Source organism: Boudabousia marimammalium (genome assembly GCF_001936115.1).
GTDB classification, from domain to species: Bacteria; Actinomycetota; Actinomycetes; order Actinomycetales; family Actinomycetaceae; genus Boudabousia; species Boudabousia marimammalium.
The window spans coordinates 57,672-115,342 of sequence record NZ_MPDM01000006.1; the positions used below are offsets into that span (position 1 = coordinate 57,672).

The window sequence follows — 57,671 nt, forward strand, 5'->3', positions numbered from 1 at the left end:
TGTTCGATTGGCTGGATTCCAGTTTTGACGCAGGGAAGTGGTGGCCGGCTGAGACTCGGTTTGAGATTTTGGTGGGCGCGGTTTTAACCCAGAATACGGCGTGGACGAATGTGGAGAAGGCGATTGTTGCTTTACGGAGCGACGGCCTGTTGGAGGCTTCCGCACTGTTAGCGGCGGAGCCGGAGCGGGTGGCGGAGCTGATTTATCCGACCGGGTATCGCAACACAAAAGCGGTGTATTTGCGGGAGATTTCGCGCTGGTTCCTTAACTTTGACGGGTCCGTTTCAGGCTTGGGGGACGAGGATGTGAGGTCGTCGCTCTTGTCGGTGCGCGGAGTCGGGGATGAGACGGCGGATGATATTTTGCTGTACGCCTATAACCGCCGGGTCTTCATCTATGACCTGTATTGCCGCAGGTTTTTCAAGGCCACCGGGATTGGAGATTTTAGTAGCTACCGGCAGGCAAAAACTGCAATTGATCCGGCGGTCAGGGAGGCTGAATTCTCCCTCGACCAACTGCAACTGTTCCACGGATTGATCGTGGAATGGGGTAAGCAGTTCCGGGCGAATCCCCTCTTGCTATCTGAAAGCAGGGCTTTGCAGTAAGCGGGCTTTCCTTGAACGTGTCATTTACCGATCTGCCCCAGTTTGGTAAAAATCGGTTGGATGAGGATGTGCGCACCTCCTCGGGACCACATCCAGAACGCTCCCCCAGCAAGGAAGATGATGATGGCGACCGCTTGCCCGCCGGTGGTGATTGTTGTGTATCTTGCTGAAGCGATGGAGGGCCAAGGCAATTGCGTGTTGTAGAAGACGCTTTGCCCGAAAACCATTGCGACCCAGGCGGTAACCGAGATGAGGGGGCCCGCAATCTTCCCAAAGACGGCAACGGTGAGGGCTGCCAGCCCGATGAAGGCGAAGCTTTGGTAGACAATCGTGGCAGAGAATAGGTCTGTAATCGTATCGGGAGATCTAGCGATTTCAAGGCCGAGTATGCTCTGTAGGATTGAAGTCGGCAGTACTCGGTACAGTAGCCAGAGAAAGTAGTGAAGGGGCCCTAGTAGCACGCTGATAATCAGAAAGAAGCTCAGGGCGGAGATTTCTAGCCTACGCACAGAGAGCTGTTCAATGATGGGGGCGGAGGGAACCCAACTGACGAAGGCGGCGAGCGCATAGATGAGAGTCAGAATCTCTATCATGGGAATGTCACGGGGAACGGGACTACCCCCGAGGTGGAATCTGAAGTAGAGGCCTTGGATAAAAATCAGCGCAATCGCGATTAGGATTCCCGCTCCGATAACTATTTCCCAGTTTCTCCCCCGCCAGTAGGGGGAAACTTTCACGATGCTAGTCATTGGGGGATTCCTAACTGTTCCAACTGACAGTTCATGAGGGCGTCACGGTTACGGCTGAACCATTCAGTGAACTGGCTGTCGCTCAGTTTCAAAAGAGTTTTGGTTTCTTCCGAATAGTCTTCAGTGAGGGTGTCCAGTTTCAATACTTTTGTCGCATCACTGTTTTCTTCTGGCTGGTCCCCGACTGTCTTTATCAGAATCGCATTGCTTGCTGCGCGGGAGATTTCACTAGCTGAGGACTGCGAGGATTCACTTGAGGCGTCCCCTGCAGGGCATTTCTTGTTGCCAGTTAGATAATCAGAAATTTCTGCCCGTACCTGGGTGCGGTACTCCTGGTTGGTGAAACTGCCAGTGGTCGGCACTGTAATGCTTTGCGGGTCTGCTTTAACGTTCTGCTGATAGTGGTCTTGCTGGATTCGTATGGATTCGGGGGCAGTGTCAGTTAGCGCCAGAATTTTATTGGCTTCTTCAGCGATTATTGGCGCTATGGATTTTTCTACTGCATAGGTGCAGATTTTGATTCCGGTGGCGGAGTTTTCGCAATGCGAAGGCTCGTCTTGGAAGTAAAACAAGGGTGGGGAAACCAACATCGCGGGAATCAGAACGAGGATTGGAAGAGCGGGCACCACCCAAAGGGTTTTCTGATTCCGGTTGCCTAAGTAGAGGTTAAGCAGATAGTAGGCACATAACGCCATCAGCGTGAAGATGCCTAGTCGTGAAACTTCAACTCCCATGGCTAGTTGCGCTCCGGTGGGAGGAAATTTGGTAAGCCACACCGTCGCGCCGGAAAGGGTGGAGTAACCCGTATTGAACAACACGGTCTCATTCAAGAAGGTTGGCAAGATTGCTACGAATGCAACAGCTAACGGCGCGAATAGCATCCCGAACTGTTTGGGACTGAAAATTGCGACTGTATAGGCCAATAATGTGAGTGCCATAATGGCTGCGCTGGTAGCCAGCAGGGAGATCAGAACGCTCAGTGTGAAGTCGGGAGCGCCAGAGCTTATTAGCCGCACTAGATACGGGATAGTACCAATTATTAGACCCGTATAGATGGGAGCCAACACTTGCAGTTGATGCCGCAAAATGATTGTCGAGGTTTTTACTGCGGGCGCAGCCCCCACGATTACATTATTCGTGCGCAACAGCATGGCTGGCAAACTCGCTAGCACACTAGCTAGGATGCTGATTCCGAGGGTGGCTTCTCTCCAGTTGGCCGCTAAAGTCTGCCAGCTACTAGGGCGCCAGAATTCGAATGTTTGAGCGGAAAATAGGACAAAGACAGCGGTCACTGCGGCAATTAGCCAAAAGCTGAGCGAGTGGTAGATAGCAAATGCTGGCTTTGACGAGGTTGTTTTGAGACTCATCGTGGTGACCTCACTGCCGGTTGGAGAGTACATACTGGTAACCGGCCTCAATGGTGGACAGGCCCGGCTCAGCGTGCGCTTCTCCAATTTCGGTCAATTCAGCGGCAGAGCCCGTGTAGAGAAGTTGCCCGGCATCCATGATTTGTACGTCGGAAGCCATATATGCTAGGTCTTCAACCTGATGTGTGGTGATCAGAATGCAGGATTCTTCACCTAGTCTTTCCAATAGTTTTCTGATACCAATCCGCTGGTTGGGGTCTAGGCCTACGGTTGGCTCATCTAACAGCAGTAGTCGTGGCCGATGCGCGATAGCGCAAGCAATCCCTAAACGCTACCTCATACCTCCCGACAGGGATGAAGCTTTATCTGTTTCACGTTCTAATAGCCCCACGGTTTGTAGCGCCCAACTGGCGGCCTGACTGGTTTCAGCAGGTTTCACGCCGTGCGCCCAAGCCGCATATTCCACATTGTCTTTGAGTGAGCGCCGATCCAGTAGCTCAAACTTTTGCGGCAGATACCCAATCAGTCCGCGGGCTTGAGCCCGGTTCTTGCTTGATTTTACTGAAAACCCGCCAACATTTATCTCTCTTTGCTGCAACGGCAAGGCTGTGGAGAGCAGTTTCATCAAAGTCGATTTCCCTGCCCCGTTAGGACCAAGGATTCCGGTTATGCCTTTGTCGTAAGATGTAGAAAGCTGACGGAGCGCCTGGTGTGAGCCGTAGGCGAAACTCACTCCGAAAATATCAACGATCTTTGTTGGTGGGTTCACAGTCAGCCTCCGTTTAGCGCCAAACAATGAAATAGGGGGTACCTGCAGAGCAGCGGGTAGCGATTATCTCTAGAGTTTTCATCACATTCCTCCTGAGAGAAGATAAAATACTGTGTCATCAAGAGAACACTCGCACAAAATGATAGTAACAGAACAATAAGCTAAGTTTAGGGCAGATTTATTGCGTTTCAAGCAACTTTCTAAACGGGTTTAGTGCGGTAAGGAGGGTACGTCTTGGACACTGGCAGGATGGAAGCTTTTAGCGATGGCGTGCTAGCCATCGTCATTACCATCATGGTATTAAAATTGACGCTTTCCGAGGGGCCCGATTGGACAACCCTGACCGACGCGGCACCCGTCTTAATGGCCTATGTGGTGAGCTACCTATATGTGGGTATCTATTGGGCGAACCATCATCACTTGGTCAAAGTAGCAGAATCCGTGTCTGGCACCATTTTGTGGATGAATCTGCTGTGGCTGTTTTGGATGACGCTAATCCCAGTCGCTACAGAGTGGGTGGGCTTGTACCCGTTCTCGCGTATTCCGACCCTGTTTTATGGGGTAATCCTGTTCTTGTCTGCGCTCTCTTACCATCTGCTGCAAACTTCGATTGTGCGTCAGGCGGGACCTGATTCTGCGATTGCGAGACGTATCGGTAAAGACTGGAAAGGCAAGCTCTCCATCTTGGCGTATGGTTTAGCTGCTGCCGGTTCTCTTTTCCAACCAATCATCTCTTACGCTTTCTATGCGATTGTAGCGATTGCGTGGATTGTTCCAGATGTGCGACTAGAGCAGTTGTTCGGGGAAATCGAAGCTTCACCGCCTGAGAGCGATACGGCCAGCAATGAGTGAGCTGTTTTAAGGTGTTAAATCCCGCTGACTGGCTGCAGGCGGTGAATAGACACCTACAGCCATTCGAGTTCATTTATTTGGGGACGCCCGCCTACTGCCATTGGGCGGCGGCCGGGTCAACCCCGTTCGCTTCGGCGTTGGCATCAATAATGGCTTTCAGCCATTCAGCTAAACCCTCGGCGCGCTCCTCATAGTAGGCGCGAAAACGCGGGTCACCCACGTAGCCGCGGGCTAGCAGCACCTGCTTGGCGTGCGTGACAGGGAAGAAAGCGGAAACCAGTTCACGGTGTACTTCCGCTAGCCGGTTCGCTTCCTCGCTGCCGGGCTTAACGCCAGCTTTCATTCCGGCTACCAGCTGGCTTTCCACCTGGGCTGTCCGGGTTTTCATGTCAGCCCAGTCTGAGGCGCTCATCTGTGCGGCAACCTGTGCGCTGGCTTTCCAGTCGTCAGTGTCACCCCACTTTTCTTCGGCTTCATCCTGGTATGCAGCGAAACTGGCGTCCCCTAAGATTTCACCGATTTCTTCAGCAGATAGTTTATGCTCGCTCATTGTTTCCTCCAGCAGGTGGTTTACGGCTTGAACCATCCGGTCCAGTTCGCCTTGTTTTTCGATGAGCAAGTCACGCTGACGACGCAGATGGGTGACCGCATCCCCCTCGTCCTCAAATAGCTTCCCAATCTGATCCAAGCTCATGCCGGTGGCCCGGTAAATCATGACCTGTTGCAGACGCTCAATATCTTCCGGGCCGTATAGGCGATACTCTGACCAGGTGCGTTCCGTAGGCTGAACCAGTCCGCGTTCTTCCCAATAGTGAAGGGTGCGCACTGACAGGCCGAGGAGGCGGGAAACCTCCCCCACTGTGCGTAAATCATCTGGTTTCTTGCTCATGCCTCCACCCTAGAATCTGACGTTGCGTCAGGGTCAAGCCGAAACTGTCAGCCACACTCCTAGCGCCCAAACTACTAACACGACTACGGTATCAATAATGCGCCAAGGTACCTGCTGGAACTCGGTGCGCGTCCGGTAGGCGCCCAGTGCCCGAGAGTCCATGGACAGTGCCACTCGCTCCGCATGTTGGACGCCCAGAATCATGAGCGGCAGCGCCGACCCGAACCAGCGCACCACGGGACCGAATATCCCCCACTTGGAGCCGATTCTCCGCAAGGCACGGGCGGTCCGCAGCAGGGTGAAATCACGGCGGAAACCTTGGATGAAAGCGATCGCGGTAGTACCTGCCGCGCCGATCCGGTAAGGCAGCCGCATAGTGGTGGTGAGCGTAGTGATCACCGACGCAGGGTCACTGTAAACACCCGACAGCAGAACTAATCCAAGGAAGGCACCCACCATCGTGCTGGCGGTAACGGAGGAGCCGTAATCGTAAATGTAGACGGCCTCTCCCCCGGCGGACCAACTGTAGTTGAAAGCTAAAAACAACAAGCCGGCGACCAGCCAGCTGGCGGCAACCGTGCCCGCCGCGCGACGCCAACCCGGTCGGGCTGCAATAATCAGCCCACTGACCACAATCATGGTGGTCAGGTTAAGGCTGGTGCTACGTACCGCGACTAGCGCATACAGCATCGGCAAAATCGCCAAAAACAGAGTCATCGGGTTCAGTGCGCTGAACAAGCCTTTGGGCTTCACTGGTCGCGGAGGTATCGCGGGCTGAGGGGATGGCACGGGCTGAGGGGATAGCACGGGCCGAGGGGGTATCGCTGGCCGAGGGGGTATCCGGGTCTGGACCTGCGGTGAATCCAGCTGTGCTGCCGGCGGATTCGCATCCGGTAGCACAATCAAATGTGAGGCGTGAGAGAGCGCCAGGTTAATATCGTGCGTCGCCATCAGCACGGTCCGGCCCTCCGCGCGGAGCTGTTCGATGAAATCAACCAGCTCACAGGTGTTATCCCAGTCCTGCCCGTAGGTTGGCTCATCCAGCACAATAATTTGCCGTTGTTCCGCGACCATCGTGGCCACTGAAAGGCGCCTAGCTTGACCGCCTGACAGGGTGAGCGGATGCCGGTCGCGATGCTCCCACAAGTGGAACTGCTTGAGCAGCTCCTCACAGCGCTCATTGCTAACGCCGGTAATCAAGATTTCTTTCTGCACGGTGCTGGCTACCAGCTGATGTTCAGGATTTTGGAACACGTAGCCGACCTGATAGCGGCCCTTCCGCACCTCTTTACCGACGGCCTGCGCGACCGTGCCCTCGCTCTTTAACAGTCCGGCAAGGCCCGAAACAAGGGAGGTTTTCCCCGCCCCATTCGGTCCCAGCACCGCAAGGAATTCTCCGCCAGCCAGTCGCAAGGAAATCTTCGGGCTCCGGCCGGGAATGTCGTAACCTTGCAGATTCAGCACTGGAGTTGAGCCTGCCGCGCTGGTGTCCAGTCCAGCTACCTGCCGCCACTGTCCGCCGGTCTTTTCATAGTAGGCGACGTCCGTTTTAACTAAATCATGCAGGCTGGGATGCTTAATGCTTTCACTGCCAGATTGGAGGCTTTGCACGCCCTCGTCCCTGAGTTCACGCGGCAACCAGACCCCGATTTCTTTGAGCTGGGAGGTGTACTGCTGGAAGACCTGGGCGGGGCTACCTTGGGCGAGGACTTTCCCTTCCGCGTCGAGGGCGATTACTTGGTCCAGCACCGGCATCAGGGAGTCCAGATTATGGTCGATAATCACTACTGCGGAGCCGGCCGCGGCCCGCTCCCGCACAATCTGGTGGATGGTTTCGCGCCCGAAATCATCGATTGTTGAGGTTGGCTCATCGAGGATAAGTAGTCGCGGGTGCGGGGCCAAAGCCGCCGCCAAGGCGAGGCGCTGCCTTTGCCCGCCTGAAAGCGTCCACGGGTCGTCCCAAATTTTTGGTAGCAAACCAACCTGCTGCAAGACCTCAACTACACGGGACTCATTTTTCTCCAGATCCCAGCACAGATTCTGCAGCGGGAAAGCAACCTCATCATGGACGCTGCGGGTAATGATGGCGGCGTCAGGATTTTGGCCCACATAGCCGACGTTCGTGGCAATAGTTTCAATGGTGGCGGCGGCAATCTCCTCCCCTGCCAACGCCACATTACCGGCGTACCGGGAGGGGATGCAGTGCGGGATCAGGCCAGCTAGGGTGCGAATCAAGGTGGTTTTGCCGCAGCCGGAAGGCCCAATAATAGCCGTCACCTGGTGGGTTAGCTGATTGAATGTCACATCCCCCAGTAGCCAGCGGGGTGTGCCCAGATAGTTGACGGCGAGGTCTTTGACTGTAATTAGGGTTTCGTTCTTGCCGTCAGGGTCGTCTACTGGAGGGCGTCCACGGCCAGCCAAAGTCTGCGCCCCCGTCTCAGCGGCGCGGATGTCATGATTCATCAGATTGCTTGCAATCTACTTTTTGTGATCGAAGCCGACGCCAGCGCGGTTAAAGAGCTTGGTGAGACCAATCGCGGCTAAGCCTCCCAGCAGCGCGGAAGCCACCGAGATCAGCACCATGGGAATCATGGAGCCGTAACCGACCGTGACCTGCAAGAGCATGGTGTACATCCAGCCGTTCATGAAGCCGAAAAAACCGGCAGAAATCAAGAATGCCCACCAAGTCCACTTGCGGTAAAGCATGACGGCCAGAGGAATCTCAATGAAAGCACCACCGATCAGGTTACCGACGATAGCACCGGGTCCGGCGGGGGTAGTGAAAACACTGATAATACCGGCGATGAGGGCGGCAATCATGACCGCACCGGGACGACGCACCACGGTGGCGGGCAGCAGGTAGGGAATCACCCACAAGCCCATGATGGAAACTCCCACGTAAACGGCTTTCGGGGATGATCCCGCCGCCGGAGCCAAATAGTTCAGCGGGATTAAGAGAATCATTCCCAGCACGGCAAGTGCCGCTGTCACCATTAGGTTTCGGGTGCCGAGGGCGGAGTCCGCCAGTCCCTTACGGGCGGAAGTGTGAATCTGGCGCTCATTATTCTCTACAGGATTATTGGTTTCCATCAGTGCAATCCTTTTGCAAATCAGTTCATTCTATGCCATCAAATGGTTACTTAGGTAAGTCTAACCTCACGATAGGCTTTAGGCAAGGAAACACATTGTGTTGGGAATATCTGGGCTCTTGAGACGTTTAGAAAAGATGTATTAGGAGTGGTGAATATGAATGTTTTTCTGAAACAGGTTAAAGAAACTATTGTCCCTTCTGCCGGAAATCCGCACGGCCCTCTACCCACGCTGTTCGTACTGTGGACCGTAGTGACCGGCCTAGTTGACGCCTATTCGTATTTGGCTTTGAGCCGCGTATTTGTGGCGAATATGACCGGTAACGTGGTCTTCCTCGGCTTCGCCCTCGGTGGGGCACCAGGCTTCACCTGGTGGGCTTCCATTCTGGCTATCCTCGCTTTCATGGGCGGGGCCTTCAGCGGAGGTAAGCTCCGCAGTAGCAGATTCGGCAAGCATCGGGCGCAGCTTTTGGCGGCGACCATGGTGGTGCAGATTTCGCTAATGAGTTTAGCTGCGCTGGCAGCTCTCCTGCTGCATCCGGCAGTCAGCCTGATCGGTCTAGCTACCACGGTGCTGCTCCTGAGTATCTCCATGGGACTACAAAACGCAATCGCGCGGGCGATGGCAGTACCAGACCTGACTACCACAGTGCTTACCTTAACGATTACAGGTTTAGCCGGGGACGGCAGCGGCCAGCCCGACAAGGAACATAATGTTGGGCGGCGGATTATCTCCATCAGCGCGATGATGCTGGGCGCATTCATTGGGGCAATCCTGGTGCACTATGAAACTCCTGTGGCCGGCCTTGGAGTCGCTATCGCGCTACTGGCGATTATCCTGTGGCGCGCCCTCGTCCATCAAAACGACACCGCCAAGTGGACGGTTGTGCGGTCTAAGCCCTAACCGGCGACAGCTCAGGCTTCCCGAACCACTCCAGAGGGACGGTAGTGAAATAGACGCCTTGCGTTTCCCGCTCCCAAAGCAAACCAAGCGTGTTCTCATCCAGTCTGGTCAGGCACTGGTACACGTAATGGTAGGGGTTGAAAGTGCGGGAGATGCTCCAGTTCTTCCCACCGTCCAGAGAAACCCGCAAAACTCCTCTTCCCCGGTAGGGTAAGAGCTGTGAAGCGTTCGCGAAAACCAGTCGATCAGGGTGCTTCTGGGTGGGCATGGCAATGGCGTGCGGCTGGGAGAAAATCTCCGGCAACTGGTCGTGGAATGTTACTTCGCGCCAGCTTTGACCGCCATCTACACTGGTTGCCGTTGCCACGCGCTGGCTAGGATCTTGGTTGCGCATGAACAGCATCAGTGACCCGTCGCGACGGTCAACCACAGTGGATTCATAGTTGGCGGCCAGCTTATTGGTGAAAGTTCTTGCGAAGATTTCTTCTCCGTCAAAGATTCGTCCGTCGTTGGGGGCTGCGCCCCGCTGCCAGGTCCGCCCGTGATCGTCTGAATAGATTACTGCCGAAGAAAACGAACTCAAGTGCTCAGTGCTGAAATAGATGGGAACCACCAGACGGCCAGCGTATTTGCCGTGGCGAATCTGGATGCCGGTTCCCGGGCCGGTTCCTAAGAAAGCCATCCAGTTTTCCTTCACCTGGTGGTTCACGTGTTGCGGCTTTGACCAGGTCTGCCCGTTGTCATCAGAGTAGATATAAATCAAGAAGGAGGTCCTGGCGACCATGAGGCTTTGCGCGGGGTCCTCCCCCTCGGATAAGAAAACATTGCCCTTGGGCTGAGATCCCAGGAATACGTCACCATTTTCGGCGAGGGTGTACCCGGTGGCTGCACCCTCAGTAGTGGTGACTTTCCCGTCCGCTTTCCACACGAACTGTGCGCCTTCACTGTCGTGAAGCAGGTATTCTCCTGCCGCTGTCACCCCTTTGCCCAGCCCGTTGTTTGGTTGCCCGATCCCACCGGGGAATTGGTCGATGAATACGAAGATTCGCCCCGTTTCTTTATCTTGCAGCAGACAAGAATCAATCACGGAAGAACCCGTCAGCCCCTCCCCCGGGTACTTCAGGAGCGTCCGCATTTCTTCCCAAGTTCTTCCCTTGTCCAAGGACCGCCGCATAGTGAAGTTAATGGAGTTCGGTGCGTCGTTAGGAATAGTTTCCCGCTGATCGGCCCCCGCTAAGAGCACCCCGTCTTGCGTCATCAGAAGTGAGGGGATCCGATATGAGGCTGCCCCATGGTAGCCGTAATCAAAAAGGCACTGAGTGGAGAGAGGCTTCACGCCGCTGAGTCGTTGGATCTGCCCGTCGGTGAGAGGATAAGCGTAGATTGAAGCGTTCCGGACCTCACCGAAGAGCTTTTCACCGCTAAAGTCCTGGCCGATGATTACCCGGTCAAGCCCGTCCACATCCGCGAAGAAAGCCTGCCCGGGAAGATGCGCCTCCAAGTATCCGTCAACATAGATGTCTACTGCGCCGCGGGCGACCCGCAACACCACATCATGCCAATCCCCCTCGTCCCAGTGCCCGGCAACCAAAAAATCCCGCCACTGCTTATTCCTACCCAAAACGGAGTATTTCAACCCGTTTGCGCTGAAAACTAGTTGCAGCTGTTGCACGCCGCCACCAGAGGCAGCCAGAATCGGGCCGGCCTGCCCCGGGCCGCGTACACGGTAACGCAAAAATATGGAACCTGAGCGGAGCTGCCCCAGCTCAGCCGCATCATAGGCGGAAAGCTCCGTAGCGGCAAAATCAATTAAGGATTCAGGTGGGAGCGCCCGCGCCAGCACCTCTGCAGGCGCGCTTTCCTCCGGTAATACCTCCAACCCGGTCACTTCTACCCCGACACTGGAAGTTGTGAAGATTTGTGCGTCGTCTGCCGTTGAGCCTAGAAGCTCATGGAAAGCGAGAGAGGCGGTCGCGGAAAAACACTGGTAGCCGTCGAGGAAGATCTTGGTTCCCGCCGTCCCCGAGGTAATCGCGAAAGAATGCCAGGTACCATCAGTCAAGCCGAGGGCGTCTTCGATCTCTAGCCGAATTTTCTGCTTGGTTCCCCCGAGCAGCAACGGAGCGGAGCCTTTAATCGCCAGGTTCCACAGCTGTTTCCCATCCGCTTCGACGCGCAACAGAGGGGAATCAATGCGCGTTCGAAAATTGAAAAACAGAGAAATCTGGGAAGATTCCTGCAGCTTTCTGCTCACTACCATGCTCATATCTACCTAGTCTATAGCAGTTGGAATCCACATGATAGGGTTACAGATCAGCCCTGACGAAGCCGCTCGATGAAGCCACCGATGTCATCCACTAGGCCACCATACGCCCCTTGCAGTGGCACTTCGACATTGACCGCTACAGACGAATCAAAAGCTGGCCAGTCACCGTGCAGCACACCAATCCGCTGAACGTATAGTTCAACAGCAAGGTCACTCGTGGTTGACCGCACCTTGAGTAACATCCTGATCGGAGGGGACAGTGATGGTCGCCGTGAGTTCCATACCGGTCGCCTGCATGGCGGCAAACAATCGGTCCATCATGATGGACGGCTTTCCAGCCTCCAGTTCCCAGATGTACTTCTGAGTGGTGCCTAACTGATTCGCCAGTTCACGCTGAGTCAGCCCAGACACCAAGCGAGCCTGCTGCAGCATGCGCCCAAGCGACTCCGGACCCGACACTTTACCGTGGTACTGCATCCAACGCTCTCCTCACTGCGTCAACCACAAGAGAATTGACTTCAATATCGAAGTCACACTAGCAGACTCCAATATTGACGTCAAAAATCAGCGACTTCGCCACCGGCGTCAACAACAGTCAGTTTTCCGCATAACAACGAAAACCCCGCTACCTTAACGATAGCGAGGTTTTGCTGGTGAAGCTTCATGAAAACTACTCGAAAGAAGCAGACAAACTTATACACCGAAAAGGATAAGCATATGTCTCAATGGCAAGCTCTCAAGGCGTAAAAACCGCACTACCGGCTTAACTGGGCATTTTAGCGCCCTTGCTCCTATTACAACGCCAGCACAGAGTCTGAAGATTGTGAGGCTCACTTGTTCCGCCTTTAGACACCGGAATAATATGGTCCACCTCCAAAAGCAAGTTCGGCTCTTCCGCAACTGAAACACCACATGCACTATTCTGACATGTATAGTGATCGCGTTCTTTAATCTCTGCACGCAAACGAGCCGTCATCAAAGCCCGTTGACCAGCAACAGACTTTGCCCAACGAATCTTATCCGCCAGCGCCTGCGAAAGAGCTTCGAGGGTAGGCGTATCAAGTTTAATGTTTACTGTTTGGCTACTATTACCGCCAGCGGATACGTATTCAAACTTATAAGTTTGATAGGGCACGGTAATTGGGGAAAGATGCACGCCAACCATATCCCAGAACTCTTTAGCGTATCGATTTAAGATAAATGCCGGCGGATTAATCGTGGAGGTAATCTCAGCTTCACGTGTTTCCAGATTGGCAATCGCCTCTTCAAGTCTAGCGATATCATTAGACATTCGTTGCACTTCTGCGAGAGTCTCCTTATTAGCCTTTATATCAAAATACTTCATTAGGTATTTGATTGGTTCCATGCTCGCATTACGTACGACCTGTAACGAGGCATTGTGAACATGAGGCGCATACTCCGCGATATTACGATCACGTCGTATGTTCCATTTAGAACTGTTTTCGAAAGTGGCCAGATGAGCGTACTGCCCTGTATATGATGTACCAAGCTCAAATGCTCCCTGCGAACGGATCTCACTCACATAGCTCGCAATATCGTTGTGCTCGTTTACTAAGGTCTGCACCTGAGCACGCAGAGATTGAAATTCTTCAGAGTTGAAATAGCGGTCTTTGCGGATTTTCCAGATAATCGGGTTAGCAACAAAAATGGTCACGATAAGAAAGAATCCGAGCCAACCACTATTGAGAGATCCAGCAAGTAATACTGCCATAATTGATAAAACTACAATAAGAAATACAGGCATTATGTCTCTCCACAAGAGATGAGGGGAAGGCGATTTCCCATAAATAATACCAGCTTCTTGACATTTCAAGCATATCCAGAATTTGAAGCGCTAAACCCGTTATCGCACTTAGAGGGAGCCGTACAACAGTAAGTTCCCCGCATAACAACGAAAACCCCGCTACCAGACCGATAGCGGGGTTTTATAAGTGGAGATGCGGGGAATCGAACCCCGGTCCGGCGATTGGCCCTGAAGTCTTCTCCGGGTGCAGTTTGACTAACGGAGTTTCTCAGCCCCCAGTCTACGCTCAAACGACTTTACTGGACAGGCTCAGTTGCAAAAATCTCGACTACCGCATCACAACCCTACGGCAGTCCAGTGGCTCTCTAAACGACGCCAGCACCCGGACCGAAAGCACTTCCGGGGTGACGGACTTTTTAACGCTCGATGGCTCAGGCGGCCAGAGCGAAGTCGGTGCGATTGTGTTCGGCACCTATTGGTTTACACAGATCGTTAACGAGGTGACTGTGCATCCTCGACCCGCTTCCCTTCAATCGACAATCGTCGTCGAAACCGATCATCCCCTATTGAGTTGTTCCCAGCCGGGCAGGCAACCAGAAGCTACCGTCCACAGTGGGAAAATCAGCATAGCACTTTCACGGCACGAATGCCATACCGCTACGCCCTCGGCAATCAGCCGCGCTTCGCGTACTCTCTCATGGCACGCAAAGCCTCACGGTTATCCTGTTTCTCCCGCAAAGCCTGACGCTTATCCCATTCCTGCTTACCGCGAGCCAAAGCGATCTCCAGCTTCGCCCGGCCGCCAATAAAGTACAGTTCCAAAGGCACAATCGTGTACCCCTTCGCCTGCACCTTCATCGCCAAGATCTCAATCTCCCGGCGGTGCAGCAGCAGTTTGCGTTTGCGGGTGGGCGCGTGATTCGTCCACGACCCCTGCGAGTACTGGGGGATATTCGCCCGATGCAACCAGACCTCACCATCTTCAACCTCAACCCAGGCTTCCATCAAAGATGCGCGGCCCATCCGCAGGGCTTTCACCTCCGTACCTGTCAGCGAAATGCCCGCCTCGTAGCGGTCCTCAATATGGTAATCGTGATGCGCCTTCTTATTTCGGGCCACAGTCTTGCGTGCTTGCGCCTCCGCCTTCGCTTTCTCAGCGGCACTCAGTTTAGGCTTCTTCCATTCTTTTGGCATGTCCCCTCCTTTCACTCACCTAGATGCGGACAAACCCGTGTCATTCAAAAGAGTAACTATCATAGCCTAGGTTGCAGGCAAACACCTTGCAAGTACAGGGACGAGGAAGATTGTCTACAAGCCGGTGTACGGAATCGGGTTAACGGATTGCCCGTCCTTCCAGATTTCAAAGTGCACGTGCGGACCGGTGACCCGGCCGGTGGAGCCAGTCAAACCAATCACCTGACCGCGGCTAACTCGCTGCCCAGTACTTACCAGGCGCGCAGACAAATGACAATGACGGGTCATCCAACGGTGCCCACCGAAAGAACCATGCTCAATGGTGACAGTCTGTCCGCAGCTACCGTAAGGGCCAGACGAGCGAACTACACCGTCATGGACCGCGTACTGCTTCTCACCGGTAGGTGAACGCAAATCCACTCCCGTGTGCAGACGACGATAGCCCAGCACCGGGTGGATGCGGTAGCCCCAAGGGGAGGCAATCGACATCTGTCGCCCCAGTGGCTTCCCCCAGACCCCTGAACCGGTAGAAGGCAAAGTATCAGGAATATAGGGTTTATTCTGCTTCTTAGCTTTGGCCCGCTCCGCCGCTTCACGAGCCTGAATCTCACGGTCAATTGCGGCCATCTGAGCTTGCGCCGCTTGAATCTCCTTCTGAGCTTCCTGCTCAGAAGCAGCGAAAGCTTGGCGCTGCTGGCTCAGCTGCGCCTCAACGGCTTCATTCTCTTTGTGGAGATTAACCAAAGAGTCAGCTTTCTGCTTTTTAGATGCCAAAGCCTGCTGATACTCTTGCACCGCGGCTTCAGCTTCGGCCTTCAGATCAGCTACAGAACTGGTCAGAGCCTGCTGTCGGTTCTCTTTGGCACGGTTATCTGCCAAAGTGGACTCCAGCTGGGAGGTCAGACGGGTCTGCAGTACGGTGGCCGTGTCAGCTGCTGAAGCCAGCTGAGAAATATCCTTCACAGAGGTATTGGTCAATACCAGCGCCATCGGAGAAGAACCAACCTCACCGCGATAGCTACGACGGACCAGCTCCCCAATCGCTTTCTGAGATTCATCCAGCTTCTGCTTGTCCTCAGTAATAGACTGCTTCAAGCCGGTTAGCTCTTGCTCCGCGGCCCGCAATCTAGTGGCGACGGCTTCTTCTTTACGCTGGGCAGCAGCCAAACTAACGTTAGCTTCCTCGACCTCAGCGACAGCAATCGGAATCTGCGCGGCAATCTCTTTTTGCTTAATGTAAAGCTGCGCCAGCTGAGTGTCCACGCCCTCCATAGCGGAATGGGCATCCTCAAGCTCCTGCTTCGCCTGCTGGCGGCGGCGTTCCTGCGCCTTACGGCGGTCATTCAGATCATCAGCCTGCGCCACCGGCGCACCCCAAGTCCAAGCCGACTGGGAAGCAGCAGAGGGGAAGGCGCTGTCGCTAGAAACGGCAGCCCCAGGGAAATCTTGAACGGTCGTCAGCTCAGGCACCTGCGGGGCGACCAGCGCCAAAGCGCAAGCCGCGAAAACCGCAGTTACGGAGAGCAAAGACTTCCTAAACATAAATACCACTATACCTTCGTGTACTTAGCTAACGAAATGGCGGCCGCAATCGCCACAAAGATAAGAGACACAATCACCAGCACCGGAGTCAGGTAGCCGACTTCCTGATAGCCCACAAAAGAGCTCCACGGGAATGAGGGAACCAACCAGGCTTGCACCACGGTACGGATCGAGAAGAACAAAGTACCAATCGCAAAAGCGGCACCCACAAGGGCGGCAATCGCAGACTGCACAATGAAAGGCGCCTGAATGAACAGGTTAGATGCGCCAACCAGTCGCATAATCGTAGTTTCACGTTCACGTGACATCGCAAAAAGACGAATGGTTGTGGTAATCAACAGCACGGCAGCTACCGTCATGATTGCTGCCAGGCCCCAAGCCAGATAGGCGGCCCGGTTCAAAGCAATCAGCAGCGGCTCCACAATCTGCCGCTGATCCGAGACTACGGCCACGCCCGGACGGGACTGGAACTCTTCACGAATAATACGGAACTGATTCGGATCAACCAGTTTCACCCGGAAGGACTCACCCAACATATCGGGGGTAGCTTGGCGGGCAATCGCGGAATCGCCAAAGATTTCCTTGAAGTTCTTGAAAGCCTCTTCCTGAGAAACGTGAATGACTTCCTTCACGACAGGTTTAAGCTGGTCAGATTCCAAGGATTTTCGAACATCCTCAACCTGATCTTGGGTGGCCGCCTGCTCATTACACTGCGCGCGAGTGTCATTTTCAGCGCACATGAAGACGGTGACTTCGATCTTGTCGTACCACTGGCTTTCCATCTGGGAAACCTGCATCCGCAAAAGTGCGCCGCCACCAACGAACAGAATCGAAACATACATGACCAAGGCAATCGCCAAAGCCATACCCTTATCGCGGGCTAGCCCCTTAAATGCTTGAGATAAAACTAGTTGCGCTCTCATGCTCACCTCGCCATTCCGTAGGCGCCGCGTTCCTGATCGCGTTCCACCCGTCCATCAACCAGTTCAATCACGCGCTTACGCATCTGGTCCACAATCTGATGATCGTGAGTCGCCATCACAACGGTTGTGCCGGTGCGGTTAATCTGCTCCAGTAGCGTCATAATGCCCCAAGAAGTAGTCGGATCCAAGTTACCGGTCGGCTCATCTGCCAACAACAGTTTGGGACGGTTCACCATCGCGCGAGCAATCGCTACGCGCTGCATTTCGCCGCCGGAAAGCTCATGCGGCATCCGCTTCTCTTTGCCGGCTAATCCCACCATTTCTAAGGTTTGCGGGACTTCAGTTTGGATGGCGTGCCGAGGGCGTCCAATCACCTGCGGGGCGATTGCCACATTGTCATAAACCGACTTATTCTCTAGCAGTTTGAAGTCTTGGAAAACGGTGCCAATCTGGCGACGCAGACGCGGAACCTTCCAACGCGACAGACGGGTCACATCCTGACCCAGCACATGAATCTGACCGGAGGTCGCACGTTCTTCCCTCAGCACAAGGGAGAGCAGCGTGGATTTACCTGAGCCGGAACTACCAACCAAGAACACAAACTCGCCCACTCCAATATTGAGTGAACAATGATTAAGTGCCGGGGCAGCCCCTCGCTTATAAATCTTCGTTACATCATCTAAATTAATCATGCCGTCCCGCCCGCTCATATGAGAGCTGAGATTATACAGATATTCGTATCCAGCCTACGGTAGTTGCACTAAGCTAGGCTGAGCGACACGCTTCAACGGCAGGCTCACCCGGACCGGTTTGGCCACCACCGCCCTGATTAACTAGTCAGCGTCAGGATTTTGTTCCATATTTATACGCCAACGAATACCCGCATCAATGAAGCCATCAATCGCCCCATCAAAAACCGCTGAAGTGTTACCGTCTTCATGGTTAGTCCGCAGATCCTTCACCATCTGGTAGGGCTGCAGAACATAGGAGCGCATCTGGTCGCCCCAGGCGGCTTTAATATCGCCAGCCATTTCCTTCTTCTGTGCTTCTTCCTGCTCGTGACGCAGCTGCAAAAGGCGTGACTGAAGCACCCGCAAAGCCGCGGCACGGTTTTGAATCTGCGACTTCTCATTCTGCATGGAAACCACAATACCGGTCGGAATGTGGGTCATACGAACCGCAGAGTCAGTCGTGTTGACGGACTGCCCACCCGGGCCGGAGGAGCGGAACACGTCCACTTTCAGCTCAGATTCAGGAATATCAATCTCATCATTGGTTTCAATCAGCGGAATCACTTCCACTGCCGCGAAAGAGGTCTGGCGGCGTCCCTGATTATCGAAGGGGCTGATCCGGACCAGACGGTGCGTACCAGCTTCAACCGACAAAGTGCCGTAAGCATAGGGCGCTTTCACCTCGAAAGTAGCAGACTTCAAGCCGGCTTCTTCCGCGTAGGAAGTATCCATAATCTGGGTCGGGTAGCCGTGACGCTCCGCCCATCGCAGGTACATGCGCATCAGCATTTCCGCGAAATCGGCAGCGTCCACGCCACCCGCGCCGGAACGAATCGTCACCACTGCTTCACGCTCATCAAACTCACCAGAAAGCAGCGTCAAGATCTCCAGCTCACTTAAATCCTCGCGAATCTTCAGCAAGTCAGTTTCCGCTTCCGCTAACAGCTCTTGAGCGGACTCCGGTTCTTCCTCGTCGGCAATCTCCACTAAAGCCTCAAGGTCGTCGATACGCTCCCCCATTGAGGTGACGCGCGCCAAATCTGACTGCGCGTGCGAGAGAGCGGAGGTGACACCCTGCGCAGCGTCGGGATCATCCCATAGGTCAGGGGCGGAAGCCTGCTCAGAGAGCTCCGCAATTTTCGCCTTCAAGGCGTCAGGGTCCGTCACCGCCTTAACATTGTCAAGTACGGTGCGCAGTTCGGAAATACTTTCAGAAAAATCAGTGGCCACGGTTGGATTCTAGCATCTTGCGGCTCACTCCCGCCGGGCGGAAGAGAACACCACAGTTTCCACCCGCGTCCCCAGTAGCTCTGTCAGCAGTGGAACCCGCAAGCTGGCGGACAGTTCCACGAACACCGTGTCAGCTTCCACGCGGGCCTGAGCAACCCGACGATTAGTAACCCCGCCATCTGCCTCATTAACTAGGCTTTTCAGGGAGGTTTCCGCCTGCTGGATTGAGGCCGAGGGGGACCCCGCCCCAGACTGCGGATAGTAGGCGTCATCATTGGTGGCGGTAGCCAAAGCAGCCGCCAGATTGTCAGCTTCGGCCTGCAGCTGAGAGTACTCCAATTTGATGGCGGTGAGATTCACCCCAACCGCTAAAACCATGAACACAATCAGTCCCAGCGCCAGCATCAGCAAAGAAATCCGGCCGTCTTCTTCCGCGACCAGCCTCCGCGCGCCGGTTTTAACTTGCCCCCTCATTGGGGCGCCTTCACTGTGATGATGCTACGCGAAACTGAGCTCACCGGCACAGTTATGGTGCTACGCAGATTACCAATCGCTGGAACCAGCGGGAATACAGGCGTGACAGTTGCTTTGACTGTGACTACGTCACCAATCTCGCAAGCCCCGCAGGAGATCTCCAGCTGAGCCACTTCAGTGCGGAAGTCCTGCGCAACTAGGTGCGCACCTGCCGCAATCTGATCAGCGTCCCCGCCTTGCCCGGCCATGATAGCGGCAGATACCGCAGTTTCTTGAGAGGCGTACGCGGCGGCCTGCACTGAAGCGAGTGCGCTCACCAAGAAAATCAGGGGAACAATCATCACCGCAGTCATTATGATGAACTCAATCAAGGCTTCGCCTTCTTCAGATTCTGCCATTACGGGGTCCCCCTCGGCTCAAAACTGATGGCGTGACCGGACACGGTAAGGACATCCGCCGGACCCAGCATAGCAATCAGGGGTAGCGGCATCGTGACTTGCATTTCCACCACCGTGTACTGTTTTTCGGCCAACTTGGGGCCGGGCTGATAGCTGACAGTAGGCGTGACCGGGAAACTAGAAAAGGCGCTTGCAGAGACCAGCTCTTTGACACGGGCAACGCCCTCGTCCTCGGTCCCACCCTGAAGCGCGATACGGCGAGCACCCTGCACGGCAGCATCTATCGCAACGGTCCGCAGATGGAAAGCATAGGCCAGCTGCAATAGTGCAACCACCACGAAAACCACTAGGGCTTGCACCATCACATGTCCAGCTACCGCCGAGCCGGATTCATCTTTCCACCAGTTTCTCATGAGTCCTGTCTTACTGAGCTAAGGTGCTTTTACGCCCGAAATTGCCTCCTCAAAGAGACTAGTTAAAGCACTACCTGCTACCGCCCACAACACTGTGACTAGGCCGGCAGTCATCAAGGTGACCAGCACCCAGCCCGGCACATCCCCCTGTTCGGAGCGCAGCCGGAGACGCCCGGTTATCTCTTGCCACTAGGCATACAGCGTGAAATAGAGTGCATTCATTGTTTTCTCCTTCGAGGTTAGAAATTGATTCTTAAAGACATGAGGCCCGGATAGAGGGCGAACAGGACGGTGATTGGCAAAATCAGGAAGACCACGGGGATCAGCATGGCGATCTCTTTCCGGCCGCCTTCTTCAATGAGCTGACGCCGGGCAGCTTCGCGCGCGTCAGCGGCTTGAGCTCTGAGCATTCCCGCTAAAGGGGTCCCGCGTTCGAGGGCGATCAGTAACGCATCAACCAGACGCGACAGTGGCGCAGAGTCATTACGGTCTCTGAGATTTCGTAATGCGACAGCCACTTGCGTTCCCGCATTAATTTCTGCCACCACGGCAGCTAGCTCCACAGCCAAAGGTCCAGTCAGGACTTCACTCACCCTGGCGAGTGCCTCCACGATGCCTTCTCCAGCGGAGACAGAGAGGGAGACCAGTTCAGCGGCGTCGGAAACACTGGAACTTAAGGCTTGCTGGCGGCTACGGGCCTTCATGGTCAACAGCTGATCGGGGAGGATAACCCCCACCGCAGTTATTACTATGATCAGGACTATGGCCAAAAGGATTGGGATTCCCCGCACCAGAATCAGGAGTACCGCCAGCACGGTGGTACCTGCAAATGCTAGGCCCGCACCCAGCATCTGATAGGAACGAATCCGCTGGACTCCCCCAGCCATAGCAGCATGCCCAAGACGCACCATGACTGATTGGTTGGTAGACCCCACAGAGTACAAGAACCAATCAAAAACCCGCCTGAAGGGGTCCGTGAACAGCTGCGCGAACTGCGGCGTGTCACTGGTCGTTTCAGATGTCTTAGCGATCACGGGAGAGAGTCTGCGGGAGAGAGTCACTCTGCGGCTTGCCCACGCATACCAGGCAAGTACCAAGCCCACCCCCGCCAAGCTTCCGACTATCGCCCCATAGGCGAGTTCAAGCATGATCGCCTCGCTCACTCAGCCTCCCCAGCTTCAACATCAGCCAGTAGGCGATGCCAGAAACCAGTAGGCCGCTAAGCAACACCATTGTCCCTTGCGTTGTCGCGTAAGCCTCGGCAGCATTCGTTCGGGTGGAAATCATCACCAGCACTATCCAAGGGGAAACTACCGCAAGTCGGGCAGCATTAGTAGTCCAACTCTGCCTTGCCTCAATCTCCCCGCGGGTTCTCAGGTCGGCTCTGATCATGGCGGAAAGCTCCCGCAACAGGGAACCTAGGTCTGTTCCGCCGACTTCCCGCGACAGCCGCAACACTTCAATCAGTCTGGTTGCGTCAGGATTGTTTAACCTCCATTTGAGGGCGTCAAGAGCGGTCGACATCCTCCCATTAGCCCGAAACTCTGCGGCGAAGACAGTGAAATCTGCCCGTAGCTGTTCGGGCCCGCTCTCTCCCAGTTGGATGAGGATCTCTGGCAACGACATGCCCGCGCGGATTCCGGCAACAATATCGTCGATTACGTCCGGCCATAACTGCGCTAACTGTTTCTTCCGCTTTTTTGCGCGAGATTGCAGCAAATACCAGGGCAAGCTGGCGGCCCCGCTGGCAATAATTAAAGAGATAGAGGCAGTCTTGGTGAGCAAATAGACCAGTAGCATCACCATCAGCCAGATGACGAGGCTACTGGACCAGACCGCCGAGGGTGAGGTCTCCGGCAGGCCGGCAGCAATGAGTAGCGATCTGGTGCGGTCAGGAGGCTCCGTTTTCCGATGGGACGCGAAAGCCGAATGGGGTTCAGCTACCGCCCACCAGATCAGCGCTAAACCCAGTCCCAACATCATTCCTAGAGCGGCACCCATTAGCTGGCAACCCCTTGGAGTAGCTGATGAGCGTCATATCCGGCGGCGATAAAGCGTTCAGGGGCAACCGTGCCGGCAGTGTTCACCGGACCATCCCCGTCATTGCGATACAGCACGGAGCCTTCAATGGTGCCATTGTCCACCCTCCCAGGCAGGTAGAGGACTTCTTGCACGTACCGGCGGCCTTTACGGTCCCGGTTGACGTGAACCACCAGATCAATCGTGGTAGCGACGGTGGGAATCACAAACTGGTCGGTGACGTTCTCCCCCGCTAGAAGCGGGAGCACGCAAAGCTTAGAGAGTGCTTCGCGGGCCGAATTGGCGTGTATGGTACACATTCCGGGAACACCAGAGTTCAAAGCAATAATCATGTCTAGACTCTCAGAGCCGCGAACCTCACCGATGATTAGTCTTTCTGGTCTCATTCTGAGGGTTTCTTTGACTAGGTCCCGCAGTTCGACTTCTCCCCCGCCTTCTAGCGTCCGGGAGCGAGTTTGCAGGGCAACTACGTCGCGGTTACGTAACCCTAGTTCGAAGACCTCTTCGCAAGTAATTACCCGCTGAGAGGCAGGAATCGCGCCGGCGAGTGCCCGCAGGAAAGTAGTTTTGCCGGCCTGAGTGGCGCCGGAGACCAGCACGGACAGACCCGAATCCACAGCCGCACTCAAGAATCTGACCAAACCTTGGGTGAGTGTCCCCAGCTCAGCTAGATCAGTGAGCCGGCGCCCCTGCACCACGTGTTTACGAATATTGAAAGACCAATGCTTTTGGGTAATCGGCGGGATCACCACATGCAGGCGCTCACCCCCAGCAAGCATCGCATCCACAAAAGGCGTTGATAAATCTATTCGCCTGCCGGAGGTCAGCAGCATTCGTTCGACCAGGTCACGCACCCCCTCGTCATCCAAAATCAGGGAAGTTAGCTCCGTGACGCCGCACCGGGACACGAAAATCTTCTGCGGCGTATTCGCCCAGATTTCTTCAATCTCGGGATCATCTAGGAACTGCTGGAGCGGCCCCAGCCCGCCAATATTGGCGGTGATTTCAGCGCAAAGTTTGCGTTTATCAGCAAGCGGCACGCCAGTGCTGAGGAAGATTTCTTGCTCATATTGGCTGACTATTTCATCAACCAGGTTGCGCAGTTCGCTGGCCTGAGCGCGCGGGTCGATTCTAAGTTCGCGGACACGCTGACGAACGACCCCTTCAATGGTGTTGAGCTCCATAGCTGCGCCGTTCTGTTAGTTGCGGTTATTTCCGCGTCTTTTGGTCGATGCGTTCATCCTATCGGGGCTCTACTATGATTTACAAGCTTTTCTAAACAAATGTGGATAACCGCTAAATTCTGTGGTTTTTCTGCTTTTATCAGCAGTTTTTGGTATGTCAGGGAGCTGAGGTGAAGGGTTTTTACGCTAATCTTGGGGTGTGATGAATGAACGGAATCCTTTGACTTTGGCTTCTTTAGCGGTAGCTGCTTTGCCCCACGCCCGGATTGTTGGTCTCCGCCCACCCCAGTACGTGACTGAGGACTTGGAGGTGACCGGTGTGGTTGACGAAGAGGGCAATCAGTATGTGGTGGTGGCCCCGCGTTCTTCCGCCGCTGGCGCGTCTTTGGAAGCCCAGTATGCTCTGCTCATGTCTTTGTCTCATTTGCATGAGAAGCGGGAGCTGATTGTGGAGGTTCCAGTCCCGGTGGCGATGGGCCGCACCCGCCGCAATGGGGACGTGATGGTGCAACAGAAAATGTCTGGCGTGTCCATGTCTGATGCTGATTTGAGTAACGCGGCTTTGGGGGCGTCGGTGGGCCGGGCAGTCGCCTCTTTGCATGGGGTTCATCCGCGGAATCTTGATAATGCCGGAATGCCGGTGTATTCTGCCGCGCAGATTCGTGCTCGGCATCGCGCCACCGTTAAGTCCGCGCAGGAGACCGGCTTGCTGCCCCGCCGGTTATCTATGCGCTGGAATCGGATGCTTGATGATGATGAGTTGTGGGAGTTCCGCCCCTGCACGGTGCATGGCGACATGGAGGCGGAGAGCTTCCTGATTGTGGGCAACGTGGTGATGGGGATGCGAGATTTTTCGCGCGCTCACGTAGGTGACCCGGCCGAGGATTTTGCTTGGGCTTTGGCGGGGGCCGAGGATGCTTTCTTTACACGAATGTTGGATTCGTATCTGCTGGCTGCCCCTGAAGGTGCGGGCCGTTTGGAGGATCGGGCGCAGCTGATCACGGAACTGAATCTGGCCAAGTGGTTGCTTTCCGGTCAGGCCGCTGAGGATCAGGAGATCATTTCTGAGGCCACGCAGATGCTGCGCGATCTGGCGGATCAGCTGGATGATTCTTTAGATTTCGAGTCTTTTACCCCGGTTGCCGGGCAGCCACTTGAGGATGATGAGGACAAGGTTCCGGGTGTCCCGATCCTGCGGGTGGTGGCCGAGGGTGACCCTGCTGACTCGGCAGAGACGATGACTGAGTTTACCGCAGAACCTAGCGGTGTTGAAACATCTGTTGAGACGCCCGCCCAGGAGTCATCTGATATTCCAGCAGTATTGCCGGAACCAGCTCAGAGACCAGAGCCAGAGGCAACTACTGAGCCGGCGGAGCCGAAGAAATCGGCTGCTCAACCCGACCGTAAGGTGAATCCTGATCGGGTTGAGACCGACGTATTGCCTACGCTTCCCCCGCAGTAGTTGTCCCGTTAAGGGCGGCTTCAATTCGCGCCTGCGGATCCTCCCCGAGGACGCCTTTTTCTACCAGTTCCTGATAGCTGACGGTGCGCCCATTTTCCCCGAAGAATACCAGTGTGGCCTCTAGTTCGGAGAGCGGAATCTGGTGCTTCTTAGCGTATGCCAAGCGGTAAAGGTGTAGCTGCACCGCATAGTTGAACAGGTGCTCTTGGTCTTTGGGAACCCGACCGGTCTTCCAGTCAACTAGCATGATTTTGCCGTTTTCACGGTTCTTCACGACCGCGTCAATTCGGCAGATTACATTCACGCCGCCCACTTGTGTCACATATTCATGCTCAACTTCTACTGCCTCATGGGTTTGCCACAGCGGTAGTTGATGGAAAATCTTCTTCCAAGCCGCTAGTTTGCGCCCCTCTGCTTCGGTGAGGACGACAGGTAGTGAAGTCGGTTCATCATCCAATAAGGAGGCGCTGGAGCGTAGTTCTCTTTCCACCCAGGCATGGAAGAGATTACCCAAGTGGGTGCTCTCCGTCGTGATTGACGGCATGGGCCGTCTCAGGTTCAAAAGCGCACGCTGCCGGTCCGCCAGCAAACTAGGCAAACTGGTGGCGGTGGTCGTCTGCAAGGGCAGGGTAACTGTCTGCTCTTCTCTTTGCGCGGCCTGCTCAGCCAGAAGCAGTTTCACGTCATGTCGGGCGCGTTGGATCTTTTCTGCCGCCTCCTCCGGAGCGGCCTCTAAGGCAGCTTCCAAGAGCTGATTAAGCTCTTCATCTGTGTGCCCGATTAGTTGCTGGACTTTTTCGGCCACCTGCTGAGATTGCTGCTGCAGCGGGGTGGCTTCAGGAGGCCAGATTTCTTGAAGTTTCGCCTGCTGGTAGGCTTCAACTCTTTCCTCTGTGGGAGGCTCTGCGAAGCTGCCTTCCTGGTTTTCGGCGGCTAGGATTCTCAGGCCGGCAGTGTTTAGCACTTGAGTCATGAAGGTGGAGGGACGGCTGACTGTCTTCCGCCGAGCCGACAGGTAGCTGCCGGTTAGTAGCATGCCGGTCCGGGCACGCGTAAATGCCACATACGCTAGGCGTCTCTCTTCCCGGAGTGCGTGCACTCCCAGTCGTTGCCGGTAGCTGTCAATGGTGTTCTTTTCTTCCGCTGCGGTAGCCGGCTCCACCCATTGCCATTGCGGCAGATACTGGTAGTCACCTCTGAGGGGGAAAGGCATTTCTGTGATACCGCTGAGCCAACCGGATTGTTTGGGCATGGAAGAATCTGCCTTTCTGGCGGCCGCTTTACCGGGGAAATCCCCCTCGTTCAAAGCTGGCACAACCACGAAATCCCATTCCAAGCCTTTGGCAGCGTGAATAGTCAAAATGTTCACTGCCCCCGGCACGGGGTCCGGGGTGACGCCCTCTAATCCGCGTTCTTCTTTTTCAGCAACTTCCAGCCAGCCCAGGAATTGGCTGAGGCTGGCGTGCGAGCCATTTTCCATGAACTCTTGAGCTAGTTCAAGGAACTGGTCTAGAGCCCTCATGCTGGAGGATTCGTTCGGGTTCACCATGGCTTCAACATCTAGGTTGAAAATCCTGATTCCGGCCCGAACCCGATCAACTAGAGATAAGCCAGCTGTCCGGCGTAGTTCCCTGATTTGCTGCGCAATGATCAGGCAACGCTGTCTAGCTTCGTCACTGAGTCTGCCATGCTCATTTGCTTTGTCAGCAGATTCACCTGCGGCCAGGCCGGTGAGACTATCTATGACGTCAATAATGGTGGCGGAAGCTGCGCTGACACCTTTGACTCTATCTTTGCGAGCCCAGCGGGCTAAGCGATAGATGTCCGCTGCCCCTAGATTCCATTTAGTGAGAAGTCTCAGGAGCGCGGTAGCCCGGCTGTTATCTTCCGCTACCTGCAAGGCAGCGAGGAGATCTTGGATGATTGGCTCACCGAGGAGGCCACCTGTCCCTAGGACTGCGGCGGGCAGGTTAAGCTCTTGACAGGCGGCCTGCATTCGCCCCATGTCTGCACGTTTGCGGCAAAGGATTGCAGTACTGGGGACGCGCTTGCTGCTTGTCTCATCACCAGCGGCCTCTGCCTGGTAGGTGTCGTATTTGCCTTTCAGCCAGGCTGCAACACGGGCTGCTTCTGCTTCCTCAGTTTCAAAATATCCAACCTCAACGAGGCCTCCCGTGTTAGCGGCACGCGGTTGCAGTTGGGGTGACTGCACATAACCGCCGCCGCGGAGGGCATCCACATCAACCTCAAAGTCAGCCTCTTTTTGGGCTCTCTCATAAGAATCTGGGCGGAGCTCTCGCGCAACCTGGTTTGCCACATTCAAGATGGCTTCATCGTTGCGCCAAGAAGTGGAAAGCGTAAAGTTGCTGACTTCTTTGCCGCCGCCGAAGCGGGCCTGGAAAGTTTCTAGCGCAGCACTGGAGGCGCCCCGCCAACCGTAAATAGCTTGGAGGGGGTCACCCACAGCTGTCACAGATTTACCAGCAAAAATACTGGCCAGCAGGTCCAGCTGGATAACGGAGGTGTCCTGGAATTCGTCCAGCAAAATATCTGTGTACAGGCCGGCCTCTCGCGCCGCAATACTGGCATCTTGGGTGACGATCTGGTGGGCAAGCGAAATTTGGTCAGAGAAGTCAATTAGCCCATGCTCAAGTTTGTAGTCCTGGTAGCTAGTGACCACGTCCATTAACGCAGCCCGAGTAGTTAAATCTTGCACAATCTTCTTGGCCGGACTGTAGATTTTTCCCGCAGTCATTTCATCTATAAGCTGGTTGATGCCCTGCCGTGCTTGGGCCGGCTGCAGGCTGTGATCACCCAGGCTGGAGGCAAGGCTCAAAGCAGCTGCGGTGAGACTGTTCACGGTCCGGTCCACGAAGTCTCCCCCGTCTGCTTCATACGGCAGGGCACGCACTAGTTCTTCCATGATCATCCACCGGTGGGCATCCCCAATTAGCGTGGTATCAGGTGATACCCCAATCCGGTAACCGTATTCTTTGACGAGGTTGGCCGAATAGGAGTTATAGGTAGAGACAACCGGTTGCAGGCCCAGAATCCGGTCTTCGGAGGCAGGAGCCCACAGACCCTTTTCTTCGAGGGCGCGTAGTCGATTCATCACGCGCTCTCTTAGTTCGGTGGCCGCTTTTCGAGTGAAAGTCAGGCCCAGAATCTGATGTGGTGAAGCCAAACGGTTAGCAACTAGGTACACGAAGCGAGACGCCATGGTTTCGGTCTTGCCTGATCCTGCACCCGCTACCACTAGGGCGGGTTCTTGCGGCGCTTCAATGATGAGTTTTTGCTCTGGAGTGGGAGCGAAGATACCCAGCTCTGCTGCTAGTTCTTCAGGAGTGTATTTAATACTCATGAGATAACCCCTTTGGATTCACTGTTCAAGTTGGTGTACCGGTGCGCTGAGCATACTGAGCAGCGGTCATCACCGCAGGAGGCGAAACTATTACCCGCCATCATTTCTGCCGCCGCCGCAATGTATTCTTGCGCTACTGGCAGGCTGATACTCTGCGAGTCACCTTCCAATAGCTGAATGTCAGGAAGGGGACGAGGATGCTTGAGGTCCGGTGGCTGCTCCCCCTCTGTTGGATTAATCAGCGGCTTCTGGGTTCTCACACTGGCTTCTTTAGTCCCCTTCGTGTAAACCAAACGGGCATCGCTGACCGTCCATCCCATCTGTTGGAGAGCCACCTGATAGGCCAAAAGTTGCGAGTTTTCCAGAGTAGCCTTCACCGAGGGGACAGTATTTCCTGTCTTCAAATCAGTGACATTCACTGCTCCGTCTTGGTGTTCTTCCAACCTATCCACGCTACCGTGAATGTGGGCGCGACCAATCCTAGCGTCAACTGTGTATTCGGTATGCACCCGATTCACGGTGGTAGACAGGTATTGGGCCAGCAGTTCAATCTTCTTGACGTTTTGCCGCCAGGCGACGCCCCCGGAAACAGTTTCCCGGTCTTCCCCAATCTGGTCCCAGGCTTCGTCTAGTTCTTTAATCATCAGGGAAGCAAGCTCTTCAACACTGGAGACCCTAGCGGCTTGTAAACTGGGGTATTTTTCTGCTAATGCGTGAATGAATGTGCCAAACTCTTGGGCGCTCTTAGCCGGCTCTGAAGCAACCGTGTAGGTGTACCAGCTGAGCGGGCACTTCTTCAAGGTATCCACCATGGAGGGGCTCACATAGACTTCTTCACCGTCGGGGGTGAGCGGAGCATTAGTGGAGAGCGGATAGGCCTCTGGCCAGAGTTTCGGGTCTGCGACTGCCCCCTCGGCCTCCCGCGGGAAAGGGGACTCAGTTTTAGTCTCTTTTGCAGATCGCGCAATAGCTGCCAGCAAAGCAGAGTATGCTACGCGTTCAGCTTCGCCTAGCTCTGGATTGAGCAGCTCACGGCGTAGCCGAGCCGTGGTTCCACGAATGTCGAAAGCTGGAGGAACCCCATCTACCTCAATATTCTGGTCTTCATTACGCTTGAGTTTCTTCTCCAACGGAGTCAAAGCATTGAGTAGTAATGAAGGAGAGTTCTGTTCATCAGAACTAGCGGTCACAATCAGCTGCGCCCGCGCCCGCGACACCGCGCAGGTCAACATGCGGAGCTCATCGTTGAGGGCATTACGGCGCCGCGAATCAGGGTCACTGCGGTACTCTTTGCCCCAGCGGACCACGGCATTTAAATCCCCGGCCCCTAAAATATGATCCTGAGCGACCAGATTCGGCCATTCTCCATCACATAGGTTCGCCAGGAACACGTACTCCCATTCCCTGCCCCCACTGGCTGCTGCAGTCAAAATAGTGACTGCGGGTGGCCGGATTCCCGCATGAGCTAGGTTAGTAGATTCAATCTGCTGCTGGAGGTGCTCTGTTGCAAACTGCGCAGCATTCAAGCCCTCATTGCTTTGCTCCCATAAATCTGCGGCCCGAAGCAAAGCGGTGACGACATCAAGGTAGTCGTCAGCCCACTCCTCACCGGAGATCGCCTGATCACGCCAAGCCTCAGCCTTACCGGCAGTCTCCCACAACGAAGACAAGCCCAAACGCGGACTCTGCTGACGGGCCATTTTCGCTACCTCTAGTAGCCGTGCAGCGGGTTTCAGCTGGGCGAAACTGTAGAGCCCCTGCTTCCCGCGGCAGTACTGCTGATAATGCTCAATCAAACTGGTGTCGCTAAGGAGCAACGCGACTGCTTCGTCGAGGTCGGTAGTCTGGCTGAGCGCCTGATGGAGTCGCTCCCAGTCCGCCTGCACGTCATCATTAATCTGGGGTGAAACAGTAGTCTCACCAAACTCCAAATACTTCGGGTAAATACGCCATTCACGGGCAAGAGTCCGCTTCAATTTAGCCACCATCATGGAGTCCATCCCCACCAGCGGACTCACCAGTAGCTCCGGCACGCTGATAGAGCCATCCAGAAGACGAAGCAAATCATTGCTGACTGGATGGGAGGAAAGCAGGACTGAGGATGCTGGCATCTGCACTGGAATGCCCCGAGCGCGTAGCTGACTAAATAGTGTCTCCACGCTCTTTCGACTGCGCACAATCACAGCCATCTGGTCGTAGGAAACCCCATCTTCTAGGTGGGCTCTGCGAATCCGCTGAGACAACCAGGTGGCTTCTTGAAGGGCACTAGCAAAAACATGAACCTCCAAGTTTTCTACCGATTCCCCCGCTACCTGGGGGAAAGCTAAATGACGACGATTATCACCGGTCTTTTCGATAATATCGGCAGCCAGCTCAGCTATTTCCCCCGACAGTCGGTGTTGCCCATGCAGTTGTATTACTTGCGCACCCGCACGCTCCCCCAGAGCACTTGAGGTTTTAACTTCACCGCCTCGATAGGCGGAAGTGGACTGATGAGGACTGTTGGTAATCAGGAGCGGAGAATCTGCCGCCGCCGCAACCGTAAACTCCAGTGCCGCCTCAGAGAGCTCTTGCGCACCATCAATCACGATTCTTGACCACCGCGGCACCGTGGCATTCACGCCTTCCAGCGGCGCTAAATCATCCCAGTTCTCCAAGAGGAAGGCAGCTAGCACCATAGCGCCAGGAGCAATCAGCTGTAAGCCTTCCCGGCGGTTGCCTAGACTTTCGATCGCCAGATCAGGAATCTGACTCAAAGACTCAAAGCGGGAATCGGCGGCGCCTTCTGGAAGCAGGCCCTGCAAACGGATTATCTCAGCGGAAGCAACATCGACGAACTGGAGAATCTCAGCGACCGCCACCCATTCTGGGCGGCCAGTTTCCTTCCCCAAGTGAGCAATCTGCGCCGCGGACAGTCGGGCCTGCGCAGCCGCTTCAATTAGGGAGCGGGATTCAGTCCTAAACCGCTGGCTTCCCCGGACTTCTTCAGTGAGTTCTGCCGGCCAGGGAGACGGAACCCGAGTAATCAAATCCGCCAAGATAGCATCAAATTTTGCGCCCGTAATCAAAACCGGAGCAGGCAAAGGGTCTGCACGTTCCACATACCAAGTTCGTAGCACTTCGAAGGCAAGGGCTGCCGGCGTCACCACCGGCCGCGCTGACAAGTTTGCTTCATCCAATAACGCACGGGTGGACTGTTGTACCGACATGGCCCGGCTTCGAGAGCCGACCACCATCACGGGTGGCCGCAGATTCGGCCATTCTGCTTTTGCTGCTTCCGCAGCGATTCCAACAACAAGCGCCCGCTGCGCCACGGTCGTCAAACCTGAGCCGGGCACGCCCTCGACAACCAGCCTGCCTGTACGGGAAAATGCCTCAACTGCCTCTTGTTGCTCTTCATCGAGCTGCACAACTGCTGTCGGAGTGACTGAGGAAAGATTGAAAACTGTCATGAATATAGCTAATCACACCGGCGGGACATTTAACCCCCTCGACAATGCGAAAGCCGAAAATCACTTCCCCGAAGGCGAACAAGTTAGCCTCCCACCACCCGCAACCTCGCTTCGGCACGTAGACTCTACTTCTAAGAGGACAGTGTCCAAACTGGAAGGATAAGCATGAATATCAATATTGGCGTTCGCGGGGTAGCCCGTGAAATCGCGCTCACCAACCTAGAGCTAAGCAAAGAAGAACTCTACGCCAAGGTTGCTGAAGCGACCACTCATGGCACCCCCTTGGAGCTGACCGACAGCAAGGGCCGTGTCGTCATGGTCCCCGGCAAGTCGATTGGTTTCGTGGAGATTGCCGATGAGCAAAAACGTCCAGTCGGTTTCGGACTAATCGCCGGAGAGTAGCACTCCCCCAAACATAAAAGTGGGGCGACCGGAGGATTCCTTCCTCACGGTCGCCCCACTTTCTGACGTCTAGTTGGTTTAACCGGCCAAACCGGCTGCCTCCATCCGGTCCTCATGCTTTCCGCCGAGGGCGTGCATCACCTCAATCAGTTTAGTTGTGCCACGCACCCCCAGCTCCAGACGCAGCGTCAAACCTTCCCGGGTGAGGCCGAGGGTTTCACCGAAAACTCGCCGCCCCCACAGGGATAAACGGGCGGTTTCAGCTTCGTCATTTTCCACATGCGCCAGTAGTAGCGGACGGGCAAAGTCAGCGTAACCGTAGTCAGTCATCGCGGGAGCGCATTCCAGCAGATCAGTGCCGGCACCCACCTCGGCGGCCAAGTCAGCGAACAGACCAATGGTGATATATGACTTAACTAGGCGCTCCCACCAGTCGCGGGGCCGCAAACGAGATTCCAGGTCATTCACATTGCCGTAGAACGCAGCCACCAAGCCGGGCAGTTCCTCATCATGTTTTTGCGCCCACCGATGAAGATTATCGATGGCTTCACAGGCCTGGCTCATCATCCCGGCCAGCTGGAGGGATTGATGCACGGAAGGACACATCGTTGAGTCTTTACCCATGCGACCTACAGCAGCTAAAGAGGCGTAAGCTACAAAGCCCGCCTGTGCTGGAGTGGCCTCAACCAGAGGTTTATCTTCTTGATTGGTGAACAATTTATCGTCTTTACTCATGACAGCTCCCTTGTCGCCTATAACTCATATCTTACCGCTAATGGAAGAAACACGATAGAATAGGAATGTCCATGGCTGCCCGGTCGTTAACCGGTAACTACCATTTGTGAGTTTTATTCGCTGCCCGCGCGGGATTTTCTGCGCCGAGGCGGCTTAGATATTGCGCGATCGGCTGCCGACACATGCCGTTCGCCGCACCCTTGTGTGGCCATTTAACTGCGGCTTTACAACAAGGCAGATAATGACTGAAAAAAATGAAGAAAACGAAACCGCAACCGTTTCTGGTGTGGTTAATCTTGAGGATGTCTCCGGCCCGGCCCCTGAAGTTCAGGTGGCAGCCGATATTACTGATGAAGACGGGTCAACTGTTGATTTGGATCAGAAATCCTTCCTCGACTTCGGGGTGGATGAGCGCATCGCGAAGGCCCTTACTGAAGAGGGCATCACCTACCCCTTCCCCATCCAGGCTTTGACCCTACCGGTCGCTTTGGGACGCCACGACATTATTGGTCAGGCGAAAACCGGTACCGGTAAAACTTTGGGCTTCGGCATTCCCGCACTCATGTCGGTGCTCGGTCCGAAGGATGAAGGCTTTGACAAGATCCTTACCGCCGGCGCTCCGCAGGCTTTGATTATTGTTCCCACCCGTGAGCTGTGCAAGCAGGTGGCGCAAGATTTGAAGGTTGCGTCCAAGTACCTGTCGGCTCGGGTTCTGGAAATCTATGGCGGCGTCGGTTTTGACGCGCAGATTGATCAGCTAGAAAAGGGCGTGGAGATTGTTGTCGGCACGCCCGGCCGTCTCCTTGATTTGATGAAGCGAAAGAATCTGGTGCTGTCGGGGGTCAAGACCGTGATCTTGGATGAGGCTGATGAGATGCTGGATCTGGGCTTCTTGCCGGATGTGGAGACTTTGCTCTCTCGCACTCCGGCGAACCGTCACACGATGCTGTTCTCTGCGACGATGCCGGGCGCTATCGTCGCTATGGCGCGTCGCTACATGACCCGCCCGACCCATATTCGTGCCCAAGATCCCACTGATCAAGGCGCCACTGTGAAGTCGATTAAGCAGGTTGTTTACCGCGCTCACAATCTGAATAAGCCGGAAGTCGTGACCCGCATTTTGCAGGCTGAGGGCCGCGGCAAAACCATTATTTTCGCCCGCACGAAGCGCACTTGTGCGCGCCTGTGTGAGGAGCTGGTTTCCCGCAACTTTGCGGCCGGCGCCTTGCATGGCGATCTGGGTCAGGGCGCACGCGAGCAGGCGATGCGAGCTTTCCGTAACGGCAAGATTGATGTGCTAGTGGCAACCGATGTGGCTGCCCGTGGCCTCGACATTGATGACGTCACGCACGTAATCAACTACCAGTGCCCGGAAGATGAAAAGATCTATTTGCACCGCATTGGCCGCACTGGTCGCGCGGGCGCTTCGGGTACCGCAGTTACTTTCGTGGACTGGGATGATGTGCCGCGTTGGTCTTTGATTGATCGTGCTTTGGGTTTGGGTAAGCCAGAGCCAGTGGAGACATACCACACCAGTGAGCATCTCTACAATGATTTGAACATTCCGCGTGATGCGAAGGACCGGATTGCGCGCTCGAAGCGTACCGCTGAGGGTTTAGACGCTGAAGAGTACGTGGATTTGGGTGGTTCTAGTTCAGGTCGCGGTACGGGACACGGTAAGAATCATGGCCGAGGGGGTCGCTCCGGTGGCCACCAAGGGGGACGCGGTTCCAGTCACGGTGAGGGCCGAGGCCGAGGGCGCCGCCGCAGTGACAACGGTGACAGCTCTGGTGAGCGTCGTGCTTCTGGTCGCGCTCCCGGTGAGCGTCGTCCGCGTCGCCGTCGCAGTCGTAGTGGCGAAAGCGCAGCCGAGTAGCCTCAACTATTTGATTGCGACGATTCTGTCTTCGCGAATCTGTACTTTTAGCAGCTGACCAGGCTGCGGCTTAGGCTGGCTCATCGGGGCGGTAAAACTGACCTGATGGGCCAGCATTTTTGCGTCCACATCCCATACTCCTCGTCCGGCTTTGGCGGCTGTGACCATAACCTCGATGGTTGCGGCGGGCTTTCCTGCGGGCTCTGTTCCGGCGGGCTGAGTTGCGGAATCTGCCAAGCCGGCAGCTTGACTGCGAAAATGCGGGTCCGCTAGTTCCACTGCAGCTGGCTCTAGCGCAATCCAGCGGCCACCGTTGCGGTCCAAGAGTTCTTGTAGAGGTTTGGCCGCCTCTAGTTGCGTGATTTCTGTCCTGTCCAGGAAGGGGCCGTAGCCTAAGAATTCGGCTACCGTCCGGTCGGCTGGTTGGAGCCACAGCTGCGCAGGGGATGCTAGCTGCACGATTTTACCTTGATTCATCATGGCGATCTGGTCGGCGAGGGCGAAGGCTTCATCTTGATCATGTGTCACATAGACGCCGGTTGTCCCGGTCGTTTGCATGATTTCCCCGATCACAGAGACCATGCGTTCGCGCAGTCCTCGGTCTAAAGCGGACAGCGGCTCATCAAATAGCAGGCAGCGCGGGTTGGGGGCAAGTGATCTGGCGAGGGCGGCCCGCTGGGCTTGTCCACCGGAGAGCGTCGCAATGTCACGGTCAGCCATTGAGCTTAAACCCACTAGATCAATTAGCTCGGCAACTCTTTCTTGCTGCTGCTGTTTGCTCCAGCCTAGTCCGTGTAGCCCGTAGGCAATATTGCCGGCTACGGTGCGGGAGGGAAAGAGCTGCCCGTCTTGGAACATCATCCCGAATCCGCGTCGGTGCGTGGGCGTGCGGGAGAGGTCTTCCCCGCCGAAGCTGACGGTCCCTGATACTGCCGGTTCCAGTCCGGCGATAGCCCGCAGCAGTGAGGATTTACCGCATCCTGATGGTCCCAGTAGCGCCAGCATGTGGCCTGGCGCAACGGTGAAGCTCACCTGGTTTACCGCGGTGAGAGAGCCGTACTTAACGGTCAGGTCGCGAACTTCCAGTCCCAGGTCTTCCGGTCCCATATTCTCCCCGTCGGGGCGCAGCTTGCTGTTTATTTCCATTAGAATCCTCCCAGGCTTTGCGGGCGTAGCTTCTCCACTGCCACCATGATGGCGGCGGCGCTCACGCACAGCAGCATACAAGCTGCCATCGCCATGCCTTGTTCGGTGGCGCCGGGGCGTGAAACCAGTTGATAAATCACGATTGGCAGGGTGGGGCTTTGCGGCCTAATCAAGAACGATGTGGCCCCGAATTCGCCCATGCACACCGCCATGGCGAAGCCGGCTGCCACTAGGGCTGCCCGCAAAATCATGGGTCCGTCCACTGTCACGAGGACTCGCAGCGGGGAAGCCCCTAACGTTGCGGCGGCCTGCCGGAGGCGATCATTGATTCCCCGAATCGTCGGCGCGGTAACCCGCACCACCAGCGGTATCGCGACGATGGCTTGCGCTAGCGGCACCATCAGGTCGCTTTGCCCTAGGTTGAGGGGTGGGGCGTCAAGGGTGACGAGGAAGCCAAAGCCGACAGTGACCGCAGAAACCCCCAGCGGCAACATAAATAGTGCGTCATAGGTGCTCTGCAGGGTACGAACTTTCGGACTCCTGACGGGACGTGAAGCTATCACGACCACAATCAGACCCACCAGCACAGCAATCAAGGCAGCTACCGCCCCGGTTTTCAAAGTCAGCCAGAGGGATTCCAAAACGGAGGTTTGTAAAACTTTAGCGGCTTGCGGGTCAGCCATATCCGTGTAGTTCGCTAGGGTCCACTCTCCCCCTCGGCGCAGAGATCTAATCACCACGTTCACTAGCGGCAAGGCGATAACTACCAGCACAATCAGGATGCTGGCTATGGTAACGGGAGCGTCACTGGCGCGCAGGGGCCTATCCACCACGGTCGCGTTGAACCGCAGGGAGGTTTCAGCTTTGCGGCTGGAGCGGAAAGCCAGCAGCAGGGCGAGGGCCACAATCAGGATTTGCACAATGGAGAGGACGGCTGCGCCACGCAGGTTCAGGTATTGCGTCGTCTCATAGTAGATTTCAGTCTCAATGGTGGATACCCCAATCCCGCCCAGTACCATCACCAGAGAGTACGCGGTGGAGCAGTACAGGAATACCAGTGAGGCCGCGGAGAGGATTGCGGGACGCAGAGCTGGGAGCGTCACCGTCCGGAAGGTTCGACTGGGGGTGGCGCCGAGGGTGCGGGCGGCCTGCTCTAGCCGCGGATCGAGGCGGGCCCACAGTGATCCTACAGAGCGGGCAATGAGCGCCGTATTGAAGAAGATCATGGCGATAATAATGGCCGTCTCAGTGTGCTCCAAGTGGAGGAACTCCAGCCAGCCGCCGCGAGTAAAGAGGGTCTGGTATCCGGCGGCTACCGCCACGGTCGGGAGCACGAAAGGCACTGCGATGAGGCCGCGGGCGATGGTACGGCCCGGGAAGCGTAGTTTGTAGAGGACGAAAGCGAGCGGCAGCCCACAGATGACGGAGCCGACCGTCCCGGCGAGAGCCATCCAGATGGTTCGCCAAATCACTGACCAGGTGTGGGATTGAGTCAGCAGCGTCTGGAAGGCGGATAAATCCAGTTCACCCTCGGCAAATAGCCCCATCCCGATGAGAGTGAAGGACGGCCAGAGGAAAAACAGCCCCAAGAAAACGAGGGTTCCAGCCACCAGGAATGCCACCAAAGTGACTGCCAGCAGGCCGGATGCGGGGCGCTTAAACAGAGCCGCCCCGACCTGATCCTTTGCGGATGAGGCCGGGGACGGGAGCTGCTCAGTTTGCATGATTAGCTAAATCAGCCACCGAAAATGGTTTTGAAGTCCTTAATCCAGGTGGCGCGGTTGTTTTCAACCTGCTCTGAATCCATAGGCTTAGTGTCGTTCGGTAGCGGCGCGAACTTCTTCATGGCGTCGGGCACAGCGGCGGCCGGGTCAATCGGGTACATGTACATATTGTTCGGAATGTCTTCTTGAACGCCCTTCGACTGGAGCCATTCGATGACTTTCTTGGCGCCTTCGGGGTTCTTCGCATTGGTGAGGACACCCGCGTATTCAACCTGCGGGTAGCAGGTGTTGAGGACGGAGGCGGTGGCAGCTTCAGTGCCGGCTTCGTTCACAGAGTACGAGGGGGAGGAAGCGTAGGAAACCACGATCGGGTAGGTGCCTTTGCCTTCGCCGGCCGTAAATTCGGTCTGGTAGGCTTCGGTCCAGCCGGAAACGATTTTCACGTCATTGGCTTTGAGCTGAGTCCAGTAGTCTTTCCAGCCGTCCCCGAACTTCTGCACGGTGCCGGTCAGGAAGGCTAGGCCGGTGGTGGATTCACCCGGGTCGATAGCGACCAGCAGGCCCTTGTATTCAGGTTTGGCGAGGTCTTCGAAGGTGTTCGGAGGGGTCAGTCCCTTGTCTTTGAAGTACTTGATGTCGTAGTTTAGGCAGACGTCACCGCGGTCGATCGGCACGGCGCCGGGGACCTTCGGGTCAGCGAACTGTTCGGCGCCAGCGACGGGCTTCAATCCGCTGTCTTCCACCAGTCCGGCGGAGGCGACGGCACCCATCACGTTGGTGTCGATACCGTAGACGGCGTCACCGATGGGGCTGTTCTTTTTCAAGGTCAGCTGGGAAACCATTTTGGCGCCCGAATCTGCGGCCACTGTTTTCAAGGTGATGCCGGTGTCGGTTTTGAGCTGGGCGATGAGTTTCTCATCGACTTTGAAGGAATCATGGGTTACCAGGGTGACGACGCTGCTGTCGCTCATACTGGTTTCTGTGGTTTCAGCTGATTTGCTGGCCTCTTTCACCGGTTCGGTGCTGGCGCAGGCGGCCAGGGTGAGGCTGGCGACCATGACGGTCGCGATTGTCGCTGCACGGCGAATGGACATTTTGTATCTCCCTTGTCTTTGCGGATAAGGGGGTACGTCTGTATGTGGTTGACTCCCTGCGTCGGTACTAACCGAATCAGGTTCGAGGGTCTGCGCGTTTGCGCACTCTCAGCTTCCTTTGGACGCTCCCCTGTCGTGCGACATAAGTCTATCGTCCTAGATGGGGTTTTACCAATGCGGGTTCCCCTAGTTTGGTGTGTTCTGTGCCGCTTCACTGAGGGCTGCGCGAACCTGGCTGCGTAGTTGCACGAACTGTTGGTTGGCGGCGCTCACCGTGTTTTTTGCGGCCAGGTTCACGCTGCTGGTGTCGATTTGCGCTCGGATTCCACCGGGGGCGCGTCCCATCACTAGGACTTGGTCTGCTAGGAGGACAGCTTCATCCACATCGTGGGTAACCATGACGAGGGTGAGTCCTTGCTCATCTACCACGCCGGTGAGCCATTGTTGGAGATCTTCGCGGGTCAGTGCATCAAGTGCCCCGAACGGCTCATCTAAAGCAAGGACGGGCCTGCGCGTCAGCATGGTTCGGAGGAAGGCAACGCGGGAGCGCATTCCGCCGGATAGTTCTGCCGGCCAGGCGGTAGCAACCTGATCGAGGTGGAACTGTCGGAGTAGCTCCAGTGCTTGCTGGCGGCGCACTTCGCGGCTGACACCCGCAATTTTGGCTGGGAGAGCCACATTGTCCTGCACTGTCAGCCAGTCGAAGAGGGCGTCTCTTTGCGGCATTAAGGCTACCTGCCCGGCGAAGGAATCGACGCTTTCGCCGGAGATTTTCAGCTGCCCAGAATCTGGGGCGAGCAGACCTGAGATTAAAGCCAGCAGGGTGGATTTACCGCAGCCGGATGGGCCAATTAGCGCTATCTTATGCCCGGGTTCAATGGTCAGGTTAATGTCTTTAAGCACCGGCACAGCTTGGCGGCTGCTCTTAGTGAGCCATCCCCCTCGGCCCACCGGGTAGGTGTAGTTGATGTGGCTGAGTTGCAGTTGCGGCATTATCCCACCTGCGCTTCCGGCCAGCGCACTAGGCTGCGTTCCAGCACGGCAATCAGGGCGAAGAGGATCAGGGTGCAAACCGCCAGAGTGAAGGCGGTCGCGAATACTAGGTCGGTCCGGTAGTTGGCTCTGGCGGAGTTCAAGTACACTCCCAGTCCCGCACTGGCACCCACGTATTCACTCATCGCGGCGGTCCCGAAAGCGTAGGTCGCGGAGATCTTGATTCCGGACAAGATGGTGGGGATTGCGCCGCGTAAGCGCACCTGCCAGAGCGCCCAGCTGGGGGAGGCGCCGAGGGTGCGCACCATGGTGACATACTCATCTGGAACTGAGCTCATCCCCCGCACGCAGGCGGCCACCACCGGGAAGGACGCATAGACGGAAACCAGCAGGATTTTACCGGGCGGTGTGAACCCCATCCACAGCATGATTAGGGGTGCGACCGCGATAATTGGGATGGTCTGTGCAGCGACCAGAAGCGGGTAGATGCTGGCTCTCATTACGGCGGAGGCATACACCCAAACACCCACGATCACGCCTAGCCCACAGCCGATCAGCATTCCGAAGAATACTTCTAGGCTGGTGGCCCAGGTGGCGGCCAGTAGTAGTTCCCGATCTTTCCAGGCGGAAGCCAAAATGGCCGAGGGCGCGGGCAGAGTACGGGCCGTAATCTGGCTGAGTAGAACAACTAACTCCCAGAGGATAAACAGGGTCAGGACAGTCAGCGTAGCTGAAACTAGCTGACGCCGTTTGCGTGGCCGCATCCGGTCCCCTCCCCTAGGTTGTGTTGCGGTGCCGGCTACTTGAGGTAGCGGTTAGTCACCATGTCGTTGGCGGATAGCGCCGCGGTGACCGGAGCGCCAGTGGCGTCATGCAGTAGTTCTTTTTTCTGCAGGTAGTTAATGTAGTCCTGCCAGGCGCGCAGGTCGGCGTGCCCGGTCACGCCTTCATGGTCTTTCCAGTAGGCGGCAGATAGTGAAATCTGGGTTTTCTTCACCAGTTCCGGATCAAGGTGCGCATCAGGGTTGGCTTCCAGTAGGATCTGAGCGGCTTCTTCAGGATGGTTCAACGCGAAATCGTAGCCCTTCTGGGTGGCTTGCGTGAAGGCTTCAGTGGCTTTGGGATGTTTTTCAATGAAGTTATTGGAAAGTACGATACCGATATCTGCCGGGTTTGCCGGCACGTCGTAGTTATCGAAGGCAAAAGTCTTATATGGGGTACCGTTGAGTTTGGCGCGCTCCCCCTCGACAGTCACGAAACCGGTAGTGAAGTCGACGCGCCCCTCATTCAGTGCGGTGTAGGCGTCCGGGCCCGCCAAGTTCACGGTCTTGAAATCACCCTTGCCGCCGTCGTTCTTAATCATGTCTTGAACTTGAGCGCGAATGGTGGCTGAGCCCCAGTCGGCGTAGGTGAGGCCATCCAGGTCGCGGGGGCGGGTCACCTCAGCTTTGTCTGCTTTCAGCAAGATTCCGTAGGAGGGTTTTTGCTGCGTGTTGTGCACCATGGTGACACCAATCTGGTTGATGGCAGCGTTGATTACTGCCTCTGCGTTCGTGTCTCCCGCGTCGGCTGCGCCCGCGGCAATCACTTCGGTGGGACGCTGACCTGAGTACGGCAAGACTTCCAGATCGATTCCGGCGTCCTTGTACCATCCCATTTTTTGGGCGACAAAAATACCGGTCTGGTTATTGTTCGCGGTCCAAGACATTGTGAAACGCACCTTCGTGGCGGCTTCTTCCGGGGTCGAGGATGAGGCGGTGGCGGCCGGTTCCGCTGTGGGGGTAACGCCGCCGGTTCCATTGATGGAGCAGCCTGCAATCGCCAAGACAGCGAGAAGTGAAATGATTGAACCTGTCAGACGTGAAGACATGCTGTGCTCCTTGAATCCCATATCGAACATTTTTATGACACCAACTATACCCCGGCGCCGGGACGATTCCAGGGGTGCGTAAGGTATCTAGTTTAAGCTAAACCCAGTCTCTTTGCTCAGCCCAATACACTCCTGTAGCGCAGTGTTCCAAGATGGTCTGTAAAACCTCTGGTTGGGTCAGGTTTTCTCCCAGTCGGTTAGGTTTGCCGTCGCCATGAAAATCGGAGGATCCGGTCACGAATAGGCCGAACCTTTCAGCTAGTCCAGCAACCTTCTGCCGTTCCGCTAGACCATGATCACGGTGGTCTCTTTCCAGCCCCATCAGGCCCGCTTCCACCGCCAGCGCGATTTCCTCATCGGTCAAAGTGAAATCGCGGGTGACGCTGAAAGGGTGGGCAATGACGGGAACGCCGCCACTGTCCCGGACCGCGGAAATAGCTTCCGGGGTGGAGGGCGCCCAATACGGCACATAATATTTGGAATCCCCCGCTAGGGGGCCGTTGAAAGCGGCGGTGCGATCAGGGAATTCTCCAGTCTGCACCAGGGCATCCGCTAAGTGCGGCCGGCCTACGGTGGTGCCATCCCCTTGGGTTTGCGCAAGGACTTGCTCCCAGGTGATTTCGTAGTCTTTAGCCAGCCCATCAACCATGTCTTGAGCCCGGGTAATCCGCGACCTTCTAGCTTTTGCCAGCATCTGATCGAGCACCCCTCCGGGCTCATATCCGTAGGCCAGAAGATGCACAGAGTTTCCGTTCAGATTGGTGGATACCTCAGTGCCGCACAGCAGATTCATGGGCACATCCTCGGCGGCCGCTAAGGCTTCCTCCCAACTGGAATGCGTGTCATGGTCGGTGAGTGCCACCCAGTTCAATCCGGCTTCGGCGGCCTGGCGGATCAGCTCCGTAGGGGTATCGGTGCCATCTGAAACGGAGGAATGAGTGTGCAGGTCAATCCGGGCGTCTGGGGCTACCCGTAGCCCTGCACTTAAAGTCGGATTAGTCATGACTTCCTCCCATTAAACTGGCTCTTTCCCGTAGTGTACCGATTTTTCGCCACTTTCGGGTGCTTGCCTGCTTTCAGCTGGCAGCCTGCTTCAGCTGACAAATCTAAGTTTCGGTAGCAGAATAGCTAACATGAGCACAGAGAATAATAATCCCCCCAAAAATGTTAGTGAATCTGAGGCTGAGGCCCAACGCGCCTACGCCTCCGCAAATGAGAACCGGGCGGCCAGCCCCTTCACGCCGGCGTTCCGTGAGTTTATTGGCAGCCATTGGGGTCCGCGCCCGCCAGTATCTGAGGAGCGTTCCGGGGCGGTTGATTATCTGCCTGCCCGCCATCAGGCGATTGGCGCCCTATTCCCGGGTGAGCGTCTGGTGATTCCCGCGGGCCAGTACAAGACCCGCAGCAATGACACTGACTATCGTTTCCGCGCCCACTCTGCTTTCGCGCATCTGTCCGGTCTGGGCGGCGAAATGGAACCAGATTGGGTGCTGGTGTTGGAGCCTCTCCCACAAGGCCATGAGGGCCCTGAATCTCACCGGGCTATCTTGTACTTCCAGCCGCGGGCGTCTCGTTCTTCGGAGCAGTTCTACGCTGATTCCACCTATGGGGAGTTCTGGGTGGGGGCACGCCCCTCTTTGGAGGAGATGGAGTACTTCACCGGCCTGACTTGCGCCCCGATTGATTCACTGGCGGATGCCTTGGCGAAGGATGCGGGTGCCACCAGTTTGCGCGTAGTGGAGGCGGCTGACGCTTCCGTTACCGCCCTCGTCAATGAGGTCCGGCAGCAGGCTGGTCTGCCTCACGGTGAGGACGCCAAAGCCATTGACGCGGAGCTGGAGCGTGCCCTTTCGGAGCTGCGCCTCACTAAAGACGAGTATGAGGTTGCGCAGCTACAGCGGGCCGTGGATGTCACTAAGGCTGGTTTCGAGGAAGTAATCCGTAACCTCCCCCGCGCGATGAAGCATCATCGCGGTGAGCGCGTGGTCGAGGGTGCCTTCATGTCGGTCGCCCGTGAGGAAGGCAACGGCGTGGGCTATGAAACTATTTCTGCTTCAGGTAATCACGCGAATACGCTGCACTGGATTGATAACCACGGCAGCATTCAGCCGGGGGATCTCTTGCTTTTGGATGCGGGCTGTGAGCTGGACAGCCTGTACACTGCGGACATCACCCGCACCCTGCCGGTGAGTGGTAAGTTCACTGACGCGCAGCGGGAAATCTACGACACCGTGCTGCGCGCCTGTGAGGCCGCTTTGGAGGCTGCGAACCGTCCTGGGGCGCGCTTCCGCGACCTGCATAATGCCGCAGTTGAGGTGCTGGCCCACCAGATGGAAGAGTGGGGTATTTTGCCGGTGAGCGCGGAAGAATCTTTGAGCTTGACCGGTCAGCAGCATCGTCGTTGGATGCCGCACGGCACCAGTCACCACTTGGGCTTGGATGTCCACGATTGCGCTCAGGCACGCCGCGAAATGTATGTGGATGCGCTAATTGAGCCGGGCATGTGTTTCACCATTGAGCCGGCCTTGTACTTCCGTGAGGACGACCTGGTTGCCCCGGAGCGCTTCCGTGGCATGGGCGTGCGCATTGAGGATGACTGCATTGTCCGTGAAGATGGCCGGGTGGAGCGCCTCTCTGAAAGCATCCCCCGCACCGCCGACGCGGTTGAGCAGTGGATCACTGAAATTCAGGGCCGCTAAAACCTAGTTTTCGTAAGGAGAATGCCACCTCATTTGGGGTGGCATTTCTTCTTCCCCATTTTGAGTCTCTACTTCACCGGGACCGGCTTCTGCGCCAACCCCGGGAGCGGTTTCTTCCGTCGCGTGGCTTTGCTCTTCCTGCAGGTGCAGCACCCGCCGGGAGGGAATCGGCACGCCTTTCGGACTGGTCCGCGTCGAGATAGCCTCATAGTTGGGTCGCTCCGTAGCGACGGGTGAGGTTTCCTCCAGCCTTACCGGCGTCTGCGTTACCGGCTCTGCTCCGCTTTCAGCCGCTACCTGGGCTGTTCCGCTTTCGGGCACTGTCGGGGCCGCTGGCGCCTTCTGCTCTGCTACCGGTTCCGGGGCTGATGTTTCTGCCTGCGCTGGCGTGTCTGCGGAGACGCCCTCGGCCTCGGCGTTGAAAGCCTGCTTTTGCGCTTCAGTGAGGCGAACCCCGTAACGTGGGGGCCGTTTCGAGGGGTCATCACCGCCCGCGCGGGGACGCGAGATTTCCCGACGAAGCAGGTTCCCGGGGCTGTTCTCCAAGGTTTTACGCGCCAACTCGGCGTTCTCTGCGGCGATCACCTCATAGCTGGCTGCGACCACGTGAGAGTGCGACAGGTAGTCGCGTTTGTCGCGGCGCATGAAATAGCTGAGTATCCCGAAAAGGATGCCACCGACCAGGCCGAGGGCGGAGGCGAGGGAGAGCGTCACCGCGAAACTTGCGGTGGTCACTCCGGAACCGACCACGCCAGCAATCAGACCAACCATGAAACCTAGCCAGAGGCCTTGAGCGGCGCCCGCCAGCAGGACTTTCCCGAAGGTGATTCGCCCCATGACGTGTTCCACTAGTTTCAGATCCACACCCACAATGGCGACGTGCTGGACCGGAAATTCAGCTTCGGAAAGCTGGTCGACTGCGGCCTGGGCCTGCTCATATTTTTCGTAGCGGGCCACGGCGGTGCCGCTGGGGAGGGTGGCTCCCCCGGTTTTTATCGAGTTACTCATTGTCATAGCTACGATTCTTACAGTTTTTCTGCTTTCTTGCGCGAAAATGCGCTTTTTCGGGCGGCAAATTCGCAATTGGCGAGGGATTCAGATTCTCTCCCCCACCGGAAAGGCGTTAGAATGTTAGACAGGGCTTTATGCGTTTTAGCTGAGGTGGGGAATTATCCCGCCACTAATGAAACCTGACTAGAAGAAAGCGGGGACGTGAATGGCCAATCAAAGACAACCACGGAAGAACCGCACTAAACGTATTTTTGCTGCCCGACTGGCCGGCACCACAGTTTTTGACCCGATCGGTGACGCGGTTGGCAGGGTGGCTGATATCGTCATTTTGTTGAGTTTCCGTAATGCTCCGCGCGCAGTGGGACTGGTCGTTGAGGTGGGTAACCGGCGGCGCGTATTCTTGCCGTTCAGCCGGATTACCTCCATTGAGGCGGGCGCTGTCATTATGACGGGCCGCCTAGATATTCGTCGTTTTAAGCAGCGCACTGCGGAGACTTTAGCGATTGCGGATTTGCTTGACCGGCTGGTTGATTTCAAGGACGGTTCTGGTCTGGGCCGGATCGGTGATATTGCGTTGGAGCAGTCCCCGCACCGGGATTGGATGGTTTCGGAGTATTTCGTGGAGCGGGTTCGCCCTTCCACTTTGGGCTACCGTCGCACCGGCGAATCCCTCCTCGTGGGTTTCGATCAGGTTAGCGGGACCGCCACTTCGGGGCTCCCCCAGGATGCTTCCACTTTGCTGGCGACTTTGGAGAACTTAAAGCCCGCCGACTTGGCTGACTCTTTGCATGATTTGACTGAGCAGCGGATGATTGAGGTCGCTAAGCAGCTTCCTGATGAGCGTCTCGCTGACGTCTTGGAGGAGCTTTCTGATGATGACCGCCTCACCATTGTGAGCGCTTTGGAGGACTCCCGCGCGGCAGATGTTTTGGATGAGATGCAGCCTGATGACGCCGCCGACTTGGTGGCTGAGTTGCCGCAAGATCGCGCCACCCAGCTGCTGCAGTTGATGGAGCCCGAGGAAGCCGAGGACGTGCGGCGTCTAATGGCTTATGAGGAGCATACCGCCGGTGGTTTGATGACTACTGAGCCAATCATTTTGCCTCCTGACGCTTCGGTGGCGTCTTTACTGGCGAATGTGCGGCGTGAGGACATTCCAACGACTTTGGCGGCGATCGTTTTCGTGACGCGGCCACCGTTGGAGACGCCGACCGGTAAGTATCTGGGTGTGGTCCATATTCAGCGGGCTTTGCGTGAGCCTCCGCAGACCCTGATTGGGCGAATCTTAGACACCGATATTGAGGGTATTTCCCCGGATACTTCGATTGGTACGATTACCCGTCTGATGGCTACCTATAATCTGACTGCGGTGCCGGTGATTGATGATGCGGGCATGCTGTTGGGCGCGGTTTCAGTTGATGACGTGCTAGATAATTTGATGCCTGATGACTGGCGTGACGCCGATGAGGATGTCACCGATGAGACAGTGACAAGGAGCGCTCATGGCTAATCCGATTGATGCTCCTTTGACCCGTCGGCGTTGGTGGCAAAAGTTCAAAGCGAACCATTCTTTCTCTGAGTCTTTCGGCAAGTTTTCAGAGAATTTTGCGAAGTTCATGGGCACGCCCCGGTTCTTGCTCTATATGACGGCTTTCGTGGTGATCTGGATTGCCATCAACTTGATTGGTATTTACGGTTACCGTTTTGATGAGTACCCGTTCATTTTGTTGAATCTGATGTTTTCCACGCAGGCTTCTTATGCGGCTCCTTTGATTTTGTTGGCGCAGAACCGGCAGGATGATCGCGACCGCGTAACGGCGGAGCAAGATCGTCAGCGGGCGGAGCGTAATCTGGCGGATACGGAGTATTTGACGCGGGAGATTGCTTCTTTGCGTTTAGCTATGCGTGATGTTGCGACCCGCGATTTTGTTCGTTCTGAGCTACGCGATATGCTGGATGACTTGATTGAAGAAATTCGCGCTGAGAATCAGAATTCGGACGCTGAGCAGCTTTCTGCTGCCGCGGAGGATTCCAGTTCAACGGGGGCGGATGATTTAAGTGAGCCGGCCCCTGTCGTTACCGACCATACTGCACGTAAAGGTGATTGAGAAATAATGAGTGATTTCCGCGAAGCCATTGATGAGGCCTTGAATCGGGTGATTGACCCGGAGATTAAACGCCCTATCACTGAGCTGGGCATGGTTCGTTCCGTTGAGGTCAGCGATGATGGTCAGGTTACTGTCGGGGTTGATTTGACGACTGCGGGTTGCCCGTTGAAGGACACCATCACGAAGGATGTTAAGCAGTTGGTTTCCGAGGTCGAGGGCGTCTCCGCGGTCTTGGTCAATCTGGGCGTGATGAGTGAGAAGCAGAAGAAGGAACTGCGGGAGAAGCTCACGGGCCATACGGAGCGGGATATTCCTTTCACTAAGCCGGATAGTTTGACTAGGGTTTTCGCTATCACTTCCGGTAAGGGCGGAGTTGGTAAGTCTTCGGTGACCGCTAACCTGGCTGCCGCGATGGCAAAGCAGGGGTTGAAGGTCGGCGTCGTGGATGCCGATATTTATGGTTTCTCTATCCCTCGCATGCTGGGCGTGGATGATCCGGCTCAGCAGATTGATTCGATGATTATTCCGCCGGTCGCTCATGACGTGAAGGTGATGAGTATCGGCATGTTTGTTCCTGATGGGACGCCGGTGGTTTGGCGGGGCCCAATGTTGCACCGGGCTTTGCGTCAGTTCTTAGCTGACGTTTATTGGGGTGATTTGGATGCTTTGCTGCTGGATTTGCCTCCGGGTACGGGTGACGTAGCTATTTCGATTGCGCAGCTGTTGCCGAATGCTGAGATTGTGGTGGTCACTACCCCGCAGGTTGCTGCCGCTGAGGTGGCGGAGCGGGCTGGTTCGATTGCCACGCAGACTAAGCAGAAGGTGGTCGGCGTGATTGAGAACATGTCCTACCTGCAGCAGGAGGATGGTTCTAAGCTGGAGCTGTTTGGTTCTGGGGGCGGTCAGCAGGTTTCGGATCGGTTGTCTGAGATGCTGGAGTATAAGGTGCCTTTGTTGGCGCAGATTCCGATTGATATGAGTCTGCGTGAGGGCTCTGATGGTGGCAATCCGGTGGTTTTGCAAGGCGGTGAGGCCGCCATGCAGCTGGAGGCGGTGGCCGCGGCTTTGACTAAGCGGGCTCGTGGTTTGCAGGGCCGTAATCTTGGGGTTTCTCCGCTGTAGGGCGGGTCGTTGAGGAGGAATCCCAATGGATATTGCTTTGATGTGGGATTACACGGATGAGGTAATCCCAGAGGATGAGGTAATTGCGGCGGCTCGCATGGATGCGATCGAGTTGGGCGCAAATCCGGTTTCCCCTAGTGTGGGGGCGACTTTGCGGCTTTTGACGGCGGCTTTGTCGGCCCGCTCAGTTTTTGAGGTGGGCACTGGTGCGGGTGTTTCGGGCCTGTATGTTTTGCAGGGCATGCCTGAGAATGGGGTTTTAACGACGATTGATTCCGAGGGTGAGTCCCAGCAGGCCGCCCGTGCTTCGTTTAAGTGTGCTGGTTTTCCGAGTTCAGCTACCCGGGTCTTCAATGGCCGGGCTTTGGATATGATGCCGAGGATGAACGCTGAAGCCTATGATTTGGTGATTTTGGACGGCAATCCTGAGGAGGTCCCCTACTATTTGCCTCATGCTACACGGATGCTTCGCCCGGGTGGCGTGTTGGTGATTGTGCATGCAATGCTGCGCGGGCAGGTGGCAGACCCGGTCCGCCGTGACGGGGTGACCGTAGGAATGCGTGAAGTGATTGACGTTTTGACTAGCAGCGAGGGTTATTTCCCTTGCATGTTGCCTTGTAGCGATGGCGTGCTCGCAGTAGTAAAACGGTAGTCTTTCACCTAGTTTATGTAGGATGCCGGGGTCTCAGTGAGGCTGTTTAGATATTCGAGGGACTGCGGATGGCTGTCATAATACTTTTTTTGAAGCTTGTAGAGGCGTAACGCTATTGTTTGCCGCCATTGTTGAGCAGCCATATCCCAGTCGGGACTATCAACTCCAACGCCAGGTAACCCAAACCGACGCTTTTGTAGTTCTTCCAGTAGCCTCACATAAACCAGCGAATAGTCAAACCGTTGATAATCTACATTGACCATAGTGCCAGATTCGTATAGCTTAAAGCGCTGTATTCCACCTTCCAATCGGGTGATTCCAGAAAAGTGGACTTCACGATAAAACCAAGGCCCAAACTTGGTCCACACCTTATCCTTATCCACCCCAAACCGCCGCCAAATCCCGTGAGCCAGCAGAGTGAGAGAAACTAACAACAGAGCCAAAGCATCAAATAGACTTCGCCCGGTCGGATCCCCAAAAATTAGGATAGCTAGCGCCAAAATAGAAAATATCGCTCCAACAGGAATCAAGATTTTCGACTGTGAGAACACCCTAGGCTGTTCCGGCCAATCGCTCATCTTTCGTATGGCCCGTTGCCCTAGCGTACTGATTCCGACAAGCTTTGATAAAAGACTCTCATCCGATGGGTCCTCACTCATCTTCCGCAAAGCCCGCTGCGCACTAGCACTATCAGCACCCGCAGCAAAAGCCGCCTCGTGGCCAAGTTCCATCCAAACCCTCCAGACGATGTAGTTCAAAACTAGTACCCAGTCTAGATCAGAGCGTTTCTTTGGCGCGCCTAGACGCTCTTTACCTCGCTTTACTGCCCAGAAAAAGCGTTAGCCCTACCAGCAATGCGATAGGGCCAACACTTTAGGGACTAAGCGAATCAGCGGCTCAGTAGTTACCAACCATGGTGGTAACGTCCAGTGCCTTATCCAGCTGCTCTTCGGTGATGTCACCGTTGGCAACATAGCCCAAATCAATGGCGGCCTGGCGGACGGTCACACCGGTCTTCACGGAGTGCTTAGCGATCTTCGCGGCAGCTTCGTAACCGATGAGGCGGTTCAGCGGGGTCACAATCGAGGGAGAGGACTCAGCGTATTCTAGGCAACGCTCCACGTTGGCGGTGATACCATCAACGCAACGGATAGCCAGCTGCTCAGCAACATGACCCAAAATGGTGATGGACTCAAGCAGGTTGCGGGCCATTACCGGCAGCATGACCAGCAGGTCGAAGTTGCCCTGGGCACCAGCGAAAGCAATCGCCGCATCGTTACCAATCACCTGAGCAGCAACCTGCACGGTAGCTTCCGGCAGCACCGGGTTGACCTTACCCGGCATGATGGAAGAGCCCGGCTGCAAGTCAGGCAGAGCAATCTCGCCAATGCCGGCGCGCGGGCCCGAACCCATCCAGCGCAGGTCGTTAGCAATCTTAACGAAGGAAACTGCGACGGTACGGAGCGCACCGGAGGTCTCCACGAGGGCGTCCTGTGCGGCCTGTGCCTCAAAGTGGTTGGGGGCTTCAACGAATGCCACACCAGTGTTCTCAGCGACCAGTTCAATCACGCGGGCACTGAAACCATTCGGGGTGTTGATGCCGGTGCCCACAGCGGTGCCGCCCAAGGGCAGCTCACGTAGACGCGGCAAAGTGTCCTTGATACGCTCAATGCCGTTGCGGACCTGCTGTGCGTAGCCGGAGAATTCCTGACCCAAAGTGATTGGGGTGGCATCCATCAGGTGGGTGCGACCAGACTTTACAACATCTTTGAACTCTACGGCCTTCTTTTCTAGGGATTCAGCCAAGATAGCTAGTTCACCCAGCAGCTCCTGCTCAATGGCAGTGGCGGCAGCAATATGGATTGAAGACGGGAACACGTCATTCGAGGACTGAGAGGCGTTCACGTGATCGTTCGGGTGAATCGGCTTCTCGCCCTGGAAAGTCTGGTTAGCGAGGGAGGAAACAACCTCGTTAGTGTTCATGTTCGAGGAAGTCCCTGAACCGGTCTGGAACACGTCAATGGGGAAATGGTCGTTCACTTCGCCGGCAATCACCTTGTCGGCGGCAGCAACGATGGCGTCAGCCTGATCTTGCTCCAGCACACCTAGCTCACGGTTAGCTAAAGCGGCGGCGCGCTTAATCTGGCCCAGCGCCGCAATGTGGTGCGGGGACAGGGTGACACCGGAAATCGGGAAGTTCTCTACGGCGCGCTGAGTCTGTGCGGCGTACAGTGCGTCGACGGGAACTTTTACCTCACCCATCGTGTCGTGTTCGATGCGGTATTCGGTCATATTTGGGTCCTCCTTAGAAGGTTTAGTAACACGCTGATTTTACCATCATGCAAGGCGAGCCGAGGGGGCATTTCGTCCTCGACCCGCGGTGATAGAACAGCTTTAGTAGGGGTTCACGATAATCGTGACACGCTGCAGGTCTTTGACCTCATTGAAGCCGGTAGTGGCCATGGTGCGCTTCAATGCTCCCACAATATTGAGGGTGCCGTCAGAGCGGTTCGCGGGGCCGTACATGACCTCAGAAATGGTGCCGGCAGTGCCGACGTGTACGCGACGGCCGCGCGGCAAAATCGGGTGGCGAGCTTCCGAACCCCAATGCCAGCCTCCACCGGGAGCTTCCTCGGCCCGAGCCAGCAGGGCACCCAACATGACAGCGTCAGCGCCACAAGCAATCGCCTTGACTAGGTCCCCGGAGTGCCCAATGCCACCATCCGCAATGACGTGCACGTAGCGGCCGCTGGATTCATCCATGTAGTCGCGGCGGGCTGCGGCGACATCAGCTACCGCGGTGGCCATCGGCACGTGAATACCTAGTGCCTGCCGGGTTGTATGTGCGGCTCCACCGCCGAATCCCACTAGCACGCCGGCAGCGCCGGTACGCATCAGATGCAGTGCCGCCGTGTAGGTGGCGACGCCACCCACGATTACTGGCACATCCAGTCCGTAAATAAAACGCTTCAGGTTGAGGGGCTCCTTGCGGCTGGAAACATGCTCCGCAGAGACCGTGGTTCCGCGAACCACCAGCAGGTCCACTCCCGCTTCCATGACCGCATCAATATGGCGTTGGGTTTTCTGCGGGGACAGCGCGCCGGCCACGGTAACGCCGGCGTCACGGATCTGCTGGAGCCGCTCCGAAATCAGTCGGTCTTTTACGGGTTCCCGGTAGAGCTCTTGCAGTTTCGCAGTCACTTGATCTTCTGGGACGGTCCGAATTGTCTCATAGACGTCGGTCGGATCATCATATCGGGTCCATAAGCCCTCTAGGTCAAGCACACCAACGCCGCCTAGTTTGGAGAACATAATGGCGGTTTCGGGGCTCATCACTGAATCCATCGGAGCAGCCATGATGGGCACGTCCACATGGTAGGCGTCAATCTGCCAGCCGGTGGTGACGTCCTCCGGGTCGCGGGTCCGCCGCGCAGGAATCACCGCAATATCATCGAAAGAGTATGCTCGGATGGCACGCTTCCCGCGCCCAATCTCAATCTCATTAGCCATTGTTTCTCCTTCGATCAATTCTTGCAGTAGGTTCAGTCAGGCTTATTTGGCGGGCGGAATCAGCAGGTATTGGCCGGCGGAGACACCGAATCCGCGTCCGGTTTGCAAATCCACGCAGGTCATATTCGGCAGCAGACCACCGCATTTGAAGCGTCCCAGCTCAATCGTGGAGCCGTTGGCTAGTTCTTTCACGCCGGAGACGCGCTCAGGGATGCGGTCACGGTCGTGGCTGTCGGTGCGGGCATCTTCAGTCACGGGATTGTGCCCATCATGGCAGGCGCCATACCCCACAAAGGTTCCGGTCAAAGTGGCGGAGCGTCCTTTGAGTTCATGTTCAGGGCAGGAGCGGCGGTCTTCTTCTCGGGGCAGATTGGGGCCGAGGACGAGGGAGCAGGCCACCCCGGGACCGCTCAGTGCGGGCTCATCGCCGGTGGGAGCGAGGCGCACCCAGCGGTCATTGGCTAGCTGCGAGATATCTTCGGCGTAGGCGCAGACTTCGTTCGATGAGGCGGAGCGGAAGCGAATAATCCCATTTTCAGTCCGATAGTCTTCCGGGTTTACCGGAGTCAGAGCGGCCAGCTGCTTGACCTGCTCAGTTTTTGGTCCCCTAGTGTTTGCGAGGGCAGGATCATCACCGGCTTCGGGGCTGGAGGGGCTTCCTTCAATAGTGACGGGGATAGCGCCCGCATGCTGTAGTTTGGGCGGATTGCGGTAGGTGTCGTAAATCCAGTACATGGAGCCACCCATGGTTCCCAGCAGAATAATCGCAATAATAACTGCCACCCAGTTCGGCATTTTGGTGGTGATTGGTTCTGACATTCTGCCCCTTTCAGTTGCCCCTATTGTGGCACATTTTGTGTCGACAGGTGAAGCTGCCTCTCTCCTTATCTAGTTTAGGCTTTCCCGAGGTTTGTTTTCCATTTTGTCCCGCGGATGGGGCACACTGGAGGCATGAGTATTGCAATGAATAAGATTTGGACTAATCAGTTCCGCTTCGGTTTCGACACGGAAACCACCGGTGTTAACCCCACGCAGGTACGTTTAGTTACTGCCGCCTTGGTTTTGCGTCAGCCCAAGGGTGAGGACCAGGTAATCACCTGGCTAGCGAACCCGGGAGTCCCCATTCCTGAAGCGGCTTCGCGGGTCCACGGTATCAGCACTGAACGCGCTGTCGCTGAAGGTCGTCCGATTACTGAGGTTCTGGAAGAAGTAGCTTCACAGATTGTGGACTACTGGCAGCGGGGCGGCATCATGGTTGCTTTCAATGCGGGCTACGACCTACAGGTACTGAATTCTGAACTGAAGCGGCACGGAATGGCCACTTTGGAGGAGCGTTGCGGAGCCAGTGAAGTTCCCGCTGGCGGCGTGGTTGACCCGTTAGTGTTGGATCGGGCAGTGGACCGCTATCGGAAGGGAAAGCGGACACTGGGCGCCATGTGTGAAACCTATCAGGTGGAACCGGGAGATAACCTGCATACCGCGGAGTATGACGTTATCGCCACTCTGAACGTGCTGGATAAGATTGTGGAGAATTACCCGAAACTGGCGCAGCTCACGGTGGCAGAGATTGTCTCTTTCCAGCGTGAAGCGCACCATGCTTGGGCGGAAAACTTTAACGAGTTCCTCAGCCGGCGCGGGCGCCCCGCCGATGTGGGCACCCGCTGGCCGTACTAGGAATGTGAAGGATCAGGAATGGTAGTTGGGGGCTTCCTTCGTCATTTGCACGTCATGCGGATGTGATTCCTTCAAACCCGCGGACGTAATCTTGACGAAGCGTCCCCGCTCAGCAACCTCCTTGAGGTTGTTAGCTCCCAGGTAGAACATGGACTGGTGGAGTCCACCCACCAGCTGGTAGATAACATCAGCGAGGCTACCAGAGTATGGCACCTGTCCTTCGATGCCTTCGGGCACGATCTTGTCGTCACTGCTGACGTCGGCCTGGAAGTAGCGGTCCTTGGAGAAGGATTTGCGTCCGCGCGAGCTCATCGCCCCGAGGGAGCCCATGCCACGGTAAGTTTTATACTGCTTGCCGTTGACGAAAACTAGCTCTCCGGGAGATTCCTTACATCCAGCCAGGAGGGAGCCCAGCATTACGGTTGAGGCGCCAGCTACGATGGCTTTGGCAATGTCACCAGAGTAGTGCAAGCCACCGTCTGCGATGAGGGGAATCCCAGCGGGACGGCAGGCCAGGGAGGCCAAGTAGACTGCGGTGATTTGCGGCACACCGATGCCGGCAACTACACGGGTGGTGCAGATGGAGCCGGGGCCCACGCCCACCTTCACTGCGTCAACTCCCGCATCGATTAGGGCCTGGGCCCCTTCGGTGGTGGCGACGTTTCCGCCAATAATGTCGATGCCGGCGAAACGCTCATCGGCTTTAATCTTACGAATCATGTCTAGGGCCAGTTGCGCTCCACCATTAGCGGTGTCCACCACTAGCACGTCGGCGCCAGCTTCAGCCAATGCCACAGCACGATCCCAAGAGTCACCCCAGTAACCGATGGCTGCGCCTACAAGGAGGCGTCCTTCTGAATCTTTAGCGGCATTGGGGTACTGCTCGGTCTTCACGAAATCCTTAACCGTGATGAGGCCAGCTAGGTGTCCTTCATCATCAACCAAGGGTAGCTTTTCGATCCGGTGCTTAGCTAGTAGTGCCTTAGCTTCTTCGCGCTGGATTCCCACATGTCCGGTCACTAGCGGCATGGGAGTCATACAGTCCGCGACCTTACGGGTGGGCCATTCTGCCGCGGGAATGAAACGCAGATCGCGGTTCGTAATGATGCCGAGGAGGGTATTGTTCTCATCTACTACCGGTAAACCTGAGACCCGGTAATGTCCACAGAGCCGATCTAGCTCCTCAATCGTGGCTTCGGGGTGAATCGTGACCGGGTCGGTCACCATCCCTGATTCTGAACGCTTCACCTGGCGTACATGCGCTGCCTGATCCTCAATGGAGAGGTTGCGGTGCATAATGCCTATACCACCCTGACGGGCCATCGCAATAGCCATGCGAGCTTCAGTGACGGTATCCATGGCGGCTGAGATCAAAGGAATCTTCAAAGTTATGTTACGACTCAAACGGGCGGTCGTGTCCACCTTGGATGGAACCACATCGGTTACTTCAGGTAGTAGCAAGACATCATCGTAGGTTAGCCCTTCAAGGGCGAAAGGATCATTTACTAAGGGAAAATTTTGTTCGCTCATCTCTCATATTCTATGCGCAAAAGGGCGCTTTAGTCACCCCAGCTACGGATTTGTTTTCACTCAGCATGATTACTGCCCCTGAAGACACGGCCAAAGCTCAGCTAGGGCCCTACACTGAGTCGGTGAATAATCGCGGCCATCGCATCACGATTCACTGAGTTTACTGGGCGGAAACTACCATCGGGCCAGCCAGTAATCAGGCCTCTTTGCTTGGCCCATTTGATTTCCTGATAAAACTGGCTACCCGAACTCACATCGACAAAGAATGCGTCTGCCGGCTTTTGAATCAAAGCCGCGCCCTTACAAGTGTCACTGTACTTACCGCAGTAGCGTTTCAGTATGGCGGTCAGAGCGCCCCTTTCAACGGGCGATTGCGGCCTAAAAGTTCCGTCGTCCCAACCATTCACTAACCCCATTCGTGAAGCCCAGTTAATCTCTTCCCTGAACTGACTACCAGCGGGTACATCCGCGAAACGCAACGGTTTAGAATGTGCGGGGCGCGGTGTCTTCCCCGATTTTTTATGCAGACGATAAAGGAAAGCTACCACGGCATCGCGCTGCACCGGCTCTAGCCGCCGATATGTCCCATCGTTCCATCCTGAAGTCAATTGGTTATCCCTCATCCACCAAATATCGGTTGAAAAGGCATCCGAAAACTGCACGTCAGAGAACACATTAGTATCCAGATTGGGGCGCATAAAGTAGCGCTTATGCAATTCCCAGAAACTATAATCACCGTGTTTGCTGCATTCTTTATCCTTATACAGCCAAGCATCACTGGTGACATGAGGCGTGTACTGATACAGAGACGCGGTTGCCTGATTAGCGAAGGTTACTGATTCAGAGCACTTATCCGCATACTCTGCCACGGTTATGCCTGCGTCGTTGGTGTAGGTTCGTTTTCCCTCAAAATGTCTGGTATCACCCGCATGATATGTCCAGCTAATATGCCTATATCTACGAATCTGTTTGGCCGCACTATAAAGCTGTTTGAACAGACCAGCCTTAGTTGAGTCACAGGGCTTACCATCAGGGCAGCCGTAACCCAAAGCTGAATCGTAGCTTCTTGGGGGCTGCTGAATCAGACTGGACTCTTTTTGAATCGTCACCAACAAGAATTGGGGGCTGACGTTACAGGCTTTACTCATCCGGGCAATAAGCCGGGCGGCGGGTTCCTGCTTTCCACCCTTCATAGCCTCACAGACGGTTACTTCTTCAACTGGACCATACTGAGGGTTACGGTTAGTCATGGTCTGCTTCCCAATCGGTTCCGTATCTAAAAGCACATCCTTCAAACAAGGCGGCCCGCCCGGTTTCGGCTTACATTTGGCTCCCCAGCGATCCAAGAACGCTTGGATTTGTTGCTCATCCATCCACCCCGGCTGATACATCAGCTCATCATGAATGATTAGTTCACGTTCGAAACCATCACTTTCCGGCCGACGCTGAGCGGCTTGGGCTCCCTCGACAAAAAACGGAGTGGGAGCCAACAAAGCACCCAACACCAAACCCAAGACCATTAAGTAACGCGCACGCCCCATAAAACCTCATTCAAACTAGAACAGCATTATTCACAACTTACACGTTTCACACTAAGAATGTCCTGCACTTCAGAAAGAACCGCCCGCAGCGTGCGCATCCATAACACCTGAGAATTCAGTATGGGAGGCGGATTCTTTCCCACACAGATCACATTACTTCCCCGCCCCAGCAACTGCTCGATCAGCTCCGCAGGATGATTCTCTTCATCAATCAGCACCACCACATCAACTGGCCGGTGCTCAAGATGAGTCAGGATTGAGTCAATAACGTCATGCCCAGATTTTGAAATTACCCGCACATCGATCCCGTTCCAACGTAAAGCTG

General features: G+C 55.8%; 52 protein-coding genes, 1 other RNA gene, 1 pseudogene and 1 riboswitch (2 of these 55 cut by a window edge). Of the genes and pseudogenes, 12 read left to right on the forward strand and 42 right to left on the reverse strand.

From position 1 onward, the window contains the following. Positions 1-605, forward strand: the 3' portion of a protein-coding gene (locus tag BM477_RS06445) for an endonuclease III domain-containing protein (RefSeq protein ID WP_245792886.1). 49 nt of this gene lie to the left of the window's left edge; the window shows 605 of its 654 coding nt (coding positions 50-654); its start codon lies off the left edge, out of view; its stop codon occupies positions 603-605. Positions 606-625: 20 nt separating this feature from the next. Here BM477_RS06445 and BM477_RS06450 read toward each other — a convergent pair whose 3' ends face one another. From BM477_RS06450 to BM477_RS08195, 4 genes are all read right to left on the reverse strand, one after another. Next, positions 626-1,354 carry a hypothetical protein gene (locus tag BM477_RS06450; RefSeq protein ID WP_075361847.1) on the reverse strand — a complete coding sequence of 243 codons (729 nt, stop codon included), beginning with the start codon at positions 1,352-1,354 and terminating at the stop codon, positions 626-628. Further along, positions 1,351-2,721: a hypothetical protein gene (locus tag BM477_RS06455; RefSeq protein WP_143230232.1), complete on the reverse strand. Its 1,371-nt coding sequence runs from the start codon at positions 2,719-2,721 to the stop codon at positions 1,351-1,353. The genes BM477_RS06450 and BM477_RS06455 overlap by 4 nt, the downstream gene beginning before the upstream one ends. A gap of 10 nt (positions 2,722-2,731) precedes the next feature. Further along, entirely contained in the window at positions 2,732-2,947 is a 216-nt protein-coding gene (locus BM477_RS08190) for a hypothetical protein (protein ID WP_084543774.1), read from the reverse strand. 105 nt (positions 2,948-3,052) lie between these two features. Next, positions 3,053-3,490 carry an ATP-binding cassette domain-containing protein gene (locus BM477_RS08195; RefSeq protein ID WP_158024389.1) on the reverse strand — a complete coding sequence of 146 codons (438 nt, stop codon included), beginning with the start codon at positions 3,488-3,490 and terminating at the stop codon, positions 3,053-3,055. Positions 3,491-3,724: 234 nt separating this feature from the next. Here BM477_RS08195 and BM477_RS06465 point away from each other — a divergent pair, with 234 nt between their 5' ends. After that, positions 3,725-4,342: a TMEM175 family protein gene (locus BM477_RS06465; RefSeq protein WP_075361849.1), complete on the forward strand. Its 618-nt coding sequence runs from the start codon at positions 3,725-3,727 to the stop codon at positions 4,340-4,342. Positions 4,343-4,433: 91 nt separating this feature from the next. Here the strand turns inward: BM477_RS06465 and BM477_RS06470 are convergent, their stop codons facing one another. From BM477_RS06470 to BM477_RS06480, 4 genes and pseudogenes are all read right to left on the reverse strand, one after another. Continuing rightward, positions 4,434-5,231, reverse strand: coding sequence for a MerR family transcriptional regulator (locus BM477_RS06470; protein WP_075361850.1), 798 nt, complete (start codon positions 5,229-5,231; stop codon positions 4,434-4,436). Positions 5,232-5,264: 33 nt separating this feature from the next. Continuing rightward, complete coding sequence (locus BM477_RS06475) at positions 5,265-6,986, reverse strand: ATP-binding cassette domain-containing protein (RefSeq protein WP_425425751.1); 1,722 nt, start codon at positions 6,984-6,986, stop codon at positions 5,265-5,267. A gap of 89 nt (positions 6,987-7,075) precedes the next feature. Then, a pseudogene (locus BM477_RS08640) lies at positions 7,076-7,694 on the reverse strand (ATP-binding cassette domain-containing protein); the annotation flags it as partial. Between the two features lie 15 nt (positions 7,695-7,709). Further along, complete coding sequence (locus BM477_RS06480) at positions 7,710-8,321, reverse strand: ECF transporter S component (RefSeq protein ID WP_075361851.1); 612 nt, start codon at positions 8,319-8,321, stop codon at positions 7,710-7,712. Between the two features lie 156 nt (positions 8,322-8,477). Between BM477_RS06480 and BM477_RS06485 the strand changes: the two genes are divergently transcribed. Further along, a complete protein-coding gene (locus tag BM477_RS06485) occupies positions 8,478-9,224 on the forward strand; it encodes a YoaK family protein (protein WP_075361852.1) in 747 nt (248 codons plus the stop codon). On the opposite strand, the gene BM477_RS06490 is transcribed toward BM477_RS06485, so the two are convergent. The 16 genes from BM477_RS06490 to BM477_RS06565 all read right to left on the reverse strand — a co-directional run bounded on the left by BM477_RS06490 (position 9,214) and on the right by BM477_RS06565 (position 23,384). Then, the gene (locus tag BM477_RS06490) at positions 9,214-11,478 is read right to left on the reverse strand and encodes a sialidase family protein (RefSeq protein WP_245792888.1); all 2,265 of its coding nucleotides are present in this window, start codon (positions 11,476-11,478) and stop codon (positions 9,214-9,216) included. The genes BM477_RS06485 and BM477_RS06490 overlap by 11 nt on opposite strands. Positions 11,479-11,537: 59 nt before the next feature. After that, complete coding sequence (locus BM477_RS06495; protein ID WP_143230233.1) at positions 11,538-11,720, reverse strand: hypothetical protein; 183 nt, start codon at positions 11,718-11,720, stop codon at positions 11,538-11,540. Further along, on the reverse strand, positions 11,701-11,967 hold the full coding sequence (locus BM477_RS06500) for a helix-turn-helix domain-containing protein (RefSeq protein ID WP_075361855.1): 267 nt from the start codon (positions 11,965-11,967) through the stop codon (positions 11,701-11,703). The genes BM477_RS06495 and BM477_RS06500 overlap by 20 nt, the downstream gene beginning before the upstream one ends. Positions 11,968-12,253: 286 nt before the next feature. Then, positions 12,254-13,255, reverse strand: a complete 1,002-nt coding sequence (locus BM477_RS06505) for an HNH endonuclease (RefSeq protein WP_084543776.1) — start codon at positions 13,253-13,255, stop codon at positions 12,254-12,256. 185 nt (positions 13,256-13,440) lie between these two features. Continuing rightward, positions 13,441-13,819: a transfer-messenger RNA gene (gene ssrA / locus BM477_RS06510) on the reverse strand. A 108-nt stretch (positions 13,820-13,927) separates the two neighbouring features. Continuing rightward, positions 13,928-14,449: an SsrA-binding protein SmpB gene (smpB, locus tag BM477_RS06515; protein ID WP_075361856.1), complete on the reverse strand. Its 522-nt coding sequence runs from the start codon at positions 14,447-14,449 to the stop codon at positions 13,928-13,930. A gap of 114 nt (positions 14,450-14,563) precedes the next feature. Continuing rightward, positions 14,564-15,991, reverse strand: coding sequence for a M23 family metallopeptidase (locus BM477_RS06520; RefSeq protein ID WP_075361857.1), 1,428 nt, complete (start codon positions 15,989-15,991; stop codon positions 14,564-14,566). An 8-nt stretch (positions 15,992-15,999) separates the two neighbouring features. After that, positions 16,000-16,914, reverse strand: coding sequence for a permease-like cell division protein FtsX (ftsX, locus tag BM477_RS06525; protein WP_075361858.1), 915 nt, complete (start codon positions 16,912-16,914; stop codon positions 16,000-16,002). 2 nt (positions 16,915-16,916) lie between these two features. Then, positions 16,917-17,606, reverse strand: a complete 690-nt coding sequence (ftsE, locus tag BM477_RS06530; protein WP_075361859.1) for a cell division ATP-binding protein FtsE — start codon at positions 17,604-17,606, stop codon at positions 16,917-16,919. Between the two features lie 141 nt (positions 17,607-17,747). Next, the gene (gene prfB, locus BM477_RS06535; RefSeq protein ID WP_075361860.1) at positions 17,748-18,875 is read right to left on the reverse strand and encodes a peptide chain release factor 2; all 1,128 of its coding nucleotides are present in this window, start codon (positions 18,873-18,875) and stop codon (positions 17,748-17,750) included. A 24-nt stretch (positions 18,876-18,899) separates the two neighbouring features. Continuing rightward, positions 18,900-19,349, reverse strand: a complete 450-nt coding sequence (locus BM477_RS06540) for a hypothetical protein (RefSeq protein WP_075361861.1) — start codon at positions 19,347-19,349, stop codon at positions 18,900-18,902. Beyond that, positions 19,346-19,747 (reverse strand): hypothetical protein, encoded by a 402-nt coding sequence (locus BM477_RS06545; protein WP_075361862.1) that lies wholly within the window; start codon positions 19,745-19,747, stop codon positions 19,346-19,348. Before BM477_RS06545 ends, BM477_RS06540 begins: the two co-directional genes overlap by 4 nt. After that, positions 19,747-20,160 carry a hypothetical protein gene (locus BM477_RS06550; protein ID WP_075361863.1) on the reverse strand — a complete coding sequence of 138 codons (414 nt, stop codon included), beginning with the start codon at positions 20,158-20,160 and terminating at the stop codon, positions 19,747-19,749. Before BM477_RS06550 ends, BM477_RS06545 begins: the two co-directional genes overlap by 1 nt. A gap of 239 nt (positions 20,161-20,399) precedes the next feature. Further along, positions 20,400-21,323 (reverse strand): type II secretion system F family protein, encoded by a 924-nt coding sequence (locus tag BM477_RS06555; protein WP_084543777.1) that lies wholly within the window; start codon positions 21,321-21,323, stop codon positions 20,400-20,402. Then, complete coding sequence (locus tag BM477_RS06560; protein WP_075361864.1) at positions 21,301-22,161, reverse strand: type II secretion system F family protein; 861 nt, start codon at positions 22,159-22,161, stop codon at positions 21,301-21,303. The genes BM477_RS06555 and BM477_RS06560 overlap by 23 nt, the downstream gene beginning before the upstream one ends. Further along, on the reverse strand, positions 22,161-23,384 hold the full coding sequence (locus BM477_RS06565) for a TadA family conjugal transfer-associated ATPase (RefSeq protein ID WP_075361865.1): 1,224 nt from the start codon (positions 23,382-23,384) through the stop codon (positions 22,161-22,163). The genes BM477_RS06560 and BM477_RS06565 overlap by 1 nt, the downstream gene beginning before the upstream one ends. A gap of 202 nt (positions 23,385-23,586) precedes the next feature. On the opposite strand from BM477_RS06565, the gene BM477_RS06570 reads away from it, so the two are divergent. Beyond that, positions 23,587-24,846 carry a phosphotransferase gene (locus tag BM477_RS06570; protein ID WP_075361866.1) on the forward strand — a complete coding sequence of 420 codons (1,260 nt, stop codon included), beginning with the start codon at positions 23,587-23,589 and terminating at the stop codon, positions 24,844-24,846. On the opposite strand, the gene BM477_RS06575 is transcribed toward BM477_RS06570, so the two are convergent. Together BM477_RS06575 and BM477_RS06580 are read right to left on the reverse strand one after the other, a co-directional pair. Next, the gene (locus tag BM477_RS06575; RefSeq protein WP_075361867.1) at positions 24,827-28,207 is read right to left on the reverse strand and encodes an ATP-dependent DNA helicase; all 3,381 of its coding nucleotides are present in this window, start codon (positions 28,205-28,207) and stop codon (positions 24,827-24,829) included. The genes BM477_RS06570 and BM477_RS06575 overlap by 20 nt on opposite strands. After that, the gene (locus BM477_RS06580) at positions 28,204-31,659 is read right to left on the reverse strand and encodes a UrvD/REP family ATP-dependent DNA helicase (protein WP_075361868.1); all 3,456 of its coding nucleotides are present in this window, start codon (positions 31,657-31,659) and stop codon (positions 28,204-28,206) included. Before BM477_RS06580 ends, BM477_RS06575 begins: the two co-directional genes overlap by 4 nt. A gap of 165 nt (positions 31,660-31,824) precedes the next feature. On the opposite strand from BM477_RS06580, the gene BM477_RS06585 reads away from it, so the two are divergent. After that, positions 31,825-32,061, forward strand: a complete 237-nt coding sequence (locus tag BM477_RS06585) for a DUF3107 domain-containing protein (RefSeq protein WP_075361869.1) — start codon at positions 31,825-31,827, stop codon at positions 32,059-32,061. Positions 32,062-32,139: 78 nt separating this feature from the next. On the opposite strand, the gene BM477_RS06590 is transcribed toward BM477_RS06585, so the two are convergent. After that, on the reverse strand, positions 32,140-32,796 hold the full coding sequence (locus BM477_RS06590) for a ferritin-like fold-containing protein (RefSeq protein WP_075361870.1): 657 nt from the start codon (positions 32,794-32,796) through the stop codon (positions 32,140-32,142). A gap of 241 nt (positions 32,797-33,037) precedes the next feature. Here BM477_RS06590 and BM477_RS06595 point away from each other — a divergent pair, with 241 nt between their 5' ends. Beyond that, a complete protein-coding gene (locus BM477_RS06595) occupies positions 33,038-34,672 on the forward strand; it encodes a DEAD/DEAH box helicase (protein ID WP_075361871.1) in 1,635 nt (544 codons plus the stop codon). Between the two features lie 6 nt (positions 34,673-34,678). Here BM477_RS06595 and BM477_RS06600 read toward each other — a convergent pair whose 3' ends face one another. From BM477_RS06600 to BM477_RS06630, 7 genes are all read right to left on the reverse strand, one after another. Beyond that, positions 34,679-35,818, reverse strand: coding sequence for an ABC transporter ATP-binding protein (locus BM477_RS06600; RefSeq protein ID WP_075361872.1), 1,140 nt, complete (start codon positions 35,816-35,818; stop codon positions 34,679-34,681). Beyond that, positions 35,818-37,542, reverse strand: coding sequence for an ABC transporter permease (locus BM477_RS06605; protein ID WP_084543778.1), 1,725 nt, complete (start codon positions 37,540-37,542; stop codon positions 35,818-35,820). The genes BM477_RS06600 and BM477_RS06605 overlap by 1 nt, the downstream gene beginning before the upstream one ends. 11 nt (positions 37,543-37,553) lie before the next feature. Continuing rightward, positions 37,554-38,636 carry a thiamine ABC transporter substrate-binding protein gene (locus BM477_RS06610; RefSeq protein ID WP_075361873.1) on the reverse strand — a complete coding sequence of 361 codons (1,083 nt, stop codon included), beginning with the start codon at positions 38,634-38,636 and terminating at the stop codon, positions 37,554-37,556. 36 nt (positions 38,637-38,672) lie between these two features. Next, positions 38,673-38,778: riboswitch (TPP riboswitch) on the reverse strand. 44 nt (positions 38,779-38,822) lie between these two features. Next, complete coding sequence (locus tag BM477_RS06615) at positions 38,823-39,629, reverse strand: ABC transporter ATP-binding protein (RefSeq protein ID WP_084543779.1); 807 nt, start codon at positions 39,627-39,629, stop codon at positions 38,823-38,825. Next, a complete protein-coding gene (locus tag BM477_RS06620) occupies positions 39,629-40,393 on the reverse strand; it encodes an ABC transporter permease (RefSeq protein ID WP_075361874.1) in 765 nt (254 codons plus the stop codon). The genes BM477_RS06615 and BM477_RS06620 overlap by 1 nt, the downstream gene beginning before the upstream one ends. A 35-nt stretch (positions 40,394-40,428) precedes the next feature. Further along, positions 40,429-41,499 carry an ABC transporter substrate-binding protein gene (locus BM477_RS06625; RefSeq protein ID WP_158024391.1) on the reverse strand — a complete coding sequence of 357 codons (1,071 nt, stop codon included), beginning with the start codon at positions 41,497-41,499 and terminating at the stop codon, positions 40,429-40,431. Between the two features lie 97 nt (positions 41,500-41,596). Continuing rightward, a complete protein-coding gene (locus BM477_RS06630) occupies positions 41,597-42,502 on the reverse strand; it encodes a PHP domain-containing protein (protein WP_075361875.1) in 906 nt (301 codons plus the stop codon). 130 nt (positions 42,503-42,632) lie between these two features. Between BM477_RS06630 and BM477_RS06635 the strand changes: the two genes are divergently transcribed. Continuing rightward, positions 42,633-44,198: an aminopeptidase P family protein gene (locus tag BM477_RS06635; protein ID WP_075361876.1), complete on the forward strand. Its 1,566-nt coding sequence runs from the start codon at positions 42,633-42,635 to the stop codon at positions 44,196-44,198. A gap of 3 nt (positions 44,199-44,201) precedes the next feature. Here BM477_RS06635 and BM477_RS06640 read toward each other — a convergent pair whose 3' ends face one another. Continuing rightward, on the reverse strand, positions 44,202-45,206 hold the full coding sequence (locus tag BM477_RS06640) for a YflT domain-containing protein (protein ID WP_075361877.1): 1,005 nt from the start codon (positions 45,204-45,206) through the stop codon (positions 44,202-44,204). Between the two features lie 208 nt (positions 45,207-45,414). On the opposite strand from BM477_RS06640, the gene BM477_RS06645 reads away from it, so the two are divergent. From BM477_RS06645 to BM477_RS06660, 4 genes are read left to right on the forward strand one after another with little or no spacing between them, the layout of a single operon-like run. Then, positions 45,415-46,719, forward strand: a complete 1,305-nt coding sequence (locus tag BM477_RS06645; RefSeq protein ID WP_075361878.1) for a magnesium transporter MgtE N-terminal domain-containing protein — start codon at positions 45,415-45,417, stop codon at positions 46,717-46,719. Beyond that, a complete protein-coding gene (locus BM477_RS06650; protein ID WP_075361879.1) occupies positions 46,712-47,317 on the forward strand; it encodes a DUF1003 domain-containing protein in 606 nt (201 codons plus the stop codon). The genes BM477_RS06645 and BM477_RS06650 overlap by 8 nt, the downstream gene beginning before the upstream one ends. 6 nt (positions 47,318-47,323) lie before the next feature. Next, on the forward strand, positions 47,324-48,439 hold the full coding sequence (locus BM477_RS06655) for an Mrp/NBP35 family ATP-binding protein (RefSeq protein ID WP_075361880.1): 1,116 nt from the start codon (positions 47,324-47,326) through the stop codon (positions 48,437-48,439). 25 nt (positions 48,440-48,464) lie between these two features. Then, the gene (locus tag BM477_RS06660; RefSeq protein WP_075361881.1) at positions 48,465-49,091 is read left to right on the forward strand and encodes an O-methyltransferase; all 627 of its coding nucleotides are present in this window, start codon (positions 48,465-48,467) and stop codon (positions 49,089-49,091) included. An 8-nt stretch (positions 49,092-49,099) separates the two neighbouring features. Here BM477_RS06660 and BM477_RS06665 read toward each other — a convergent pair whose 3' ends face one another. From BM477_RS06665 to BM477_RS06680, 4 genes are all read right to left on the reverse strand, one after another. Continuing rightward, complete coding sequence (locus BM477_RS06665; RefSeq protein WP_084543781.1) at positions 49,100-49,822, reverse strand: hypothetical protein; 723 nt, start codon at positions 49,820-49,822, stop codon at positions 49,100-49,102. A 166-nt stretch (positions 49,823-49,988) separates the two neighbouring features. Next, positions 49,989-51,383: a class II fumarate hydratase gene (locus tag BM477_RS06670; protein ID WP_075361882.1), complete on the reverse strand. Its 1,395-nt coding sequence runs from the start codon at positions 51,381-51,383 to the stop codon at positions 49,989-49,991. A 102-nt stretch (positions 51,384-51,485) separates the two neighbouring features. Continuing rightward, positions 51,486-52,601: a GuaB3 family IMP dehydrogenase-related protein gene (locus BM477_RS06675; protein ID WP_075361883.1), complete on the reverse strand. Its 1,116-nt coding sequence runs from the start codon at positions 52,599-52,601 to the stop codon at positions 51,486-51,488. Between the two features lie 42 nt (positions 52,602-52,643). Next, positions 52,644-53,420: a hypothetical protein gene (locus tag BM477_RS06680; protein WP_075361884.1), complete on the reverse strand. Its 777-nt coding sequence runs from the start codon at positions 53,418-53,420 to the stop codon at positions 52,644-52,646. A 132-nt stretch (positions 53,421-53,552) separates the two neighbouring features. Between BM477_RS06680 and BM477_RS06685 the strand changes: the two genes are divergently transcribed. Continuing rightward, positions 53,553-54,275: an exonuclease domain-containing protein gene (locus BM477_RS06685; protein ID WP_075361885.1), complete on the forward strand. Its 723-nt coding sequence runs from the start codon at positions 53,553-53,555 to the stop codon at positions 54,273-54,275. A gap of 12 nt (positions 54,276-54,287) precedes the next feature. Here BM477_RS06685 and guaB read toward each other — a convergent pair whose 3' ends face one another. The 3 genes from guaB to BM477_RS06700 all read right to left on the reverse strand — a co-directional run. After that, on the reverse strand, positions 54,288-55,805 hold the full coding sequence (guaB, locus tag BM477_RS06690) for an IMP dehydrogenase (protein WP_075361886.1): 1,518 nt from the start codon (positions 55,803-55,805) through the stop codon (positions 54,288-54,290). A 101-nt stretch (positions 55,806-55,906) separates the two neighbouring features. Continuing rightward, a complete protein-coding gene (locus BM477_RS06695) occupies positions 55,907-57,346 on the reverse strand; it encodes an S-layer homology domain-containing protein (protein ID WP_075361887.1) in 1,440 nt (479 codons plus the stop codon). Between the two features lie 26 nt (positions 57,347-57,372). Beyond that, positions 57,373-57,671 carry the 3' end of a MerR family transcriptional regulator gene (locus BM477_RS06700; RefSeq protein ID WP_075361888.1) on the reverse strand. Its footprint extends 604 nt past the window's final position, so only the last 299 of its 903 coding nucleotides appear in the window; its start codon lies off the right edge, out of view — the gene reads right to left on this strand; the stop codon is at positions 57,373-57,375.

Coding starts and splice junctions, on each gene's coding strand:
- ftsE (WP_075361859.1), bottom strand. CDS start 17,606: ATGATTAATTTAGATGATGTAACGAAGATTTATAAGCGAGGGGCTGCC.
- BM477_RS06650 (WP_075361879.1), top strand. CDS start 46,712: ATGGCTAATCCGATTGATGCTCCTTTGACCCGTCGGCGTTGGTGGCAA.
- BM477_RS06660 (WP_075361881.1), top strand. CDS start 48,465: ATGGATATTGCTTTGATGTGGGATTACACGGATGAGGTAATCCCAGAG.
- smpB (WP_075361856.1), bottom strand. CDS start 14,449: ATGCCAAAAGAATGGAAGAAGCCTAAACTGAGTGCCGCTGAGAAAGCG.
- BM477_RS06695 (WP_075361887.1), bottom strand. CDS start 57,346: ATGGGGCGTGCGCGTTACTTAATGGTCTTGGGTTTGGTGTTGGGTGCT.
- BM477_RS06520 (WP_075361857.1), bottom strand. CDS start 15,991: ATGTTTAGGAAGTCTTTGCTCTCCGTAACTGCGGTTTTCGCGGCTTGC.
- BM477_RS06565 (WP_075361865.1), bottom strand. CDS start 23,384: ATGGAGCTCAACACCATTGAAGGGGTCGTTCGTCAGCGTGTCCGCGAA.
- BM477_RS06620 (WP_075361874.1), bottom strand. CDS start 40,393: ATGCGGCCACGCAAACGGCGTCAGCTAGTTTCAGCTACGCTGACTGTC.
- BM477_RS06675 (WP_075361883.1), bottom strand. CDS start 52,601: ATGGCTAATGAGATTGAGATTGGGCGCGGGAAGCGTGCCATCCGAGCA.
- BM477_RS06500 (WP_075361855.1), bottom strand. CDS start 11,967: ATGCAGTACCACGGTAAAGTGTCGGGTCCGGAGTCGCTTGGGCGCATG.
- BM477_RS06550 (WP_075361863.1), bottom strand. CDS start 20,160: ATGAGAAACTGGTGGAAAGATGAATCCGGCTCGGCGGTAGCTGGACAT.
- BM477_RS06595 (WP_075361871.1), top strand. CDS start 33,038: ATGACTGAAAAAAATGAAGAAAACGAAACCGCAACCGTTTCTGGTGTG.
- BM477_RS06450 (WP_075361847.1), bottom strand. CDS start 1,354: ATGACTAGCATCGTGAAAGTTTCCCCCTACTGGCGGGGGAGAAACTGG.
- BM477_RS06455 (WP_143230232.1), bottom strand. CDS start 2,721: ATGAGTCTCAAAACAACCTCGTCAAAGCCAGCATTTGCTATCTACCAC.
- BM477_RS06625 (WP_158024391.1), bottom strand. CDS start 41,499: ATGTCTTCACGTCTGACAGGTTCAATCATTTCACTTCTCGCTGTCTTG.
- BM477_RS06640 (WP_075361877.1), bottom strand. CDS start 45,206: ATGAGTAACTCGATAAAAACCGGGGGAGCCACCCTCCCCAGCGGCACC.
- ftsX (WP_075361858.1), bottom strand. CDS start 16,914: ATGAGAGCGCAACTAGTTTTATCTCAAGCATTTAAGGGGCTAGCCCGC.
- BM477_RS06575 (WP_075361867.1), bottom strand. CDS start 28,207: ATGAGTATTAAATACACTCCTGAAGAACTAGCAGCAGAGCTGGGTATC.
- BM477_RS06655 (WP_075361880.1), top strand. CDS start 47,324: ATGAGTGATTTCCGCGAAGCCATTGATGAGGCCTTGAATCGGGTGATT.
- BM477_RS06570 (WP_075361866.1), top strand. CDS start 23,587: ATGAATGAACGGAATCCTTTGACTTTGGCTTCTTTAGCGGTAGCTGCT.
- BM477_RS06630 (WP_075361875.1), bottom strand. CDS start 42,502: ATGACTAATCCGACTTTAAGTGCAGGGCTACGGGTAGCCCCAGACGCC.
- BM477_RS06585 (WP_075361869.1), top strand. CDS start 31,825: ATGAATATCAATATTGGCGTTCGCGGGGTAGCCCGTGAAATCGCGCTC.
- BM477_RS06600 (WP_075361872.1), bottom strand. CDS start 35,818: ATGGAAATAAACAGCAAGCTGCGCCCCGACGGGGAGAATATGGGACCG.
- BM477_RS06560 (WP_075361864.1), bottom strand. CDS start 22,161: ATGGGTGCCGCTCTAGGAATGATGTTGGGACTGGGTTTAGCGCTGATC.
- BM477_RS06480 (WP_075361851.1), bottom strand. CDS start 8,321: ATGGAAACCAATAATCCTGTAGAGAATAATGAGCGCCAGATTCACACT.
- BM477_RS06545 (WP_075361862.1), bottom strand. CDS start 19,747: ATGGCAGAATCTGAAGAAGGCGAAGCCTTGATTGAGTTCATCATAATG.
- BM477_RS06610 (WP_075361873.1), bottom strand. CDS start 38,636: ATGTCCATTCGCCGTGCAGCGACAATCGCGACCGTCATGGTCGCCAGC.
- BM477_RS06665 (WP_084543781.1), bottom strand. CDS start 49,822: ATGGAACTTGGCCACGAGGCGGCTTTTGCTGCGGGTGCTGATAGTGCT.
- BM477_RS06685 (WP_075361885.1), top strand. CDS start 53,553: ATGAGTATTGCAATGAATAAGATTTGGACTAATCAGTTCCGCTTCGGT.
- BM477_RS06470 (WP_075361850.1), bottom strand. CDS start 5,231: ATGAGCAAGAAACCAGATGATTTACGCACAGTGGGGGAGGTTTCCCGC.
- BM477_RS06505 (WP_084543776.1), bottom strand. CDS start 13,255: ATGCCTGTATTTCTTATTGTAGTTTTATCAATTATGGCAGTATTACTT.
- BM477_RS06635 (WP_075361876.1), top strand. CDS start 42,633: ATGAGCACAGAGAATAATAATCCCCCCAAAAATGTTAGTGAATCTGAG.
- BM477_RS06615 (WP_084543779.1), bottom strand. CDS start 39,629: ATGCCGCAACTGCAACTCAGCCACATCAACTACACCTACCCGGTGGGC.
- BM477_RS06540 (WP_075361861.1), bottom strand. CDS start 19,349: ATGAGGGGGCAAGTTAAAACCGGCGCGCGGAGGCTGGTCGCGGAAGAA.
- BM477_RS06670 (WP_075361882.1), bottom strand. CDS start 51,383: ATGACCGAATACCGCATCGAACACGACACGATGGGTGAGGTAAAAGTT.
- BM477_RS06645 (WP_075361878.1), top strand. CDS start 45,415: ATGGCCAATCAAAGACAACCACGGAAGAACCGCACTAAACGTATTTTT.
- BM477_RS06680 (WP_075361884.1), bottom strand. CDS start 53,420: ATGTCAGAACCAATCACCACCAAAATGCCGAACTGGGTGGCAGTTATT.
- BM477_RS06475 (WP_425425751.1), bottom strand. CDS start 6,986: ATGCCGGTGCTGGACCAAGTAATCGCCCTCGACGCGGAAGGGAAAGTC.
- BM477_RS06605 (WP_084543778.1), bottom strand. CDS start 37,542: ATGCAAACTGAGCAGCTCCCGTCCCCGGCCTCATCCGCAAAGGATCAG.
- BM477_RS06485 (WP_075361852.1), top strand. CDS start 8,478: ATGAATGTTTTTCTGAAACAGGTTAAAGAAACTATTGTCCCTTCTGCC.
- guaB (WP_075361886.1), bottom strand. CDS start 55,805: ATGAGCGAACAAAATTTTCCCTTAGTAAATGATCCTTTCGCCCTTGAA.
- BM477_RS06580 (WP_075361868.1), bottom strand. CDS start 31,659: ATGACAGTTTTCAATCTTTCCTCAGTCACTCCGACAGCAGTTGTGCAG.
- BM477_RS06590 (WP_075361870.1), bottom strand. CDS start 32,796: ATGAGTAAAGACGATAAATTGTTCACCAATCAAGAAGATAAACCTCTG.